The sequence below is a fragment of the Flavobacterium sp. genome, from assembly GCF_023151265.1.
Classification (GTDB): domain Bacteria; phylum Bacteroidota; class Bacteroidia; order Flavobacteriales; family Flavobacteriaceae; genus Flavobacterium.
The window spans coordinates 1-57,323 of sequence record NZ_JAKLJH010000008.1 but is presented as its reverse complement, the minus strand read 5'-3'; the positions used below and the strand labels follow the sequence as shown (position 1 = coordinate 57,323).

Here is a 57,323-nt window from a genome sequence, read left to right as displayed (position 1 = left end):
TGTGACCTGCAGTAATGTTAGCGAATAAACGAATCATTAATGCGAATGGTTTTGTAAACATTCCAATAATCTCAACTGGCCACATAATTGGATATAACGCTTTTGGCACGGGTGGTGCAAAAATGTGTCCCCAATATGCTTTGTTAGCACTTAAAGTTGTAATCAAAAATGTAATAAATGCCATTACAAAAGTAAAGTAAATATTTCCAGTTAAGTTAGAACTAAATGGGAAGAAAGGAATTAAACCAATTAAGTTATTAATCCAAATGAAGAAAAAGATAGTTAATAGATATGGCATGTATTTTCCATACTTCTTTTCCCCAATATTAGGAATTGCAATATCATCTCTAACAAAAATTACTAATGGTTCTAAGAAACCAGCTAAGCCTTTTGGAGCCATACTGTTTTTCTTATAAGAACGAGCCACAGTAATAAACAATACTAAAAGAATGATAACAGACATTAGCATTGAGAAAACATTTTTAGTAATAGAAAAATCTAAAGGACGAGCTGCAAAATTAAAAGCACTTTTATCTTCTTCTTTTAACGTTTCAAATTTGTCAGCATAAAAAATTACTTCATTATATCTTACAAATTTTTCTTTTGCTACATGATGACCTGTATTGTCATGGTGAAATTCTGAAGCAGAAAAAATCTCTAATCCATTATCTGTCCATAAAATAATAGGTAATGGCAACGAAATTGCGTGACCATTCCAATCAGCTATGTGAAACTCGTGAGAATCTCCAATGTGTGAATTAATAAGTTCTGTAGCGCTAAACTCTTTATCAGCTGATTCTGAATGTCCTCCGCTCGCAGAAGCCATTAATGGTAAAATCAAAAATGATAACGAAAACAAAAATTGAATTGTGCGATTTGCTATTCTCATATACTTATACTAATAATAGTAAAATTTATTTCCTCTAAATTTTGTGCAAAGGTACATTATTAATTAAAAAATGAAAACTTATTATTATAATTTTTAAAAAAAGTAAGCCAAAAACCCTTTTTACTAGTTTTCTTTCAAATCGGAACTATTCAGTAAATTAACCGAAAAAATGGTTTCTAATAGCAGAAAAACAAAAAAAGGTATAAAAAACGACAACACATCCGGAATTTTATTAGCAATATCAGAATCAATAACAGGCATTAAAAAGAACACCGAAAGTCCCATTTTGATGATTCCAAACGCTAGAAAAGCATATCCTGTTTGTTGAAAAAAATACTTATTTACTAACACCAATAAAATGTACGAAACAGTAACCGTTAAAAAGTGAAATAAATAAATTGAAAAAGGCGATAATTTAAATTCGATTTGATTAAAATAAGAACTTAAAACGTATTGTTGAACAAAGTATAGCAATACCGTTAAAGGAACTAAATAAACGAACAGACGTGTAATTTTTTTAATCATTCTTTTTATCATTACTCATTTTGTTAACCTGTCGAATTACATTGTAAAGCGCCACAAAAACAGCTAACAATGAAAAAACTATAGTTAATACAGAACCTTCAATTTTAAATTTTTCATCTAACCATTGCCCTAACACGACTCCTAAAAAAATAATCAATCCCATTTGAAATGGGATGTTCATAAAAACTAACCACTTATTAGATTGTTTTTTATTGTTTGAATCCATTATTTGTTATGGGTTCTCATTTCGCAACTGGCTTCAAATCGAGCTCCTGGTTCTACTGCGAGTTTTCCAACGATTACTTCTCCTGTTATATGTGCTTTTGATTTTACATTTAGCATTCCTTCAGCTTGTAGCTTTCCTGAAAAAACACCTTCAATATCGATACTTTTACAAACAATATCACCAATGACCTCTCCTGTTGGTCCAATTACAATTTTTCCTTCGGAAGTGAAATTTCCTTTTAATTTTCCGTCTAGTCTAAAATCGGCGAAAGTAGTTATGTCACCTGTAATAGTAGTTCCTTCTACAATTCTATTTGTTTTGCCTAATAAATGATCTTGATTCTTTACTTTTTCAAACATATTAATAGGGATTTGGGTTCTTATTTATTTAACAAAATCCATTCTTCCAACTTCTTTTTCATTTGTACAATCTTGTAATCCTCAGTTGAAATAATATAAACTTTGTCGGTTAGTTTATAATTTTTATGCAATTGTAATACTGACAACACTGAAATGGCAGCATCTTTATTATCAAAACCATGAATTACAATAAAATTATCAGTCAGTGTATAAATATCTTCAGATGATTTTAATGCAACTGCATTAGTGTCTTTGATATACTTAGCAACCTTATCTGTCAAGTTTTTAACCTCTTTTTCGTAAGGATACGTTTTAGGGAAGATAATTTTGTAACTCGTTGGTTGTGACACACCAAAATCAAGCGCTTCAATTAACGGCACTTCGGTTTGTACCATTTTTTCGGCTTGTTTTCCTTCTTCGGCATTTGGATAAGTTAAGGCTACAAAATTTAGAGCTTTTTTATATTCTTCAACCCCTTTTAATCTTCCTGCAACTTTAGCTTTTAGCATTTCAAATTTAGGAAGCGATTCTTCTCCAGCAAATTTAAAAATAGCTTCATCTACTTCTACAAAAACTTCTCTCAGCTGATTGTTTTCAAACTTCTTGTATAATGTATTGAATACGATTTCTGGGTTATCGCTATCGGTAACTTCAACTTCTGGATTGTTTAATATTTGAGCATAACGACTATCAGGATATTTTGCTAAAATTTGTTGCTTCATATCAGTTGCTTTTGAAGGCGAAATTTGCTGATATATTTTGTACAAATTGTACATCGCCGGAAGCACCAAACGTTCTTCGGGTTTGTTCTTCAATAATTGCTCTAAGCGAGAAGCCGCTAATTCGTATTCTTTGAATTTTTCCTTATAAATTAATCCTAACTGATAATACGCAAAGTTTCTATCTTTTGCCAAACTATCAATTAATTTTTGGTCTGTTGGAATTTGAGCCAAATAAAATTGCGGATCGTATTTTGGATTTAATTCTTCTTTATCTGAAATGTCTTTTTGGTCAATTGAAAGACTATCAGTATTTTCATTATCAGTATTTTTTAATCCACTAGAAGACAATCTCCAATTATCACTTAATGGACGTTTTCCCCATCTGGATTGAAACTCTTTTTTTCCAAACTCTACCGCTACTGGATTATAAAAATAGAAGTTGCTATTATCTGCTCCCATTCCTGGAGGTAATATTGATGGTCCTGCAATATCCATGCTTTGGACATCTTTTTTACCAGATATATTTACATTTTTATCGTTAGTTCCTGGAGTGTTAAGACTGGCTTGAATATTTGCTTCTTTTTCTGCTTTTTCAGCCGCTATTTTAGCCTTTTTCTCGTCTTCAATTTTTAATTTAGCGATATAGTTTTCGTAGTATGTTTTTCTATCTAAATCATTCATTGCAACAACATTTAATATACTGTCATTTTGTTGTGCAATGGTTTCATACTTAATAACATCTTCTAAATTATCTCTTTTTTTCTTAATCTTACGATATTCTCTAGTTTTATCGTTTAATCGTAATAAAGTACTATCGTAATATTTACCAGCTGTTTTGTATTGGGCTTCTTTAAAATAAATTTCTCCAATATTTCTATAGTTTGAAGAAATCAAATAACTGTCTTGAGAAACTGATTTTATTGATTTATTGTAGTAAAATTTTGCCTTTTCATTTAAACCTTGTTTGTCATAAAAAATTCCCATTTGATGATGTAAAATATCTAAATAAGGGCGATTTTCTCTGTCTTCTAAAAGTTTAGTGAACTTTTCAACAAAAGCTAACGTATCGCCTTTTTTATAATCAAATTGAAGAGCTTGTTTTGCATGCGATTGAATAACGTATCGTCTTGGCGATTTTCTATTCATCTCTATTACCTCCTGAAATGCAGCATAAGCACTATCTTGATAATTTAGGCTTTCATATAATTGTCCTAAAATAAAAGTATAACGTGCTTTTTCTTCATTATTTTTTGTGGCTTCTTTTGCTACTTTTAACGAAGCAATTGCGGTATCTTTAACCTGAACATTCATGTAAGCTTGCGCCAACATAGCGTTTGCATCAGCTAAATCTTGTCCTTCAATTTTTTTATCTTTTAAAAGTAATTTAAGATTTTTGATAGCAACATCTTCATTATCCAATCGAATGTTAACTTTTTCACGCCATACTTTAGCATGATAAATGCGATCACTTAATGGATATTTATACAAAATGTAATTTAACGACTCTAGTGAAGGGATAAATCGATTGTCATAGTAACGCGCTTTGGCAAGTAACAAATAAGCTTCATCCATTTGTGGATTTTTCTCAGTACCCGCAATATTCATAGAGTGTTTTTGAATGGCTTTTACTGCTTTTTCTTCGGCACGCTCAAAATTTTGATTTTTTGTTTGACCTGGCAGTAAAGCGTCTTCATTATTTGGCATTCGCTCAACAGGTAAAATCTCCCAAAAATTATCTTGATAAGTGGTTTTCAATTCCTCTAACCCTTTATCTAATGCAATATTTCCGTTATATAAAACGTTGTATTCTGTAGTAACAGCGTGAAAATTTCGGTTAATAAACTTATCTTTTTTAACAGAACAGGCTATTAAAAAAAACAAAAAACCTACGACAAGAGAGTATTTAAATATAGTGCTTTTCAATGTAAAAACGTTTTTGTACTTAAACTACTAAAATCACTTTTTAGTATGTATAGAATGGTAAAAATACGTTTCTTTTTTTGATGTGAAAAAAAATAGGAGATTTTTTATTAATCAAATACATTTTTTAGGTCTTTTATTACCTTAAATGCTACATCAATTTGATCATCACTAACTATAATTGTAAATTCATTTGTAGTTGAAATTACTTCATGAATGATAATTCCTTCCCAAGCCAATCTTTGGAAAATATAGTAATAAACCCCTGGAGTTGAAATGTTTTCCTGTGGTAATTTAACCGTTATAGAAGATAAATTTTCAATTTTGTGAGTTAACTTCTCGTTTTTGAAAATAGCTTCCACCATTGGTTCAATCGAAGTACTCGTAACGATATTAGTTTCATTAACACCACGAGACGAAGTGTAAAAAATATCTTGTTGCTTATTAATTTCAGAAATCAATTTGGCTTGATTATCTAAAAGAGTGTCCGAAATTACATAAGTGAAATCTGTTAACGAAGAACGAACCGTTATTTCTCCAATATTCTTTAAAACTTTTGAAATTTTATAGTTGATTTTGAAATCTAATTCTTCAGAAAGTCTTTTTAACGACATTACAACGGCACCTTGTTTTACATCTTTTCCTAGATGCATTTCCAATTCTGGCATCATAATGCGAGCTAAAGATGTTAAATTGATAATGCCTTGCGAAAGTGAACTCAATAAAAAAGGCTTCGATTTAATGTATTGTTCTACTACAGAGGATATAGTTTTCATGTTTTTAGTTGTTTGTTTGGCGCAAAGATAAAAACAAAAAACAAATTGTTATAAATTTAACATTAAAAATAATAAAATGCTTCTTCAATATGTTCTATAACAAAATCAGATTTTTCTTTGTGAATTGCAACAATATCAAATCGAACTTCTACATCTAAATCATTTTGGATAACGTATTCATTAATGGCTTTTACCAATAATTGAATTTTCTTAGGTTTTACAAAATCTTGAGGCAAACCAAAATCAATACTCGAACGCGTTTTTACTTCAACAACGGCTAGTATTCCATTTTTTTGAGCAATAATATCGATTTCGGCTTTGTCAAAAACCCAATTGGTTTCCAAGATTTCGTAGCCGTTTTTTTCCAAGAAATCAACTGCTAATTCTTCTCCAAATTTTCCTAAATCGTTGTGTTCAGCCATTTTATTTCTTAAATCAGCAATCGTTAATCATCAATCAAAAATCAATTTTACTTCTTTGTCATTCACTTCAAAATCAACTTGCTTTCCAAGAATCAATGTTCGGTTGTCTTTTTGATGTCCCGCTGGAAATTCAAAAGCAATTGGAATGTTATATTCTTTGGCAATCGCAGTAATAATTTGCACTTCGTTTTGCCCGAACGGAATTTCATTATCGTGCATATCGGCCATACTTCCCACAATAATTCCTTTTACATTTTCGAAATAACCGTTACGTTTTAAGTTGTACATCATTCTGTCGATGTGATACAAATACTCATCCAAATCTTCAATAAATAGAATTTTTCCTTTCGTATCAATCGATGATTTTGAACCCAATAAACTATATAAAATCGAAATGTTTCCACCTACTAATTCACCCGAAGCTTTTCCTTTTACATCATATGGTTTTGATGGAATTGTATAGGAAATAACTTCACCAAAAAGCGCTTTTCGCAACGTTTCTTTCACTTCTTCTGGTGCTTTTGGAACTGTAAATGGCATAATCGAATGCAAAGTCGCAACTCGTTCAACATTCAATTGACTGTGCAAAACGGTAACATCAGAAAAACCCATAATCCATTTCGGATGCTTTTTGAATTTGGTAAAATCTAATGAATCGATAATTCGAACCGTCCCATAACCTCCACGCGCACACCAAATGGCTTTGATATTATCGTCGTCCATCATTTCTTGAAAATCGGCTATTCTTTCGGCATCAGTTCCACCAAGTTGGCAACTATCTAAACCTATGGTTCTCCCTAATTTGGCTTTTAAACCCCAAGATGCTAATAATTCAATAGCGGGTTTTGCATCTTCTGGAAAAAATTTACGAGCCGTACAAACAATAGCAACTGTGTCGCCTTTTTTAAGATAAGGTGGAATTTTCATTTTCTTTTGCGAATGAGAAAAGTTTGAAATTAAAATAAGTATCAAAATAAATCTATACATCGTCAGATTTTATTAACTCAAAAGTAAACAAAATCCAATTAAAATTCGGGATTTCGTCACTAATCGATTATTTTTGTTTCAGTTTTTAATAAAATAGTCTTTACTCTCTTAAATTAACACTTCAGTTGTTCAAAATTTAACGCAAAGTTTAGAAGTTTTTCGCCAAGTTAAAAAAAGGAAAAATGACAGAAAATGAAATCTCAAACAAAGTTATTGGAATTGCCATTGAAGTTCACAATGCATTAGGTCCTGGCTTACTTGAAAATACCTATAAAGAATGTCTTTATTATAAACTTGTACAAGCAGGATTTAAAGTTGAAAAAGAAAAATCAATTCCATTGATTTTCGAAGAAGTAAAACTAGATTGCGGATACAGAATAGATTTACTTGTAGAGGATAAACTCGTTTTAGAATTAAAAAGTGTTGAAGAACTTTCCGAACTTCATTTTGCTCAAACTTTAACTTATTTAAGGCTAGGCAACTTCAAATTAGGCTTACTTTTAAACTTTAATTCCGTTCTTTTAAAAGAAGGTATCAGACGAGTTGTGAATAAATTATAATTTTCACGACATTTGCACTTTTAAAACTTAAAAATTCTTTGCAAAGCTTTGCGAAAAACTTAGCGTCTTTGCGTTAAAATAAAAAAATTATGTTAGAAAATCCGAAAAGATATACTATTACTGCGGCTTTACCTTATACAAATGGCCCTATTCACATTGGACATTTAGCAGGTGTTTATGTTCCTTCTGATATTTATGCAAGATATTTACGTTTGCAAGGAAAAGATGTGGCTTTCATTTGCGGAAGCGACGAGCACGGTGTGGCGATTTCCATGAAAGCGAAAAAAGAAGGTATTACACCACAACAAGTAATTGATAAATATGACGGAATTATTCGTCAATCGTTTTTAGATTTCGGAATTTCTTTTGATAATTATTCTAGAACTTCTGCCGAGATTCATCATAAAACGGCTTCGGAATTTTTCAAAAAATTATACGATAATGGTGATTTCATCGAAGAAACAACCGAACAATTATACGATGCAAAAGCTGACCAATTTTTAGCAGACCGTTTCGTAACGGGAACTTGTCCAAAATGTGACAATCCTGAAGCTTACGGCGATCAATGTGAAAAATGTGGTTCGACTTTAAATGCGACGGACTTAATCAACCCGAAATCGACAATCACTGGAACAACTCCCATCAAAAAAGAAACGAAACACTGGTTTTTACCTTTAAATCGTTACGAATCGTTCTTAAGAGAATGGATTTTAGAAGGTCATAAAAACGACTGGAAACCAAATGTTTACGGACAAGTAAAATCGTGGGTTGATGGTGGCTTAGAGCCAAGAGCGGTAACACGTGATTTGGATTGGGGAATCGATGTTCCAGTAGAAGGTGCCGAAGGAAAAAAATTATACGTTTGGTTTGATGCGCCAATTGGCTACATTTCGTCAACCAAAGAATGGGCGGCTCGCGAAGGAAAAGATTGGGAACCGTATTGGAAAGATGCCGATACAAAATTGGTTCATTTCATTGGAAAAGACAATATCGTGTTCCATTGTATTATTTTCCCAGCGATGTTAAAAGCAGAAGGAAGTTACATTTTACCTGATAATGTTCCAGCAAACGAATTTTTAAATTTAGAAGGAAATAAATTATCGACTTCTAAAAACTGGGCAGTTTGGTTGCACGAATATTTACAAGATTTCCCAGAAAAACAAGATTCATTGCGTTATGCATTAACAGCAAATGCGCCTGAAACTAAAGATAACGACTTCACTTGGAAGGATTTTCAAGCGAGAAATAATAACGAATTAGCAGCGATTTTTGGAAATTTCATCAATCGTGTCGTGGTGTTAACCAATAAATATTACAACGGAATTGTTCCAGCTCCAAACGAATTCTCAGAAGTTGACGAACAAACATTAACTGAATTAAAAGCGTATCCAGCCGTAATTTCAAGTTCAATTGAGCGTTACCGATTTAGAGAAGCATTGGGCGAATTAATGAATGTTGCTCGTTTAGGAAACAAATATTTAGCGGATGAAGAACCATGGAAAATGGTAAAAGAAAATCCGGCAAGAGTTCAAGCGCAAATGTATGTGGCATTACAAATTGCTTCTGCTTTAGCGGTTTTATCAGAACCATTTTTACCTTTTACGGCTAAGAAATTATCGAATATTCTAAAAATCGATGCTTTAGCTTGGAACGATGTAACGACTAAAACAGATTTATTACCAGCTGGACATCAAATAGGTCAAGCCGAAATCTTGTTTGCTCAAATTGAAGATGCCGAAATCCAAAAACAATTAGACAAATTAGAAGCAACTAAAACCGCAAACAAAGTGGAAAACGCAAAAGCTGAACCGCAAAAAGAAACGGCTTCGTTCGAAGATTTTGCAAAAATAGATTTACGAATTGGAACGATTATTGAAGCTGAAAAAATGCCAAAAGCCAATAAGTTATTGGTTTTAAAAGTAGATACTGGAATTGATGTAAGAACCATCGTTTCTGGAATCGCAGAGCACTTTACACCAGAAGAAGTAATTGGAAAACGCGTAACGGTTTTAGTAAACTTAGCACCGAGAGCTTTACGAGGCGTAGAAAGTGAAGGCTTGTTGTTATTAACGAACAATGCAGAAGGTAAATTGGTTTTCGTAAACCCAGATGCGGAAGGCGTGATTAATGGCGCGATGATTTCTTAATACAAAAAATATGAACCCAAAAATAATCGCTTTCGACGCAGACGACACTTTATGGCACAACGAACCTTATTTCGATGAGGCGCAAGAACGCTTTTGTGTTTTGTTTCAAGATTATGCTTCGAGTCAGGAAATTTTGGGATTGATTTTGAATCATCAGGTTAAAAATTTGCCTTTGTATGGTTTCGGAATTAAAGCGTTTACCTTGTCAATGATTGAAACTGCTTTGCAATTGACAAATCATCAAATTTTGGGAAAAGGAATTGAGCAAATTTTAGCCATTGGAAAGGATTTATTGCAAAAACCAGTCGAATTGTTACCTAATGTAGAATCCGTTTTAGAACAATTAAAAGGGAAATATAAATTGGTCGTTGCCACCAAAGGCGATTTAAAAGACCAACATCGTAAGTTACACGATTCGGGAATTGGACACTATTTTCATCATATTGAAGTGTTGAGTGATAAAGCCGAATTGGATTACGAAAAAATGCTAATTCGATTAGATTGCAAACCTGAAGATTTTCTTATGATTGGAAATTCCTTAAAATCAGACGTTTTGCCTATTTTAAATATTCGCGGGCATGCAATTCACATTCCGTATCACACTACTTGGGAATACGAGAAAATTGATTTTGAGATTAAACACGAAAATTTCAAATCATTCGCCTCCATCGAAGAAATCTTAACAATTGTATAAGATTTTTCATTTGTTGGAACTCATTTTATTTTCTTAACTTTACGAAAATTCAAAGAAATATGTTGACAAATAATATCGCAAATGCTTTAAATAAGCAAATTAGAATAGAAGCCGAATCTTCACAAATTTATTTATCAATGGCTTGTTGGGCTGAAATTCAAGGCTTAGAAGGTGTAGCTCAATTCATGTACAATCAGTCTGACGAAGAGCGTTCGCACATGCTAAAATTGGTAAAATATGTAAACGAAAGAGGTGGTCATGCCGAAATCACCGATTTAAAAGCTCCGAAAACCAAATTTGGAACATTCAAAGAAATGTTTGAAGAATTGTACGAGCACGAATGTTTTGTTTCAAATTCTATCAACGAATTGGTTCATACAACGCTAACCGAAAAAGATTACGCTACTCACAATTTCTTACAATGGTATGTAGCGGAACAAATTGAAGAAGAAGCACAAGCAAAAACTATTTTAGATAAAATCAATTTAATTGGCGAAGACCGAGGTGGATTATACTTATTTGACCGTGATATTCAACAATTAGCAGTAACTAGTTCGATTTCAATAAATCCGCAGTAATTTTTATTTAGAATATTTAAAAATAATATTATCTTTGCAGAGTCAAATGAATTTCTGATGAGCAAAGAAGAGAAAAAGAAGGACAAAAAGAAAAAGAAGAAGCAAAAACAACAACTTCTTTTAGCCGATATAAAAATTGCAGAAAACTGCAAATCAAAATGTTGTGGCAAATTTGAAAAAGGCGAACACAAACGCTGTAAACGTTGCCCAATGTTTGATTTAATTAAAAAAGCATCCTAAACCTTCTCCTTAACCGAGAAGGTTTTGTGTTTTATAACCATACACTACATTGAAAACAAAAATTGATTTAAACAACTGGAACCGAAAAGGACATTTGGAATTCTTCTCAGCCTTCCAAGAACCGTTTTTTGGAATTACAACAGCCATTGATTGTACGATTGCTTATGAAAAAGCGAAGGCAATGCAAATTTCATTTTTTGTATATTATCTTCATAAGACTCTTGCAGCGGTAAATCAAATTGAAAATTTTAGATACAGAATCGAAGGTGATGATGTGTTTCTATACAATGAAATTGACGCTTCTGCTACTATTATGAGAGAAGATAAGACTTTTGGTTTTTCGTTTATGAAATTTCATGAAGATATTCACGAATTTAATAAAATAGTCCAAAAAGAAATTGAAAGAATCCAAACGACTACTGGAATTTTAACGAGAGAGTATCCTGAAAACATTATTCATTTTTCGGCTGTGCCTTGGATCAATTTTACTGGATTAACGCATTCTAGAAATTTTGGCGTTGCCGACAGTTGTCCGAAAATTTCCTATGGAAAACTGGTTGAAGAAAACGGAAAGAAATCGATGGCGCTTTCAGTTACTGCACATCATGGGTTAATTGATGGTTATCATATAGGCTTATTTATCGAAGCATTACAAACCGAATTAAACAAATAAACCACCAACTTTCGCTGGTGGTCTTTTCTCAAACGGCATTCAAAATTGCTAAAATATCTTCACCGAATCGTTCCGATTTTTGTTTCCCAAAACCTTTGATTTGTTGTAATTCATCTAAGTTGCTTGGCTTATACATGGCTAAATCGATTAATTCTGAATTGTGACAAATCATATACTTTTTCAGTTTCAAAGCTTCCGATTTTTCGTTTCTCCACTGATTCAAATAACCATAAACTTGTTTGTCTTTCGGATTCAAATCTTCGAAAGATTTTCGTTCTAATCGCTCTGGTTTTTGTTCTTCTTCTGATTCATAATGAACAATAACCGACCAATGGGCTTCTTCACTTTCCACAAATTGCGTACTTGATTTTTTAAACGTAACCGAATTCAAAAAAGCATTCAATTGTTGTTGATCGTACTCCAAAAATACGTTATCCAAACGGATTGAAAATACTCTAACTTGCATAACATCCTTATTTACCGATTAATAAAATTTCGTTTGCAACAACTTCTGTAACATAGCGTTTGATTCCGTCTTTATCGTCGTAACTTCTGTGAGTTAACTTACCTTCTATTCCGATTTCTTTTCCTTTGGTTACAAATCTTTCGATAATTTCGGCTGTTTTGCCCCAAGCGGTTACTCGGTGCCATTGCGTTTGTTCTACTTTGTCACCGTTTTCACGATAATACACTTCGTTTGTAGCAATGCTGATGTTTGCTAATTTTTTTCCTCCTTCAAGGTTTTTGATTTCTGGTTCTTGACCAACATGTCCGATTAATTGTACTGAATTCTTCATGGCGTATAAAATTTAAATGTTTGTGTTACTTGAATTTTTTTGGAACACAGATTTAAGAAATTGGAATAATTTAAAAAATCTATGTGTTGAACTTGATTTTTGAATTTGTCCCGAAGCTTCGGGATTGAACTTGATTACTTGCTTAATAAAATCAACTCGTTTGCAACAACTTCCGTGATATAACGTTTGTTTCCATCTTTATCGTCGTAGCTTCTGTGGGTTAGTTTACCTTCAATAGCAACGTGACTTCCTTTGGTTAATAATTTTTCAATGATATCTACTGTTTTTCCCCAAGCGGAAACGCGGTGCCATTCGGTTTGTTCTACTTTTTCACCTTTAGCGTTGGTGTAATTTTCATTCGTAGCGATAGTGAAGTTAGCTACTCTTCCAGATTCTAAGTTTTTGATTTCTGGTTCTTGACCTACATGTCCGATTAATTGTACTCTGTTTTTCATGGCGTGTAAAAATTTAAATGTTTATAATTATTAATATTGATTCTTTTTTGGAACACAGATTTAAGAAATTGAAATAATCTAAAAAATCTAATGTTTGAAATTTGAACTTGCTCTTGTTTTTGAATTTTGCTTTCGTTCATTTCGACATTGCAAAGATGTGGCAAGAAAAAAACGTTATTCGGTATTTAGGCATTTAATTTCGGTTGTAAATATTTGTAAGCGTTTGTAAATGGAAAATATTTTTGTATATTAGCTTTAATTATAAGACTTTACAGATGAAAAAAACAATCTTCCAAAAAAGTATTTATTTTTTACTTTTTATTTGTTCGTTTACTGCTTTTGCACAAAACACTTTGAATTACAACGATGAAAAAGGTTCGCCAAAAGCTACTTTGCAAGATGTAAAATGGATTGTGGGTAATTGGACAGGCGAAGCTTTAGGCGGCATTTGTCAAGAAACGTGGAGCGAGCCGATTGGAAATTCGATGATGTTTAGCTTCAAATTAGTAGTAGATGGAAAAGTTGCTTTCTATGAATTGGGACACATTATTGAAAAAGAAAAAACACTTTTATTACAACTCAAACATTTTGACGGCGAATTGAAAGGTTGGGAAAAAGCGGAAGTGAGTGAGAATTTCAGATTGGTAAAAGTTACGCCAACCCATGTGTATTTTGACAAATTTACTTTTGAGAAAATTTCAGATAACGAAATTAATCTTTACGTAGTTTTTGAAGAAAGTGGTAAAGAAATGAAGTTTAATTTTAAGAAGTAATTCTTTTAGACCTGACAGTTTTCGAAAACCTGTCAGGTCAAACAATACATTAAAACTTATGAGTAAAACCTGTTTAGAATGTGGCGATAAAATCATCGGTCGCGAAGACAAAAAGTTTTGTTCGGATGGCTGCCGCAATGCGTACAACAACAAAATGAACAAAGATCAGAACAATCTGATGCGCAACATAAACAACAAATTGCGTAAAAACTACCGCATTTTGTGTGAACTCAACCCAGAAGATAAAGGAAAAACCACCAAAACCAAATTGCTAAGCAAAGGTTTCGATTTTGAGTTTTTCACAAGCATGTTACAAACCAAAACCGGCAACACCTATTTCTTTTTGTACGACCAAGGGTATCGTGCTTTGGAAGATGATTTTTATATGTTGGTGAAGAAAGATAGTTAAGAAGATAGATGAAAGAAGAAAGAGAAAAGAAAAGTTATTCAACTTTTTTGAAAGAAAATGAGGGGAAGATTGTTTTCCTCCTAATTATATTGTTCTTCATATTTATTATGATTTTTTCAAAATTTAATAAAGAAGAATATAATAATAAAATCAAAAATTATAGTGGTAAAACAATTGGCATAACTAGCAGTATTAAGAATCATGGAAAAACAAGTGATTTGAGATATTACTTTTATTATAAAAATCAAAGATTTGTTTCCGAATCAAATGAGAATAATTTTAGTAAGAAAGATTTAAAAAAGTTTTTCAATGTCGTTTTTGATAAAAAAAATCCAGAAAATAGTCATATTTATTTAAACGAAGAAATCCAACCAGATTCAATTACATTAACTAAAGCTGGTTTTAAATATGTTACTTACTACGAACACGACATTCCAACAAATACCTACATAAAAAAATACAAATGGGAATAAAAATCTCCATACTCGGCTGCGGTTGGTTGGGTTTACCTTTAGCCAAATCATTGCTTGCAAAAGGTTACGAAGTAAAAGGTTCTACGACTTCGGAAAGTAAATTAGACGTGTTGAAAAATGCTGGGATTTTACCTTTCCAAATTCAATTAGATGAACATCAAATCATTGGAAATATGGAAGATTTTCTAAAAGAAACCGATGTTTTGATTATTGATATTCCGCCTGGATTGAGAAGAGAAGTTTCGACTTCTAACGAAATGACATTCGTAAATAAAGTAAAAACGTTGATTCCGTTTATCGAAAAATCAGGGATTCAGAAAGTTGTTTTTGTAAGTTCGACTTCGGTTTATGGTGATAGTTTTCCAATTGTTGAAATTACCGAAGAAACAAAACCCGATCCCGATACCGAAAGTGGCAAACAATTAGTTATTGCAGAAACTCTTTTACAATCGAATTCATATTTCAAAACTACCGTAATTCGTTTTGGTGGTTTGCTTGGCGATGATCGTCATCCAGTAAAATTTTTAGCAGGAAGAACGAATGTCGAAAATCCGGATGCGCCGGTGAATATGATTCAAAGAGAAGATTGTATTGGAATTATAGAAAAGTCGCTCGACTTCGCTCGAGATGACAATTGGGAATGGAACCAAACCTTCAACGCTGTCGCACCTCAACATCCAACACGTAAAGCATATTATCACAAAAAAGCTGAAATATTCCATTTGCCATTGCCTACCTTTGCGGAAGATTCGGAATCGAAAGGTAAAATTATTTCTAGTGAAAAAGTGGAAACCATTTTAGGATATTCGTTCCAAAAAGAAATTTAGTAATGGCGTATTTTAGCGTATTTCACAATTACATCCAGCAAAAGAAAAATGCGATTGGTTTACCGATTTTAGCATTAATTTGGATTAGCTTTTTTTGGGGAACTACTTGGATTGCTTCGAAAGAAGGTGTCAAACACATGCCTCCGATGCAATTGGTTGCGTTGCGTCAACTTTTTGGTGGATTGTTGTATTTGCTTTATTTCTTAATCAAAAAACATCCTTGGCCAAACAAACGACAATGGCGCACGATTTTAGTTTTGAGTGTGTTGAATTTCATGCTGAGTAACGGTTTAAGTACTTGGGGCGTGAAATACATTTCGAGTGGTTTGGGTGCGATTATTGGTTCGATATTTCCGCTTTGGATTGTAATCATCAGTTTGTTTCGCGGACAAAAAACATCTTGGAAAGCTGTTGTAGGTTTGGTTATCGCTTTTGGTGGAATTTGCGTTATTTTCTACGATTACCTCAACGATTTCTTAGAACCTGAATTCCGTTTTGGAATTTTACTTTCAGTAATTGCTACGTTTACTTGGGCGTTGTCTTCGATTTATATCAAAGAAAATAAGACGAATTTTAATCCGTATTTTAGTTTGGGTTTGCAAATGTTGATTTCGAGTATTGTGATTTCAAGCGTAATTGGATTTAATGGGACTTCGGTTCCGTTGAGCGAAATTCCGGCGATTTCTTGGTGGTCGATTGGTTACTTGGTGGTTTTTGGTTCGTTGTTGACGTTTATTGCTTTTATTTATGCGTTGGAAAACTTACCAACGGAAATCAGCAGTTTATATGCTTACATAAATCCGATGGTGGCGTTGTTTTTTGGATATTTATTATTTAATGAACCTTTGACAACTGCTATTATTATTGGTGGAACGATAACGATTATTGGACTTTATTTAGTAAATCGAGCGATTAAGAAGAAATAGTTTTTAGCCACTGATTAAAGGATTTTCACGGATTATAATCCTTCTAATCTTTTAATCCGTGGCGATAATCTTTACTATTCAACAAAAAAAATCCCACCTAAAAGATGGGACTTGATTTTATTTTGAATTTGATTACCAAATTTTCACACGTTTTTCAAAAGGCAAATACATACCGTTGTGTGGTAAAATATTGAACGCTTTGTAGAACGCTTCCACATTTTGCAATGGCACATAAGCACGATACATTCCTGGCGAATGCGGGTCAGTTTTTACTTGATTTTTGATGGCTTCGTCACGCATTTTGCTTCTCCAAATGGTTGCCCAAGAAATAAAGAAACGTTGCTCTGGCGTGAATCCGTCAATTAAACCTGGGTTTCCGTTTGCTTTTAAATAGATTTGTAATCCGTCGTAAGCAGCGTTAACTCCACCTAAATCTCCGATGTTTTCACCTAAAGTGAATTTTCCATCTACAAAAATTCCAGGCAATGGTTCTAAAGCTGAATATTGATCTGCTAAAGCACTTCCTAATGTAGTGAATTGTTTCAAATCTTCATCACTCCACCAGTTTACCAAATTTCCATCTGCATTATATCTTGAACCTGAATCGTCAAATCCGTGTGAAATTTCGTGACCAATTACAGCTCCAATTCCACCATAATTTACAGCTTCATCCGCTTTGTAATCGTAGAAAGGTGGTTGTAAAATCGCAGCTGGGAATACAATCTCATTGTTTGTTGGACTGAAATAAGCATTTACTGTTTGAGGCGACATTCCCCATTCTTCTTTATCTACTGGTTTACCTAATTTTTCGATGTTTTTCTTTTGACTCCATTTGGCGTACATTCTTGAATTATCAAAATACGTTCCGCCTTGTTCTGGAGATTTTACTTCAAGAGCTGAATAATCTTTCCATTTATCAGGATATCCGATTTTCACTCGGAATTTATTCAATTTAATTTTCGCATTTTCCTTAGTCGCTTTTGTCATCCAAGGTAAATTGTTGATACGATTATCAAAAGCTAACATCACATTAGCAATCATTGCTTGCGCTTTTGCTTTTGCTTCTGGTGGGAATTTTTTAGCAACATATAATTTTCCTAACGCTTCACCTAATCTTCCATTAACAGTTGCTAAAGCTCTTTCTTCTGCTGGACGTTGTTTTACAGCTCCCGTTAATGTTTTTCCGTAGAAATCAAAATTAGCATTCTCGATATCGGTTGATAATAAACCTGCCGAACCTCTTAAAGCTGTCCAACGCATATACGCTTTCCAATCTTCAACTTGGTTATCTTTTAAAATCGTTTCAACCGTTTGTAAATATTTTGGTTGCGATACTACTAACGAATCTACTTTACCAATACCAACGCTTTGGAAATAAGCATCCCATTTTACTGTTGGTGCTAATTTTTGTAAATCAGCAAAACTCATTGGATTATAGGTTTTTCTTCTATCTCTACGCTCAACTCTATCTAAAGTTGCGGTTGACATTTTAGTTTCTAAGGCTAAAATTTTCTTCGCATTTGCATTAGCCGTAGTTTCTGATTCTCCTAAATATTGTAACATTCTGGTTACATGAGCTACGTATTTTTCACGCTTTTCTTTGTTGTCTGGCGCATCGGAAACATAATAATCTCTATCTGGTAAACCAAGACTTCCTGTTCCTACATAAATTACATTTTTGTTGCTGTTTTTAGCATCGGCACCAATGTAACTTCCAAAGAAACCTAATCCCATTTCTGGTTCCATTTCGGCTAATAAAGCTACTAATTGATCAGCGTTTTGAACTGCATTAATTTTCGCTAAATAAGGTTTTAATGGGTCGATTCCTGCTTTGTTTCTGCTTACTGTGTCTAAAACCGTTTTGTATAAGCTAATTGCTTTCGCTTGATCAGAATTTGGATCGATAGTTTTGTCCTTGATGGCATCTTTTAAAATTGCCATTACATCGTCATCTGTGTTTTTACGAAGCTCATCAAAACTTCCCCAACGTGTTCTGTCTGCTGGAATTTCGGTTTTATCTAACCAAGTTCCGTTTACATAACGATTGAAATCGTTAGCTGGATTTACGGATTTATCCATATATCCTACATTAATTCCTACTGATTCTTTTTTTGAAGCAACTTCTTGTGATGATTTACAAGATATTAGTACCGCTGACAAAAAAAGAAATCCTAGACTTCCTTTTAAAATTACTCTATTCATAAATTACTCTTTTATTATACGTCTTACTACTGATTTATTATGCGATGTTATTCGAAGAAAATATACTCCTGATGAAACAGAAGACAAATTAAGTTGTATTTCAGAATTTGAAACTTCAAAATCTTTTTTAGACCAAACTACCTTACCTAAAACATCATACACTTTAATTTCTGAAATTTCATTTTTACCTGTGACCAAGTTAAAAATTTCTTTTGAAGGATTTGGGTAAACCACAATGTTATTTTCTTCAAAAGATTCACTACTTAAATTTTGTTCTATGTGATTTAAAGCAGCTAACATATTTGGAATTGGACCAATATTTTTAGTTAAATCTCCTCCTTGAGCAACTCCAGTGCTTTTGAGAATGGTTCTCATTTGTTGAGATGTTAAAGTATTATTTGTTTGACTTTTATAGTAAGATTGTAAAACGCTAACAACGCCTCCTATTTGAGCTGTTGCTGCACTTGTACCAATAAAAGACATATAAGACTGATTGAAATCGTTATTAAACAAAAGAGCTCCATAACCTGGAATTGCCCCTGTAGTTCTTACATTTAAAAACCATCCTTGTACATCAACTCTTGCTCCGTATGTGCTTCCATAAGTTATTCCACCTGAAACATATGAATAAATACTATGACTTAAATTAGCTGTTCCTGCACCAACGATGATGGCACCACTATCGCCATAATTCAAATAATTTTGATAGTCTAAACTATTCAGATTTTGAAAACCATTTCCAGCAGCAGCTACAACAATTCTTCCTGCGTCTGTTAGTGCTTTTGTTAAGTTCCAAACCAAAATATCATACTCAGCTGGAACAAAACGAGGGTCTGAGACTGTACCGTTAAATCCGTAAGCTTGCATTTCAAAAACAATTACATCTCCAATTACCGAATTATTTAAAGCTTGAGTTATTGCATTTGTTCTACTATAACCGCTCTGCTGCCATTCTGGATATAACCAAACTTGTTGTGCTCCATGAGCAATTCCAGTAATTCCATAAGAACCATTATTACCAAATAAAACTCCCATTGTAGCTGTTCCGTGCTCTGTATAACTAATTGAAGCACTCGTGTTTACATCCATTCCTAGCGCTATATTGCAATTAGCATCATTAAACTCTTCATGGTTTTTATTAAACCCATACTCAATGTTATGAATGGTAACATTTTGACCTGAATAACCTAAATTCCATACTGCTTCAGCGTTTAATCCGGGATTTGCTTGTAAATAAGTTTGTTGTGAAACATAACTAGGTGTAACAGGTAAAATATCTCCAGGAGGAGGAATTATTCTGTTTTCTGTAAATGAATACGGAACTTTTCTAGAACTTAAAAAAGCTAATAACTCTTGATTAAAATTTGAAACTATAAAATAGTTTTTTAACCTTTTTACACTCGAATTGGTTCCTGAAATTTTAATTGCATCTCGTTCTAATGAAAGAAAGTTATCTTCAGAGATGTCGTAGAATGGCTTTGTAGTAAATCCTTTGGCATTAATATAATCAACAACTTCTTTCTTTTCCCCTTCTAAATTAATAACTAAACTATTCTGACTCTTGGCGAGATGAATAGTAAAAAATAAAAAAATAGAGAAAAGGTAATTTTTAATCATACATCGCATCGCCTCTAATTACAATTTCACAAATATAATGAACATAATCAACAAATTAGAATTTTAACAAATGTCTATTCGTGTTTTAACAAAACTCATTTGATTTATGATTATTTTTGCAAAAAAATTATGTTCGATATTATTGCCCCTTATAAAAAGTTTTTAATCATTTTTGGAGTACTTTCTATCCTTATATATTTTGGAATTTATAACTTACTTTCTCCAGAAAAAATGCTTCCCATTTATTCTCCAAGAGATATCAATCCAGAATTAGTAGATTCTACAGTGCAACATATTGGCAACGATCATAAAATTGCTGAGTTTGCTTTTACCAATCAAAATGGGAAAATCATTTCCCAAAAAGACTATGAAAATACCATTTATGTAGCCGATTTCTTTTTTACAACTTGTCCAACAATTTGCCCAAAAATGACCGATAACATGGTTTGGTTACAAAATCAATTGAAGAATAACCCAGAAGTAAAATTGTTGTCTTTTTCAGTTACACCTGATATCGATACGCCTGAAGTTTTAAAAAAATATGCTCAAGAAAAAGGTGTTGATGATTCGCGTTGGAATTTAGTTACCGGAGATAAAAAGGATATTTATTATCTAGCCAGAAAATCCTATTTAGCTGTAAAAACAGGAAAGCCAGAAGAAATGTATGATATGGTTCATACTGAAAATTTCATCTTGGTAGATAAAAACAAACGCATTCGTGGTTTTTATGATGGCACTAATTTAGATAAGCCTACCGATGATCCAAAAACAAAAAACATGAAACAACTTTTAGAAGATATTTTGTGGCTTAGCGAAAACCAATAAGTTAATTTTCATAAATAATTTGCTAAAGTTGACAATTATCAGTTTTAGTCCGATTATAATTTTTACTTTTGTATTTTAATTCAATCTAAATAAGGAAATGGAAATTTGTTCTTCTGAACTTAAAATTGGAGAAGTTGCCGAAATAACCTCCATCAATCTAGATGAAATCCCACTAAAACTTTTAGAAATGGGATGTTTGCCTGGAAATTCCATTACTTTAATTCAAATTGCGCCTTTGGGCGATCCTTTGTATTTTAACGTAAATGATTCGCATGTAGCCATTCGATTAGAAACGGCTAAAGAAATCACGGTTACCAAATTGTAATTCTCATGAGTAAAAATCCTATCAAAGTTGCTTTAATTGGAAACCCAAATGTGGGCAAAACATCGGTTTTTAATGAATTAACAGGATTAAATCAACAAGTGGGAAATTACCCAGGAATTACCGTTGAAAAAAAACAAGGCGTTTGTAAATTAAACGAAACCACAAAAGCAAAAATCATCGATTTACCCGGAACTTACAGCTTAAATGCGAGTTCGATTGATGAAAATGTGGTGATTGAATTATTATTAAATAAGAATGACGAAGATTTTCCAGATGTAGCCGTTGTGGTGACCGAAGTGGAAAACTTAAAACGAAATTTACTCCTTTTTACCCAAATTAAAGATTTAGAAATTCCAACCATTTTAGTCATCAACATGGCCGACAGAATGGAATTAAAAGGAATTGAGTTAGATATTCCTATTTTAGAAAAAGAACTAAAAACAAGGATTGCTCTTGTGAGTTCGCGAAAAAAAACTGGAATTGACAACCTAAAAAACCTAATTCTCAATTACGAAAACCTTTCAACTGAACCGTGTTTGAATGCGTCTTCTATTGATCCGGAATATTTCAACAATTTAAGAAGAGCGTTTCCAAATCAGCTGTTGTACAAACTTTGGTTGGTGATTACTCAGGATGTCAATTTCTTAAATCTTGACCGAAACGAAATCAAAAGCTCGTTTACCAAATCGCATTCCGATTTAAAGAAACTACAACAAAAAGAAACTATAAAGCGTTATCAATTTATCAATGACACGCTAAAATTAGGTCAAAAAATAGACGTTTCAAAAGCAACAGATATTCGTGCAAAAATCGACCGAATTCTAACACATAAAATTTTTGGTTACGTGATTTTCTTCGGAATTTTAATGTTGATTTTCCAATTTTTATTTGATTGGAGTAGTATTCCAATGGATTTTATTGATGAAACGTTTGCTAATTTGAGTTCGCTTGCCAAACAACATCTTCCAGCAGGAGAATTTACCAATTTAATAAGCGAAGGATTGATTCCAGGAATTGGTGGAATTGTGATTTTCATTCCGCAAATTGCCTTTTTATTCTTGTTCATTTCCGTCTTAGAAGAAAGTGGTTACATGAGTCGCGTGGTATTTTTGATGGATAAAATCATGCGAAAATTTGGGTTGTCTGGAAAAAGTATTGTGCCTTTGATTTCAGGAACGGCTTGTGCGATTCCGGCGATAATGAGTGCAAGAAATATTGAAAATTGGAAAGAACGATTGATTACGATTTTAGTTACACCATTCACTACTTGTTCGGCAAGATTACCGGTTTATGCGATACTAATTTCCTTAATTATTCCCGAAAAAAGAATCTTCGGATTTTTAAGTTTACAAGGTTTAACCTTAATGGGATTGTATTTATTAGGATTTGGAATGGCTGTTTTTTCAGCTTATCTACTAAACAAATATTTGAAATTAAACTGCAAATCATATTTCGTAGTTGAAATGCCAAGTTATAAAATTCCGATGTTTAAAAATGTTGGAATTAACGTTTTAGAAAAAACTAAAGCCTTTGTTTTTGGTGCTGGAAAAATCATTTTAGCCCTATCTGTTATTTTATGGTTTTTAGGTTCGCACGGATTAAGTGATGATTTCAACAACGCTGAAAAAATCATAACCGAACAAAATAAAAACAAAACCATTACTTCTGAAGAATTTGAAGATCAAGTGAATTCGTTCAAATTAGAAAATTCATACATCGGTTATATGGGAAAAGCCATTGAACCAGCTATTCGACCTTTAGGTTACGATTGGAAAATTGGAATTGCTGTAGTGAGTTCGTTTGCTGCTCGCGAAGTTTTCGTAGGAACATTGGCTACGATTTACAGTGTAGGAAGTCATAGTGAAGAAGAAACTACCATTAAAAACAAAATGGCTGCAGAAGTTCATCCCATAACTGGTGAAAAAATATTCAATTTTGCTACTGGAATTTCATTGTTGTTATTTTATGCTTTCGCGATGCAATGTATTTCTACTTTAGCTATTGTTAAAAAAGAAACCAATTCATGGAAATGGCCAATAATTCAATTGGTTTTCATGAGTGGATTTGCTTATATTACTTCTTTGATTGCCTATCAATTCTTGAAATAAAGGCATACTTTTTGATTGTCTTCAAAAAACAAGATTGATGAAAAAAACATTATTTGTACTGTTTACTATTTTAACTTTAAATAGTTCATTTTCTCAGAAAATCGACAAGTCTAAAAGTGAATTAAAATCTGGAAAATCTTCGAGTTCTTCGAGTTCAAGTAGCAATTCCTCGAGTTCAGGTTCTTCCAGAAGTTCTTCTTCAAATGACTTTGGATTAGCAGGATTACTTGTTGAAGGATTTTTATATGTGAGTTTTTATTCTACCATTGGCGATTACAGAAGTGAAAATCATTTGTATAATTCGCTTTCTAAATATCCTTATTTCGATGGCGAATCAGGGAATTTTCAAAAAGAAAATGACAGTATTGAATATGAAAATGTAATGCGATTTGATGTTGAAAACCATTTTTTATATAGCAATAATAATTCATTCGGAAATCATTTAAAAGCAAAATTTAGACCATTTCAATATTTTTATGTGCAAGCCGATTATCGTGAACTATTGGAAAAAAACATGCTAACAAATCGTTTTTCAAACCTATCATTATTTCAATTTAACGTGGCTTACGATAGAATTCGATTTAAAAAATTCAATTTAGGCTGGACACTTGGCGCAACCTATGTTGGAAATGATGTTCAAAAAGCTGGCTTTTCTTATGGTTTACATACCGATGTTTTTGCAATAAAAAACATAAGTTTTAATAGTGCTATGATTTGGAGTAAAATAAATGGATTACCCGTAAAATCATTCGAACTTAGAGGTAAATATCATAAAAAGAATTATTTTTTCTCATTAGGATATGAACACTTAAAAATTGCTTCACCTAGCTATAATTTTGTAACTTTAGGAACTGGAATATTTTTTTAAAATATGGATATACAACAAATCTTAGTTTACCTTTCTCTTGCCATTGCCGTAGGTTTTTTGGTAAAAAAATTCTTTTGGAAAAAACGCAAAAAGAAATCAAAACCTTGTGGTGATGATTGTGCGTGTCATTAACCCAAAGCCACGTCTAAAGTCATCATCACAATAAATCCACCGATAAAACCTAAAGTTGCGATATCGGTATTTTTATCTTGCTGTGTTTCGGGAATAACTTCTTCTACTACCACGAAAATCATCGCTCCAGCTGCAAAAGCTAAAGCATAAGGTAATATTGGAGTAAAAAAAGTAACCGCAACGGCTCCTAAAACTCCAAAAATAGGTTCTACTAAAGCCGACGATTGTCCGTACATAAAACTTTTTCTTCTGCTCATTCCCATTCTTCGTAACGGCATAGAAACCGCAATTCCTTCAGGAAAATTTTGAATTCCAATTCCAATAGCTAAAGTAACGGCACCTGCAATCGAAGCTTCTGGAATTCCAGCTGCAACTCCACCAAATAAAACACCAACTGCTAATCCTTCTGGAATATTATGCAACGTAATAGCTAAAACTAATAAAGTAGTGCGTTGCCATGGCGATTTAATCCCTTCAGTTTCTTTGAAATTAATGTGCATGTGTGGCAATACTTTATCCAATCCGAAAATAAATAAAGCTCCCATAGCGAATCCAACAGCTGCTGGAATTACTTTTACAAAACCTTCTCCATGACTCATTTCGATAGCTGGTGCTAGCAAGCTCCAAAAACTAGCGGCAACCATTACGCCACCTGTAAAACCTAGCATTCCGTCTAACACTACTCGATTCATAGTCTTAAAAAAGAACACAAACGAAGCACCAAATGCTGTTAAACCCCACGTAAATGTTGTAGCCAAAAATGCCGCCAAAATAGGGTCAATACTCTCAAAAAAATGGATAATTGAATCAAACATACTTATTGAACGTATAAATTATTAGCAATCTTATTGGAAATCGTTAAGCGTTTTCCATCGATTTCAACGGTTAAGGTATCATCAAAATCTTCTTTGTCGATTACTTTTACAACCGAACCTAATGCAATTTTTTGCTTATCTAAATATTTTAAAAAATCGGTAGAAGAATCTTTCACGCCTACGCAATGAAACGAAGCGTTAATTTCAACTTCGGATAACAATTGTTTTTCGATTTTCTTAATTACACCTTTCGCATCTGGAATTGGATCTCCGTGTGGATCAGCTGCTGGAAAACCTAAAAAAGCATCCAATTTATTAATCAATTGTTCGGATTTGATATGTTCTAATTCTTCTGCAATTTCGTGTACTTCATCCCAAGAAAAACCTAATTTATCTACTAGAAAAACTTCCCACAAACGGTGTTTTCTTACAATCATTTTTGCAGAATGCAAGCCTTTTTCGGTTAAGGTAACTCCTTGATATTTCTGATAACTTACCAAATCTTTATCCGAAAGTTTCTTCATCATATCGGTAACCGATGACGCTTTGGTATCAAGCATTCCCGCTATAGCGTTTGTGTTAACGCCTTTTGGAGACACTAACGACAAATGATAAATAACTTTTATATAATTTTCTTCCGAAATGGTCATAAACAATTCATTTTGACAAATATATAAAGTTTTTTTAGTTTTGTAAATGTTTTATTTTTAGTTTTGTCTAAATTTAATTTTACAATGTTTAAAATATTTATTTATACCACTCTGTTTTTTTCGATTTTTACCTTTTCACAAAACACCATAAAAGGAAAAATAACCGCCAATAATGAGGTTTTAGCTTATGCAAATATTTATATAAAAGAACTAAAAAAAGGAGTTGAAACCAATGAAAATGGTGTTTATGAATTTACAAATATTCCTAATGGTTCCTATACAATTATTGCATCATATGTTGGGTTTAAACCCGAAAGAAAAAAAACAACTATTTTAAATGAACCGAATTATATCCTGAATTTTAACTTGATTGAAGATGCAAATGTTTTAGATGATGTGGTGGTTTCTGGAACTCTAAAACCTGTTTCAAGAATGGAAACGCCTGTTCCGGTTGAAGTGTATACGACAGCCTTTTTAAAGAAAAACCCAACATCCAATATTTTTGAAGCCTTACAAAATGTTAATGGCGTTCGACCTCAACTAAATTGCAACATTTGCAACACAGGTGACATTCATATTAATGGATTAGAAGGTCCGTATACGATGGTTACAATTGATGGAATGCCTATTGTGAGTGCGCTTTCTACGGTTTATGGGTTATCTGGAATTCCGAATTCTTTGATTGATAGAGTTGAAGTAGTAAAAGGTCCAGCTTCAAGTTTATATGGAAGTGAAGCGGTTGGCGGGTTAATCAACATCATTACCAAAAAGCCAACAACTGCTCCCTTATTTTCAGCCGATATTTTTTCAACTTCATGGTTAGAAAACAATGTGGATTTAGGTTGGAAAAGTTCCGTTGGAAAAAAAGCAATGACCTTAGTTGGCATCAATTATTACAATTATAACCAACCGATTGACAACAACAACGATAATTTCACCGATGTAACCTTGCAAGAACGCATTTCGATTTTCAATAAGTGGAATTTCGAGCGAAAAAACAATAAAGAATTCACCATCGCAGGAAGACTATTTTACGAAGACCGTTGGGGAGGCGAAATGCAATGGAATAAATCGTATCGCGGTGGTTCGGAAGTGTATGGCGAAAGCATTTATACAAAAAGAGTAGAACTTTTGAGCAAATACCAATTACCAACCACAGAAGACATGTATTTGTCGTTTTCTGTAACCGCCCACGACCAAAATTCAGTGTATGGAAATACAATTTACTTGGCGAATCAAAAAATTGCTTTTGGACAATATACTTGGGATAAAAAGTTAGAAAATCACAATTTGTTATTGGGAGCGGCTTTTCGTTATCAATATTATGACGATAATACAACAGCAACTCTTTCGGCAGAACAAACAAAAATCTATAGCGTTTTTCTTCAAGATGAAATTAAATTAGCCGAGAAGCATCATATTTTACTAGGTGCTCGATACGATTACAACAACAATCATGGTAATATTTTCACTCCGAGAATTGCCTACAAATGGAATCCAACAGAAAATGATGTGTTCCGAATTAATGCGGGAACTGGATTTCGAATCGTAAATCTTTTTACCGAAGAACACGCAGCTTTAACTGGCTCAAGAGAAGTGATAATTACCGAAGACTTAAAGCCTGAAACATCTTACAACGTCAATTTTAATTATTTGAAAAAAATTAGATTTGAAAACGGTACTTTTTTAGGATTTGAAGCTTCGGCTTGGTATACCTATTTTAATAACCAAATTATTCCAGATTACGACACCAATCCAAACCAAATTATTTATTCCAACTTAAATGGTTATGCACAAACTTTAGGAATTAGCGGAAATATAGATTTAGTGACACCTTTTGGATTGAAAGCAATTCTTGGTTTTACGATTATGGAACCAAAAAATGTGCAAAACGGAGTGAGTTCAACACCTGTTTTAACGGAAAAATATAGCGCCAATTGGGCGATAACGTATGATATTCCAAAATGGTTTTTATCCATCGATTACACTGGAAATTTATACGGACCGATGCGATTACCCATTTTAGGTGATTTAGATCCAAGACCTGAGTATTCTCCTATTTGGAGTTTGCAAAACATTCAGTTTACTTATAAAAAATTTCGTAGTTTTGAACTTTATGGTGGTGTGAAAAATATTTTGAATTGGACGCCAAACAAAAGCGCTCCATTTTTAATAGCAAGAGCAAACGATCCTTTTGACGAAGATGTGGAATATGACACCAACGGAAATGTTTTAGCGACACCAACTAATCCATATGCTTTAACATTTGACCCAAGTTATGTGTATGCCCCCAATCAAGGAATTAGAGGTTTTTTAGGAATTCGATATACCATTTTTTAATGCAGCATTATCATTACATTTTCACAGGTTCAGGTTTATCGGCTTTAATGGCGGTTTATGAAATGCTTTTATCTGGAAAGTTTGAGGATAAATCCATTTTACTAATTGACGAGAATTCTAAAAAAGTAAATGATAGAACTTGGTGTTTTTGGGATGAAGATAATTTGTTTGATGAAGTAATTTCAAAAAAATGGAATCAAGCGATTTTTGCGAATGAGAAATTCAATCGTATTTTAGAATTAACGCCTTATCAATACAAGAAAATTAACGGTTTAGATTTTTACGAATTAGTTTTCAAGAAGATTTCCGAACATAAAAACATTCATTTTCTAAATCAAAAAGTAGTTGATTTTACCGAAATAGGCAATCATTGCGTTGTAAAAACAGAACAAGAAACCTTCACTTGTAACAAAGTATTCAATTCAATTTACAATCCGGAAGTTGTAACATCGCAAACTAAATTTCCTTTAATTCATCAACATTTTATCGGTTGGTTTATCAAAAGTAAAGAAGCTGTTTTTACTCCAAATTGCGCTACTTTCATGGATTTTTCGGTGGAACAAAAAGGCAATACAAGATTTATGTATGTTTTACCAACTTCTTCAACTGAGGCGTTGTTAGAATATACTTTGTTCTCAAAAAACTTACTTTCTAAGGAAGAATATGAAGCTGAAATTCAGAAATACATTGAAAATCTTGGCATATCCGAATATGAAATCATCGAAAAAGAACAAGGCAATATTCCGATGACGTGTTATCCGTTTTGGAAACACAACACCAAAAACATTGTCAATATTGGTTCGGCTGGTGGTTGGACAAAAGCTAGCACAGGTTATACTTTTAAAAACGCATCCAAAAAATCAAAAGCTTTAGTTCAATTTCTAAAATCAGAATCCGACTTCACGAAATTTCATAAAAAAGATAAATTTTGGTTCTATGATTTATTATTGTTGGATATTTTAGGTTCTAAAAACGAATTGGGTTCCAAAATATTTTCATCGATGTTTAAAAAAGGTGATTCGACAGTAATTTTTAAATTTTTAGATGAAGAAACTTCGTTTTTAGAAGATTTACGAGTGATTTGGAGATGTCCGAAAATGGTTTTTGTTCAGGCGTTATTTGGTAGAATTTTCAAATAAAAGCAAACTATCAAATCATAACAAATCTTTATGAATTAGCGCTCTGTAACAAGCAAAAAACTTTGTAACTTTGCCATTCGTTAACTTATAACAATATACATTATGTATCCAGAAGAAATGGTAAAACCAATGCGCGCTGAATTAACAGAAGCTGGTTTTCAAGAATTATATAGCGCTGAAGCAGTAGAAAATGCTTTAAAAAACGAAGGAACTACATTAGTAGTAATCAACTCGGTTTGTGGTTGTGCTGCAAGAAATGCTCGTCCGGGAGCAAAAATGAGTTTAGATGGTGCTAAAAAACCATCACAATTAGTGACTGTTTTTGCAGGAGTTGATAAAGAAGCTGTAGATGCAGCGCGTCAACACATGTTTCCTTTTCCTCCATCATCACCATGTATGGCTTTGTTTAAAGATGGTGAATTAGTTCACATGTTAGAGCGTCATCACATCGAAGGTCGTCCGGCAGAATTAATTGCTGAAAATTTAAAAGACGCTTACAACGAATTTTGCTAATATTTTTTTTAGCGCAACCTTTTCATGATTTTTGAATCTTATTAGAAAAAGATTATGAAAACTATCATTCGAATTTTGCTCTTATCAATACTTTTGCAAAGTTTTCAATGTGATGAAAATGAGTCAAATGTTTCAGAAATAACACCTGAACAATTGATTGAGAAAAAACAAGAGATTCTAGATTATATAAACAGTTTTTCGTGTACTAACACATCAAATTGTAACTACATCGCATTTGGCGCTAAACCTTGTGGTGGACCAAGAGAGTTTTTAGTTTTTCCTAGCACAGTGAATCAAACTACATTGGAAAACTTGGTAAATGAATATTATGAAATGGATTATCAATACAATATACAAACAGGAGCTGTTTCAGATTGTATGGTAGTAAGTCCTCCTAATAATACTGATTGTGTAAATGGTTCTTGTGTAATTATAGAATAAAAGATACAAGCATTATACTATGCTGGCATACAATAAAATCCATCAAAACATTGGTGGATTTTTATTTTATAGCTTACTTTTGCCTAAATTGGTTTTTTACATGGAAAAAATTCTTTCATATCCACTTTCAATACTATATACAATAGTTTTTTTTATTTGGTTGTTGATCTTTCATCCAATTCAATGGGTTTGTTTTAATTTATTTGGATACAATGCACATCGCATTAGTGTTGCATATTTGAATCTTTGCTTAGTTAGAACAGCACATTTACTTGGTACAACATATCATATTAAAGGAATGGAAAATGTTCCTGAAAACAAGCCTTTAATCATAGTTGCCAATCATCAAAGTTTACATGATATCACAACCATTATTTGGTTTTTACGAAAAGCACATCCTAAATTCATTAGTAAAATAGAACTAGGAAAAGGAATTCCAAGTGTTTCTTATAATTTAAAACATGGAGGTTCAGCTTTAATTGATAGAAAAGATCCAAAACAGGCTTTACCCGAAATTAAAAAAGTAGCGGAATTGGTTAACAATAATAATTACTCTGTTGTTATCTTTCCCGAAGGAACAAGAAGTAAAACCGGAGCTCCTAAACCATTTGCTGTGAATGGCTTAAAAATGCTATACAAGTTTGCACCCGATGCCTACTTCTTGCCAATTACCATAAATAACTCATGGAAAATGACTAAATTTGGTAAATTTCCTCTCGGATTAGGAACTCGTTTGGAATTCACCATTCATGAACCACTAAAAATTTCAGAACACCCATTTGAAGAAATTTTTGAGAAAACCGAAACTATAATTACAAAACATATTAAAATATAACCCCTATGTCTATTCAAAATGTCCGTTTAGAAGTGATGCAATTTTTGGAAAAAAAAGTGGATCATTTCATGGAAGAATTCTTAATTCCTGTCGAAAAAATTTGGCAACCAACTGATTTATTACCTGATTCTTCTAAAGAAAATTTTTTAGAGGAAGTAAAAGAACTACGCGAAATTGCTAAAGATTTACCTTATGATTTTTGGGTAGTTTTAGTTGGCGATACTATTACTGAAGAGGCTTTACCTACATACGAAACGTGGTTAATGGATGTTGAAGGTGTTTCTCAAAAAGGTGAAAATGGCGATAACGGTTGGGCAAAATGGTTACGTCAATGGACGGGTGAAGAAAACCGTCACGGCGATGTTTTAAACAAATACTTATACCTTTCGGGAAGAGTAAATATGCGTGAAGTTGAAATTACAACACAGCATTTAATCAACGATGGTTTTGATCCTGGAACCGATAGAGACCCATACAAAAACTTTGTTTTTACCAGTTTTCAAGAATTAGCTACGTATGTTTCGCACAATCGTGTAGCACAAATGGCAAAGAAATTTGGCGATAAAAAACTACACAAAATGTGTAATTTAATTGCTGGAGACGAAATGCGTCATCACTTAGCGTATAGCGAGTTTGTGAAACGTATTTTTGAAATTGACCCAAGCGAAATGATGTTGTCGTTTCAATACATGATGAAGAAAAAAATTACCATGCCTGCTCATTTAATTAGAGAATCTGGCGAAAGTATTGGAACTGCATTTGAAAAATACACAGCGATGGATTATGTGGACATTCTTCAAAAATTAAATGAAAAATGGGAGATTGATAAAATTTGTAATCTTACCGATGAAGCTGAAAAAGCACGTGACTATTTAATGAAATTACCTGCTAGAATGACAAAAATTTCTGAACGATTGGTAGTTCCTGCTGAAGGAGAACTTTTTAAATGGGTACAACCTGCCTTAGTAAAATAACGTTCAAAAAATAAATTTCAGATTCCAAATTCAATTATGAATTTGGAATTTTTTTTGTAAATTAGAACCATGCAAATTATCAATAATACTATACTTTTTGTAAAGAATCAACTAACTCATGCTGAGGGCGGTCACGATTGGTTTCACATTGAACGCGTTTATAAAAATGCTTTATTAATTGCCGAAGAAGAGGAATGTGATGTAACCGTAGTAAAACTTGGAGCACTTTTACACGATATTGCCGATTCTAAATTTCATGGTGGTGATGAAACCGTTGGTCCAAAAACAGCGAGAACTTTTTTAGAATCGCAAAATGTTTCAGAAGACATCATTTTACACGTAATTGCTATTATTGAAAATATTTCATTTAAAGGCGGAAATTTCGAAAAGAAATTCAATTCCAAAGAATTAGAAATTGTTCAAGATGCTGATAGATTAGATGCGCTTGGCGCAATAGGAATTGCTCGTACTTTTAATTATGGAGGTTTTAAAAATCGTCCGTTGTACAATCCGAATATTCAACCAAACTTGAACATGAGTAAGGAAGAATATAAAAATAGTGAATCGCCAACATTAAATCATTTTTACGAAAAACTATTACTCTTAAAAGATAAAATGAATACCGAAACTGGTAAAAAAATTGCTCAAAAACGCCATGATTTTATGGTGACTTTTTTAAGTCAGTTTTATGCTGAATGGGATGGGCAAGAATAGAAAACAGTGTTCAGTTACAAGTTGCTAAAATCAGATAACTTAAAACTGAACACTGAATACTTAATTATTTACCTGGAAACTCTGCTTTTCTTTTTTCTAAAAATGCCGTTGTTCCTTCTTTAAAGTCTTCGGTTCCAAAAGAAAGTCCAAAGTTTTTAATTTCTACTTCATAACCGTTTGTTCCATCTTCAAAATTAGCATTTATAGCTTCGATAGCTTTTGCGATAGCTACACTTGAATTTTTAGTGATTTTAGTTGCAATTCCTTTTGTGAAATCTAATAATTCCTCTTGAGCTACAACATGGTTTACTAATCCGTAGTTTTTAGCGGTTTCGGCATCAATCATTCCTGCTGTCATAATCATTTCCATAGCACGGCCTTTTCCTACTAATTGCGCTAAACGTTGTGTTCCTCCATAACCTGGAATAACTCCTAAAGTCACTTCTGGTAATCCCATTTTTGCATTTGTTGAAGCTGTTCTAAAATGACAAGCCATTGCCAATTCTAATCCGCCACCAAGAGCAAAACCATTAACTGCTGCAATTACTGGAGTGCTTAAATTTTGCACAAAATCAAACAATAAGGCTTGACCTTCAGCGGCTAATTTTTCGCCTTCTTCTACAGAAAAATTGGCGAATTCTGAAATATCGGCTCCAGCTACAAAAGCTTTTTCTCCACTACCCGTTACAATAATTGCTTTTACTGATTTATCTTCGTTTAACAATTTAAATCCATCGTGTAATTCTTGAATAGTTGCCTTATTTAAAGCATTTAATTTAGTAGGTCTTTTAATCGTTATAATTGCAATAGCATCTTGTTTTTCAATAAGAATATTTTCCATTTTTGTTTGTTTTGATTATTTATTTATTGGGAAAGAAACCAAAAATTCGGTTCCTACATTTGGTTCTGTTTCAAAGGTAATCGTTCCGTTATAATTTTCTATAATATTTTTAATAATAGCTAAACCAAGTCCCATTCCGCTTGATTTTGTGGTGAATTTTGGTTCAAAAACACGTTCCTGATTTTCTGTTGAAATTCCTTTTCCGTTATCTTTTACTGCGATTTTAACTTCGTTATCTTGTCTAAAAACCGTCACAAAAACCAACTTGTTTTCCTGTTCTTCCGGAATTGCTTGAATTGCATTTTTTACCAAATTTGTAATCACACGGATTAATTGAGTTCTATCTAACTTGGCAATAATTTCGTCTTCTAATGCTGAAAACTGAATAAAATCTTCATTAAAAATTTCCAACGCCATTTTTACAATTCGGACAACATTTAAAGTTTCGTTTTGCTGTGCTGGCATGGTTGCAAAGTTTGAAAAAGCTCCTGCAACAGCTGTCATGGTGTCAATTTGCTGTAAAATGGTTTTGGTATAATCGTCTAATTTTTTTGTAATATTTGGGTCGTTTGGATCAAACTTTCTTTGAAAACTCTGCACTGTTAATCGCATTGGCGTAAGCGGATTTTTAATTTCATGTGCTACTTGTTTTGCCATTTCGCGCCAAGCTTGTTCTCTTTCGCTTTGAGCTAAAATGGTAGCACTTTCTTCTAATTTATCCACCATGTTATTGTAAGAGTCAATTAAAAGATTAATTTCTTTGCTTCCATCTTCGATTACAATTTTTTCGTTACGTTGATTTAATTGAGTTTCCTGAATTTTATCACTAATAATTTTTAATGATTTTGTAATATAGCTCGATAAAAAATAAGAAAGAACAATGGCAATGAAAAACATAAAAGTATAAACCTGTCCAAAACGAATTAAGAAATTTTGAACTTCATTGTCGTAAAATTCTGCATCTTCTTCATAAGGTAAATTTAAAATAGCGAGAGGCTTAAATTTATTATCTTTTAAATAAGAATAGGATGATCTAAAGGTCCTATCCTCAATTTTTGAAAACTCTATATATCTTTTATCTAAAGAAGATTGAATGATTTTTAAAGTCGAAGGATTTATTTTTGGTTTGTCTTTGTCTAATTTAAAAATAGCTTTTGATGAAATTAACAAGTTTCCTTTTAAATCGAAAAAATTAATTTCCATACTATGAATATCTGCTAACTCGAAAATTTTATCTTTAAAAATTAGTGGAATATTCTTTGTGTTTAGTGGATAAGTAGTTGTTTGCAAAACATAATTTATGTGTTCAGCAATTGCAGTTTCTTTTCTTTCTAAACGGTCTTGATGGTATTCACGAGCCTCTTTTCTAAATTGATAAATGGAAACTGTAGCAATAAGTATAGACGCAATAAGTGTTAAGAATATCATGGATAGAAATATTCTTATTCGTAGTGAAAGATTTTTGATGTTAAAAATTCTATCCATTACCTATTTTGGTTCTTCTCTCTTATTTTTTTATACAATTTGAATCCCATCATTATTAAAATCGAAAAAACAAAAATTCCAATAACACCATAAATCCAGTTGATTGCATTCTTTAAAATTACTAAAAAAACAACTGCAAATAATATTATCGTGGCGCCTTCATTCCAAATTCTAAAAAAATTACCCGAATGTTTTACTTCGTTCTTTTGTAATTGTTTAAATATTTGATGACACTTTAAATGATACAAATACAATAAAAACACGAATGCCAATTTTACATGCATCCATGGTTGGGTTAACCAAACTTTTCCAACTTCGGTAAAAAACAACATCCAAAAAGCGAAAACACTTGCTAAAACAGCACTTGGCCAAGTAATAATATACCACAAACGGTATTGCATTAATTGATATTGCTTAATCAATATGTCTTGTTCTGGTTGTGGTTTTTGTTTGGCTTCGGCATGATATACAAATAAACGAACAATGTAAAACAATCCAGCAAACCAAGTGATTACAAAGATTAAATGTAGTGATTTTATGTAGTTGTAAAGTTCCATTTTTTATTGATTTTGAAAAGCCCATTGGTCAATCCAACGGCTCATGGTTTTTACCCAATCTTCACTGTCGTTCAAACAAGGGATAGATAAGAAATGTTCCCCTCCATTTTCTTTGAAACTGTTAGCAGCTTCCATTCCAATTTCTTCTAAAGTTTCTAAACAATCCGAAACGAACGCAGGAGTTACAACAGCTAAATTTTTAATGCCTTTTTGAGCTAATCCATCAATGGTAGCATCGGTATAAGGTTGTAACCAAGGATCGCGACCTAAACGAGATTGAAAAGAGGTACTGTATTTTCCTTCTTCCAAACCTAAAAATTCGGCTACTTGCTTAGTTGTTTCATAACATTGATGGCGGTAGCAAAACTCGTGTGCTTTTGATGGCGTATTGCAACAACTTCCATCTATTTTACAATGCGATTTTGTTACATCCGATTTTTTAATGTGTCGCTCTGGAACTCCATGATAAGAAAACAATAAATAATCTGATTTAAAATTATCTAAAGCCGATTTAATAGAATTAGACAAATCACGAACATAATCAGGTTGGTTGTAAAAAGCAGGAAGAACCGTAAATTCCATATTTGGAAATTGTTTTTTTCGAATTTCTTCGGCTAACACCAAAATAGTTTCAGTAGTTGCCATAGCAAACTGAGGATATAATGGAATTAATAAAACCTCATCTACACCTTGATTGTGTAATTCTTTTAAACCGAATTCAATACTTGGATTTCCGTAACGCATGGCTAAAGAAACAGGAATACTAACTTGCTCTTTAACTTTATTTTGTAAACGTTTTGATAAAACAATTAATGGCGAACCTTCTTCCCACCAAATTTTTTTATACGCTTTAGCCGATTTTTTTGGACGAGTATTCAAAATAATTCCTTTTACCAAAAGCGCTCTAAGTAAATAAGGAACATCTATAACGCGTTCATCCATTAAAAATTCATCTAAATATTTTCTAACATCTTTTGGTTCAGGACTATCTGGCGAACCTAAGTTAATTAATAGTACTCCTTTTTTCATTTTCTTTTTTTTTCAAAAATACTATTTAATTATCAAAAAAATAATGCCGTAGGATTAATCTTAAAGCAAATTCAACTACTTATCGGAAAAAATATACATTTTATCGAATTTTTGTTAAAATTACAATATTATTAACAATAAAATTTTTTTTAAATTAAATAATATTTAATTTAGTGGAATAATTATTGCATTATTAATAATTAAAATCGTTGAATTATGGAGAAACATTACATTAAATTACTAATTTGGTTTGTTTCAACTTCAGCATTTTCTCAAGTGCAAGGAGTAGGCATCAACGAAGACAACCCACAACAAGCTCTTCATTTAGGTTCTACAAACGGAACTATACGTGTTGATGGATTAAACGCAACAAATTCTACATATAATGGTGGCGGAACAGCTACATACCCTCTTTATGTAGATGGAAATGGAAATTTAACATTAGAATTCAAACCTTTATATAATAGTGATGGCTCTGATGCTTTAGATCATGCTATTTTACCAGGGTCTGTTGTAACACTTCCCGCAGGTGATAATGACGGTTTAATTGTGGGTGAACTTTTTAATTTTACCATTGCTGTTAATAGAGCATCCATTCTTGAAGTAAAATACAATGTTAGTCTGGATGTTTTTTTAAATCCTGCCGAAACAGCTATTTCAGACAGAAGAGCTAGACGAGTAAACACCTATTTTCAGGTGAATGGAGCAGGCAGAAAATATGGACAATCTGGAAAATGTTACACAGGTGGAAGCACCGATGGAGAAACAGGAAAACTGTTTAACACTAGTACTTCTTACATTTCATTACCCGCTGCAGGATCTTATGTAATTCGTTTTTATGGTGAGGTTTCATCTGGAATTACAAACTCCACTGCAAATACAGGTTTGGCTACTTGCGTAAAATTTGCAAGAGGTAACGACTCATTACTATTCAGGCTTCACTAAATACTTTATAACAGTATTATAATTCTTTAATCCCCAAAATTATGAAAAATCAATACTTATGTTTATTGTTTTGTACTTCTATAAGCTTTAGTCAAGTTGGTATAGGAACTACAAACCCACAAGAAGAACTTCACGTTTCCGGAAATACATCAACTATTAGAATAGAAGGATTAAGCAGCACAAACAATGTGTTAAATGATGGAATAAAAAATGCTCGTGTTTATGTAAATTCTAATGGAAATTTAACATTAACCCCTCCAAATTATACAGCTGGAGGAAGTGGTAATGGCAATTTACCCATTAACTTTTTAATTGATGTTCCTAATTTTATTCCTGATAATGTTGATGGGTTACCAGCACCTTATAACAGCTTAGGAAGAATAATTAATAGCGACTTAACACAAGAAGGCGTTGAAGGATTTATTTACAGTGTAACATTTACGGTTCCTGCTGCTTGTACTGTAGAAGTTAAGCATGGAGTTACTTTAGTTATTTCTGGCTCAAATATGCTGACACCAAGTTTAGCTTACATCAATGATAGCAAGACTAGAACCATTGAAACATTCTTTTGTTTTGACATCAACAACGACGGTTTAAGTCCTGCAGAAAAAGCTATTGAATATGGAAATAAAGGACAATTTTATTGCTCAGTTGCAGGAGGCTCTTTAGGTTATCCTTATATGAATAGCCAAGGATATGCTACATTACCACCCGGAACACATTCAATCCATTTCTTCGGAAAAGTTCAAGACCCACCAAGCACATTTACAAGTGTTGGATTTGGTGGTGCAACAGATTATTTAAAACTACGTGTATATAATTAAACCCCTACAATCATGAGAAAATATTTTACCCCAATTATTTTTACATTTTGCATTTCAGTTAATGGACAAGTAGGTGTAAATACAACAAATCCACAAGAAGAATTACACGTAGGAGGTTCAAATTCTACTATTAGAATTGATGGATTAAACACCCCTAACAATATTAATAATTTAGGACCAGCTTCTTCAACACCCGTTTATGTTGATGCAGATGGAGATTTAGTTTTAGGAACTTTAACCGACAATGTTGAAATTCTGTTTGACTCAGAAAATTATTTAGTTGACGTTCAAGACCCAACTTCATTAATAAACCAAGTAGGTAGCGGTGCTGGTTTTAGTCAAGGCGGAATACCAATTGGAGGTGCTGCAATATCATTCACATTAACTAAACCTGCTATTGTTGAAGTTAATTACTCTGTAAGCTGGAATGTTGGAAAAAATGTTACTGCAACCTCTCGTATTGATGATTTTAGAGCTAGAATTGTTCAAACAGCAATGTATTTTAGACAAAATAATTATTTAGGACCAGCTGTAATTAACGATTATTATGGTAATCCTATAAATGGCGGACCTTGGTGTATTACAAGTAACTGCATGGAACTTGGAGGTTTATTAGCTATTAATGGTCAATTTTACAATAATATTGCGGGAAATCAAGGTGAATGGAGGAACTACAGAAATACAGCATCTGATTATGTGGTTTTAGGACCAGGCACTTACACTCCTATGTTTGCTGCACAACTTGCCGTTGGAGATACTGCTGGAACAGGTGCTGTAAAATTATATTTAGGAGTAGGAATGGATGAGGTTCAAATAATTGCGTACTATTTTAACTAAATTTTTAAAAATAATTTGCTTTTTATCGATAAATAATGTGTTTTGTCGATTATTTAATGCAAAATATTGAATATCATAAAAATATTTAGATTTTTGAGGAAAAGGTAGAGCATGAAATTAAAAATTATTTTTCTGATATTTCTTTTTATTGGAATAACCTCAAACGCACAAGTTAGCGGTGTAGGAATCAACAAAGACAATCCTCAGCAAACACTTCATTTAGGCTCACAAACAGGTACAATTCGAGTTGACGGATTAAATTCTACAAATAATTCATTTAACGGCGGAGGTGTTGATAAAACATATCCTTTATATGTAGACCACAATGGCGATTTAACGTTAAAAGTTTCTGCTTATCAAAACAGTGATGGTTCAGATGCCTACACAACTGCCGCTGTTAATGGAACAGTGTCTATTACTACAGCTCAATTACCAAATGATGGTTATGAAACTGTTGAAATAACTTCTTACACTTTTACAGTTGCCAGAAACACTACACTAGAAATAAAATACTCTTTGAGTGTGGAAGTTTTTCAAGACAATCTACTAACTATTGTTAAAGACCCATACGCCAGAAACATAACTAATTTTTTTACACTAAACACACCTACATTAACCTCAACAACTAGAAGATACGCTCCAAGTTCGAAATGCTATTTTAACAGAAATGATATTGCAACAAACCCTGCAGCTGCTCCAGATGCTGCTACGGGATACATTTATAATAGCGGAACAACTTACATGTATTTAACTCCAGGCACACACACCGTAAGATTTTACGGAACAGTATGTTCGGGGTCAGCTAACAGAAATACATTTGTTAGATTTGCTGGTGGACCAGACTCTATTTTTATTCGTTTATACTAATCCCCTACTGTAATTATGAAGAAAACAATATTTTATATAGCATTCATTTTGTCTTGTAATTTTTCTTTTTCTCAAGTAGGAATTGGAACAGATAATCCACAAAAAGATTTACATGTTGCAGGTACAAATTCTACTATTCGTATAGAAAGTTTAAATTCTACAAATGAACCCGTTTTAAATGTAGCTCCAAAATTAGCCCCTGTTTATGTAACTGGCGATGGAGACTTAACCTTAAACCCTCCTGGCTTTACAACTGGAGGTGGTGTTGGCACAAACGAACCTTTAAATTTTTTAATTAGTATCCCAAATTTTGTTCCAAATGGCCCTTTTGGAGATGGAACTGTTGTTGCGAACCCCGTTGGTGTAACTACTGCCGTAAATCAAATAGTTTCAGTGCCTTTTTCAAGTCCTCAAGAAGCATTAATAGAAGTTCGCTATGCTATGACAATTGACCTTTCTGACCAGTTTTTACCCGCTGCCGCTGCCTCTACTTTCAGCGATGTTTCTGCAAGAACTGTACGTTGTTATTTCTATATCGATTTAAATAGTGATGGTTTAGATGCTACAGAACTCTCTAAAAGATATGGTTTACACGGAGAAGCCTACACTTCTTATGTACAAGGCTCTGTTGGATACGCTTTTATTCACGGTGTTGGATATGGAAACATCCCTGCTGGTAATCATTCATTAGTTTTTTATGGAGAAACTGCAGACGGCAACAACAGAGACACCTACGTAGGTTTTGGAGGTTCATCAGATTATTTAAAAATTCGTATTTACAACTAAAGAATTAGTTATGAAAAAAATATTTTTATTCTTATTTACACTTTCTTCACTATTTGGATTGGCTCAAGTAGGTGTAAACAATACAAACCCACAAGAAGAATTACACATCTCGGGCACTAATTCAACTATCCGTATCGAAGGCTTAAATTCAACTAATAATCCATTAAATTTAGGCGATAAAGAAAACACTCGTGTTTACGCCAACTCAAATGGAGACTTGGTTTTAAACAATGCTCCAACAAATATTGAAGTACTATTTAATCCCGCAAATTACCTAAATGATCCTTTAGATACAGGAGGAGCAGATTCAAACCAAGTAAATCAAACTGGAGTTGGTTCTGGATATTCACAAGCAGGGTGGCCACGCCAAACAGGTGCAGGTTTATCAACTTTTACATTAACAAGACCTGCAATTGTAGAAATTAATTATGCCATTTCATACGAAATATATAAATCTGGAAATCCTATAGATGATTACCATGCACGTACTGCTCAATTTTATGTTTATTTAAGACAAACTGGCCCTGCAGGAGCTATAGTTACAACAGATTATGATGGAAATCCAATTGATTTTGCAGGAAACCCAGGAGCCATGGGATATAGCGGTAACTTTTATACTAACGGAAGTACCTTAGGAGCTGGTGGCGGCGAAGGATTTGATAAAAAGTTCTACGCAACTGGACATGATTACATAAAATTAGGCCCAGGTACTTATTGCCCAATGTTTGCAGGGATATTGTTTGTTGCCGACACAGGAGGAACTGGAGCTGTTAAAATGCAAATGGGTGGCGGAGATGATGAAGTTGTGATTATCGCACACTATTATAATTAAAAAAAGAGCATTAGAGCTCTTTTTTTTATATGTTAGAATTAATCGACATCAAATATTTTTTTGGTGTTGTTCCAAATTTCTTTTTAAAAGCAGCTATAAAATGACTTCCTGTACTATATCCAATTTTTAATCCAACTTCATTTACATTATAGGAACCACTATCTAGTAACTGACGTGCATAATCCATTTTATAATCAAACAAAAATCCATAAACGGTATCACCATAAATTTGTTTAAAACCTATTTTTAATTTTTTTAAACTTAATCCTACTTGATCTGATAAAACTTCTAATGTTGGAGGTTCAGCCATATTAGCAATGATGATTTCCTTTGCCTTTTTTATTTTTAAAACGTTTTCTTCATCAATTAAAAACGGACATTGTTCTGCATTTGGGTCTTCGGAACGATTGAAATATAAACTTAATAATTCGTAACCTTTACCTTTGTAATATAAATTTTTAATGAATGAATTTAAATTATAATGAAAAATTTGACTTAAAACAATTGACATAGATGGACTAATGTCGTTCTCTTTATAGTATTTTTTATCTTTATTTTCATCACTTAAAAAAGGGATGTTTTCTGCCTCTGAAGAAAATAGCCCATGAAATTTTTTTATAGATACAATTACAGAAATTATCCAAGTGTTAGGTGCTAATTCTAAATGTATTGGCAATTCTTTTTGTGGATTGTAAAACAAAAGCGATTTTTCTTCTTTTAAATCCAAAGCGTAATTTCCTTGATTAAAAATAAATTTTCCCTTTCCTTTAATACCAAAATGAAACTGAATAAGGCCTTGACTTACTGGTCGTTCTATTTTAATTGTTTCGTTACTATCATTTTGAAAACGCAATAAAATAAACTCATTTTCAATTTTTATTTCTTCTAATGAAGCCATAGCGCTGTTTTTTTTGTTATTTGGGGTATTCAAATTTATGAATAAATACCGATAAAACCTTTAGTTTTCATCATATCTTGTAAAGAAATAAGATATTGTTTTTATTATTATTTTAAACAATTTTTGAAGATTATTTCCAATTTTGAAACATTATCTAATTAAAGTAAAATGTGATTTAAAAGTTCGCTTAATTCCACATTCATCATAATCTAATACAAACCAATAATCTGTTGAAGGAAGTTTATACCCATTATAAGTTCCATCCCAACCTACTTCATCCTGACGAATTTGTTTTAACAATTTTCCATAACGATCAAAAATAGACAAAGTAGTATCTGAGTTTTCTAAAAAAACATTCCAAAAGTCATTATATCCGTCATTGTTTGGCGAGAAAAATTTGGGATAATCAAAAACAAAAACCGAAGAAGACAGATTTGTACAACCATATATATCTGTAACATTTACTGTATGGCAACCCGGATTTACATTTTCAAATGTATTAGAATCTTGGAAATTTCCATTATTTAATTGATACAAAAGCAAACTATTAACATTGTCAACATTTGCAATTATAGTTGTATTGTAAGTAGATATAGTTAAATTAGAAAAGCTTTCTACAACCAAAACTTGCCAAGTTGCTGATGGACTACATGAGTTGTTTGGAGTAAAAGTATAAATTCCGCTTTGAGTATTACTAACACTTGTTGGAGACCAAGTTCCGATAATTCCATTTGTATTAGGAAAAACTATTAATCCATTTTTACAAACAACCTCATCTGAAAAAGAAAAAGAAACTACCGGATTCACAGTAATTGTAACAGAAACAGCATAAGCACATTGAACTTGATTAAGATTTGGAGTAAAAGTATAGGTCGTTGTACCCAGAATACTTGTATCTATGTTATTTGGAAACCAAGTGCCTAAAATACCCTCTGTAGAAACTGTAGACAACACATCTGGTGTTTGATTTTGACAATATTCGGTTGTTGAAATATTAAATGTGGGCGTTATATATGTTGGCACGGTTGGCCTATATAGTAATTCATAAGTTTTATTATAGCAATTAGAAAGTACACTACAAGTAATAATATAATTTTGGTTATAATCTGGAAAGCTAAAAATAGGATTGGCTTCAGTTGAACTACTTATAAAAGTCCCTGGGGCGCTTGCATAAGACAAACCCCATGAATAACTGTTAATATTATTATTGTTTTCTAAAGAAACTTGCAAGGCATTACAATATTCATTTTCAATTAAAATATTATTATAAGGAATTAAACTATTTAATTGATTCGGTAATCCCGCCATACAAAAACGCCCTCCTAAATATTGCTGTAATGGCACATAATTACAAGCTGTACCTAAAACATTTGGATTATTAATAACTCCCATATAATTTGGAAATCCATTTAATATTAATCTTGCAATATAAATTTTCCCATCAGGTGCTAGCTGCATAGATTGTAAGCCAGCAACTGATGACATTATTGTTACCTTAGAAGCTACAAAGTCGTTATTTGAATTTACTGATACATCATATTGATATATTCTACTTCCAGAACATTTGTAAAATACTTTACTATCAGGAGAAAATTCGGCTCCATAGTGATTTTCACTGGTTAAGTCTGAAAATTTATCAGTAATTAAACCCGTTGCATTATCAAAATTAAAAACATATAAACCTGGATTAGCACTATAAGGTGGCAAAACATAAGAAAGTAATTTATGATTTGATGAAACTTTCATTTGTCCAGGACTTGCCTCCGTAAAAACAGATGTGGTACTAACTACTGGTGTAAGATTAAAACCACTGCTAGAAATGTGATAAACATAAAAATCATAGCTGTCTACTACTTTACAAATTACCCAAAAATCACAACCATTACTATGAGGCACAACACAAACTTTCTCAGTAGTTGACGTTCCAAAAAGATGAATATTCTTGTTTGTTGTTACGCCTCCAAGCCCTCCGTCCATTGTCATGTCAATTTCCGAAAAACAAACGCCTTTATTTGGAATGCTTGGATTTTGTTCAATATATTGATCCAAAGTAACTAAAAAATACTTATCAAATCTGTTTTCAGTACTATTATATGTGCCTGGATAAGGTATTATAGCAGATGATTGAGTAGATGAATTATGCCCAGACAAATGATCTCCATTAAACATAATTTGAAAATTTTTATTCCAAACTTTTTCACCATTAGAATAAAACAATAAATCTCCATCACTATTGCTTATTGTTGAGCAACCTTCAGAAGAAAACATGCCTACTGTAGGCAAATCTAAAAGAGGGGTTGGAGGATTGTTGTTAAAATTTAATCCAGCATTTGTTCCAAAATACCAAATATTAGCTTCTCCTTGCGCTATTACTGAAACACAATAAAAAATAAATAGATAGGGAAAGTAACTTGTTATTTTCACGAAAAATATTTTTTTATAAAATGAACCCACAGCGACATTTTTACGTATGTATTTATGTGAATATCAAAAATCATTATTTAGAATTAATCTATATAGTTAATTTGTAAACACTAGATAACATAACAAATTTAAAAAAAATATAAGAAAAAGACTTATTTATCTTTAAAATATCGTTGAGCGACATAAAAAGTCCTTCAAGCGTTGTTTTTATAAAATTGGAAAATATAATTTTGTTAAACTTTTAGGAAAGAGTACACCATATGGAAAACAATACATTCGCAAAGCATCCTACTTTCTATGCAGTAGGTTTAAGTTACAAGAAAGCAGATGCTGAAATGAGAGGAAAATTTAGTTTGGATGAACAAGCCAAAACTAACTTATTACATCAAGCCAAAGGTGAAGGTATTGATAGTTTGATTGTAACTTCTACTTGTAATAGAACTGAAATTTATGGTTTTGCTCAACACCCTTTTCAATTGATTAAATTACTTTGCGAAAACAGCCAAGGAACAGTTGAAGATTTTCAAAAAGTAGCTTTTGTGTACAAAAATAGTGAAGCAATCTCACACATGTTTCGTGTAGGAACAGGTTTAGATAGTCAAATTTTAGGCGATTTTGAAATCATTAGTCAATTAAAAAATGCTTTTGTAAAAAGTAAAGAATTTGATTTAGCCAATGCTTTTTTAGAAAGATTAGTAAATGCGGTTATCCAAGCGAGTAAAAAAATTAAAAACGAAACTGAGATTTCCTCTGGAGCTACTTCAGTATCTTTTGCATCGGTTCAATATATTTTTAAAAATGTTGAAGATATTGCTTCAAAAAATATTTTGCTTTTTGGAACAGGAAAAATCGGCAGAAATACTTGTGAAAACTTAGTAAAACATACAAAACACGAACAAATCACATTAATTAATAGAACTAAAGAAAAAGCTGAGAAATTAGCTAAAAAACTTGACGTTATCGTAAAAGATTATGCTGATTTACAAATAGAACTTCAAAAAGCGGATGTCGTTGTGGTAGCAACTGGAGCTCAAAATCCAACGGTTGACAAAGCCATTTTAAATCTAAAAAAACCTTTATTAATTTTAGATTTATCGATTCCTAAAAATGTGAATGAAAATGTAAAAGACATTGAAGGTGTTACTTTAGTTCACATGGATGAACTTTCGCAAATTACAGATGAAACTTTGGAAAACAGAAAAAAACACATTCCTGCCGCCGAAGCCATTATTGAAGAAATTAAAGACGAATTTATGGCTTGGACTAAACAGCGTAAATTTGCCCCTACCATACATGCTTTAAAAGCAAAACTGAATACAATTAAAGAAGGAGAATTAAACTTTCAACGTAAAAAATTGGCTAATTTTGACGAAGAACAAGCCGAATTAATTACGGCAAGAATCATTCAAAAAATCACGAATCACTTTGCGAATCATTTAAAAGATGATGAAACCATGGTAGACGAAAGCATTGAATGGATTGAGAAAATTTTTCAATTAGAAACGGTTTCAAAATAATGAGCAAAACAATCCGAATAGGAACTCGTGATAGCGAATTAGCCCTTTGGCAAGCACACACAGTACAAAAAAAACTAAACGATTTAGGTTACAAAACTGAAATTACAGCAGTTAAATCGCAAGGCGATATCATTCTTGATAAACCACTTTATGAATTAGGAATTACTGGTATTTTCACTAAAACCCTAGACATCGCTATGATAAATGGTCAGGTAGATATTGCTGTACATTCCATGAAAGATGTACCAACAGCTTTACCTATTGGAATTGTGCAAGCAGCCGTTTTAGAACGTGCTAATACGGTTGATATTTTAGTTCATAAAGGCAATTTAGATTTTTTAACTTCGGAAGGAACAATTGCTACTGGAAGTTTGCGTAGACAAGCGCAATGGTTAAATAAATATCCGAATCATAATGTGGTTGATTTACGTGGAAATGTAAATACCCGCATGCAAAAACTTCATGATAACGATTGGAACGGAGCTGTTTTTGCAGCCGCTGGATTAGAACGCATCAATTTAAAACCAGAAAATTATATCGATTTAGATTGGATGGTACCAGCACCAGCGCAAGGTGCAATGGTTGTCGTTGCTATGCAAAAAGATGATTTCTGTAAAGAAGCCTTAGCTAAATTAAACCATGCTGAAACCGAAATTTGCACACACATTGAACGCGAATTTTTAAAAACATTAGAAGGTGGTTGTACAGCGCCAATTGGTGCTTTGGCAACATTTACTTCAGACAAAATTGATTTTGAAGGCGTTTTATTCTCTTTAGACGGAAAAGAAAAACACACAATCAAAAAAAGTTGTACTTTTGATTCTTATAAAAACTTCGGAAAAAAATGTGCCGAGGAGATTTTAAACAACGGTGGAAGTGCTTTAATGGAAAGCATTCGTCGTGATTTAAAAAAGTAATTTAATTCCAAAATGGAGAAAGAATCGTTACTCAATTATTTATATCGCTTTTTTGATATCATCGTATTACTTTTCATAGTTTTTGACTTTGGATATGACTTTGAAGAAAACTATAATTCACCCCATGTAATTGGATTGATTTTTCTTTCTATTGGGTTATTGGCTTTTAATTCCTTTAAGTTTTTCACCTACAAGTACAAGAGCAACAAAAAAGTAGCACTTGCAAATATGATTTTACTAACTGGGATAATGATAACCTGTTTTGTAATTTCAATATTAAACTTAGATATCCCATCTGATTATATTCTTCAAAAAGTAAAACCTATTTTAGAAGGCGGACTCATATTTTATTTCTTATTGCGATTGTTGGTTTTAGTGCGTCATATTTATGATATTTATTTTAATCCAGCTATTGTATTTGTGGGAAGTTTCATGATTTTAGCCCTAACTGGTGGATTTTTATTAATGCTACCAAGTGCTACAACAAACGGAATTACCTTTACCAATGCGCTTTTCACTTCTACAAGTGCGGTTTGTGTTACAGGATTAACAGTTGTTGATACTTCAACGGCTTTTACAACTGTTGGACAATCTATAATTTTAGTTTTAATTCAATTAGGAGGAATTGGTATCTTAACTTTTACTTCTTTCTTCGCCTTCTTTTTTAGAGGAAGTTCATCCTTTAAAGAAGGGTTAAATACCAAAGATTTTATTGCTCATGAAGGTTTAAAAGATGTTTTTAGAGCAGCTCTAAATGTGGTGATTTTCACTATTGGAGTGGAGGCTGTTGGCGCTATTTTTGTGTATTCATCAATTATTGACAACAATACTATTGACAATAAATTTTTCTTTTCAATATTCCATTCTATTTCAGCTTTTTGTAATGCTGGATTTTCTATTTTATCGGCTGGATTGTATGATGAAGCCATTCGTTTTGACTATTTTCTTCAATGGATTATTATGGCTTTGATTATTTTAGGAGGATTAGGACACAATATTGTTTTTAATTTCTATCAAAAAATAAAAACGCATGTAATAGAACTTTTTGACAAAACTATCATTCATAGAAAAGTTCGAATCATTACATTAAATACGCAAATTGTAATTTATACTACTTTAATTTTGTTAATTGGTGGTTTTATTTTCTTGTTTATCTCAGAATACAACAACACTTTATTAGAACATCAAAGTACTTTTGGAAAAATAACTGCCGCCGCATTTAACTCTGTTACACCAAGAACAGCAGGTTTTAATGCTGTTGATTTTACTCAAATGAATGTTCCTTCACTTTTACTAATCATCTTTTTAATGTGGATTGGTGGTTCTCCAGCTTCTACTGCAGGTGGTATCAAAACGAGTACATTTGCTTTAGCAACTTTGAACATTTTTGCCGTAGCTAGAGGAAAAAGCAGAATTGAATTATTTGGAAGAAGAATTTCATCAGAATCTACATCTCGTGCCTTTGCTATTTTGTGTATATCTTTAATAACAATAGGAATATCAATAGTAGCAATGCTAATTTTTGAACCAAAAGGAACACCTCTATTAACAGTTGCTTTTGAATGTTTTTCAGCTTATAGTACTGTAGGATTGAGTTTAAATTATACACCTACTGTTACAGAACCAAGTAAATATATTTTAATTGCTTGTATGTTTATTGGTCGTATTGGAATGCTCAACTTAATGGTTGGATTATTACGAAGATTGAATCATCAATTCTACGAATATCCAAAAGAAAATATATTAATTAACTAATCTACCAAAAATGAAAATTATAGTATTTGGTTTAGGAAACTTCGGAATGTCACTTGCTATCAGCTTAACTGAAACAGGAAACGAAGTAATTGGTGTAGATAAGAACATCGAAAAGGTAAATTTAGTAAAAGACAAGATTTCGCATGCAATTGCCTTAGATTCTACTAATGAATTATCTTACGAAGCTTTGCCTTTAAAAGATGCAGACAAAGTAGTTGTTGCTATTGGTGAAAACGAAGGTGCCGCCATCATTACAACAGCTATTATTAAAAAATTGAGTGATGTAAAAATTATTAGTCGTGCACTATCACCTATTCACGATACGGTTTTAGAAGCAATGGGAATTTACAGCATCATTCATCCTGAACAAGAGTCTGCAGATAGATTAACTAAACAAATCAATTTTAAATCTACTCTAGAAAACTATCAATTAGATGATAATTTTACCATTTCTGAAGTAAAAGCTAAACCAGAATTTTATGGAAAAACTTTGGCCGAATTAGATTCTATCGATAAATATCGTTTAACCTTAGTAACTATCATTAGAAAAAGAGAAAAGCGAAATCTTATTGGAAAAAAATCTATTGTAAAAGAAACTATTGGACGTCCATCACCTGACACTATTGTACAAGAAGACGATATTTTAGTAGTTTATGGATACAATAAAGACATAGAAACCTATTGTTTAGGACAAGAAGAACACCAAATTAGAAGCTAAAATGACCCAAATTCTCTCTACAAAAAAACTTTCAAAAGCATTAAAAAACAAACTTTCTGATGCTAAAATTGAACTTGTAGAAAAGAATTTTATTCAAACTAAATCTGTTAATTTTGAAACACCTCAACTAAACGATTACTTAGTTTTTACAAGTAAACAAGCGGTGAAAAGTGTTTTAAAATCAAAAATAAAAAACGTTCATACCTTTTCGTGTTTGTGTGTGGGAAGTAAAACCAAGAAATTCCTTGAAAAGAAAGGTTTCGTAGTTATTGAAAGTGCCGATTATGCTGAAGAATTAATTCAAATAATCGAATCAAAATATAAAAGTAATTCGTTTACTTTCTTTTGCGGAAATATCAGAAGAAATACAATTCCTGCTTTTTTTCAGCAAAATAAAATCGCATACAACGAAACTATCGTATATGAGACCAAACTGAAACCACAGCAAATAAAAAAATCATTTGATGGCGTTTTGTTTTATAGTCCATCAGGTGTAAATAGTTTTTTAGAAAAGAATTCATTAGAAAACAAAACCTGTTTTTGCATTGGAACAACCACTGCAAAAGCATTAGAAAATAGAACAAAAAACATAGTAATTGCATCACAACCCACCGTTGATAATGTAATTAAAGAAGTTATAAAATATTACAAATAAACAAGACCTGACAGGTTTCGGAAAACTGTCAGGTCTGAAAAACAAAAAACCATGTTAAAGAACGACTTATTTTTACGAGCATTAAAAGGAGAAACTGTTGAACGTCCACCCGTTTGGATGATGCGTCAAGCCGGAAGATATTTACCAGAATTTAGAGCATTACGCGATAAATATGATTTTTTTACCCGTTGCGAAACTCCAGAATTAGCTGCTGAAATTACGGTTCAACCTATTAGAATTGTAAAACCAGATGCTGCGATTTTATTCTCAGATATTTTAGTAGTTCCAAGAGCGATGGGAATTCACGTAGAATTGAAAGACAATTTAGGTCCGATAATTCCAAATCCTATTCGTACAGCTGAACAAGTAAACCAAGTTTTTGTTCCGAATATTCACGAAACCTTAGGTTACGTAATGGATGCCGTAAAATTAACCAAAGAAATGCTGAACGACGAAGTGCCATTAATTGGTTTCGCAGGTTCGCCATGGACTATTTTTTGTTATGCTGTAGAAGGAAAAGGTTCTAAAAGTTTTGATACAGCAAAAGGATTTTGTTTTTCAAATCCAGTAGCAGCACACTTATTATTGCAAAAAATCACCGATACCACCATTTTATACTTAAAAGAAAAAGTAAAAGCAGGTTGTAATGCGATTCAAATTTTTGATTCTTGGGGAGGCATGCTTTCTCCAGTAGATTATCAAGAATTCTCTTGGCAATATATTAACCAAATTGTGGAAGCTTTAGCTGAAGAAACAGAGGTAATCGTTTTTGGAAAAGGTTGTTGGTTTGCCTTGAACGACATGGCAAAATCAAAAGCTTCTGCTTTAGGAGTAGATTGGACATGTTCGGCTAGAAACGCAAGATATTTATCAGGCGGAAACATAACGTTACAAGGAAATTTCGACCCAAGTCGTTTACTTTCTCCAATTCCAACCATTAAGAAAATGGTTCACGAAATGATCGACGAATTCGGAAAAGACAAATACATTGTAAACTTAGGCCACGGTATATTACCAAATATTCCTGTGGATCATGCTAAGGCGTTTGTTGAGGCGGTGAAGGAGTATAAGAAATAGTTTGATTTATAAACTAATGATAAAAACCGATTCATTTCATATAATCACTTTACAAGCAGATGACGCAAAAAGTTTATCTGAAATGATGGTTTTGAATTTTGATAACTTTAAACGTTATTTTCCAATTACACTATCAAAAAATCAATCCTTTGATGATAGTTTAAAGTATATTGAGGAAAAAAGAAAAGAAAACGATTTAAAATCTGAATTTACATTTGGAATTAAAGATGTTTCAAATTCAAAAATTGCTGGTTTAATTATTATCAAAAAAATAAATTGGGATACGAAACAAGGAGAATTTGCCTATTGTATTAGCTCTGAATACGAAAACAAAGGTTGGATGTCAAAATCAATTACACTAACCTCAAAATATGGCTTTGAAGTTTTAGGATTCAATAAATTTCAAATTATTGCTCATAAAACAAATATTGGAAGTTGTAAAGTTGCAGAAAAATGTGGTTTCCAGTGGAAAAGAACACTTTTAAATGAATACACACCTCCAAATGAAACTCCATTGGATATGGAATTATATGAATTAGAACATGAAAAATAAATTCTACACCTACATACAAAACCTACAAGACCAAATCTGTAAAGGATTAGAAGACATTGATGGTAGCACTAAATTTCGTGAAGACATTTGGGAACGACCAGAAGGTGGCGGCGGTCGCACACGTGTTATTGAAAACGGAAACGTTTTTGAAAAAGGCGGTGTAAACATTTCAGCCGTTCATGGTAAATTGCCTGATACCATGCAAAAAATGTTCGGTGTAGGCGAAGCCGATTTCTTTGCTTGTGGATTGAGTTTAGTCATTCATCCGAAAAATCCAATGGTACCAACTGTTCATGCCAATTGGCGTTATTTTGAAATGTACAATGAAAATGGCGAAATCATCAACCAATGGTTTGGTGGCGGACAAGATTTAACTCCGTATTATCTGTTTGAAGATGATGCAAAACATTTTCATCAAACTTGTAAAAATGCTTGTGACAAACATAACCTTGAATTTTATCCAAATTACAAAAAGAAATGCGACGAGTATTTTTGGAATGCACATCGTTTTGAAGCAAGAGGAATTGGAGGTTTGTTTTTCGATTATTTGAAAGCAACCGAAACCATGAAAATGGAAGATTGGTACAATTTCGTAACTGAAGTTGGGAATTCGTTCTTGCAAGCGTATGTTCCAATTGTAGAAAAAAGAAAAGATTTACCTTATTCGGATGCTCAAAGAACTTGGCAAGAAATTCGTCGTGGTCGTTATGTAGAATTTAATTTAGTTCACGATAAAGGAACTCTTTTCGGACTAAAAACGAACGGTAGAATCGAAAGTATTTTGATGAGTTTGCCACCTCATGTACAATGGGTTTATGACCATCATCCAGAAGCGGGAAGTGAAGAAGAAAAATTATTAAAAATATTAGCAAAACCAATTGAATGGATATAAAATTAAGCTACATATTTTTTTGCTTAGGAACTATTTTAGGAGTGGCTCAAAACGATTCTTTGTCTACTCCTTTTTTTAAATCTTATGACGAAAAAGTAACTAGTAGTTTATATTTTATAGACACTTCTAATAGTTTTGAATTTCTGTTTGATTCTGACGGCGAAAACAAACATTTGAGCTTAATTCCCAACCGAAAAGCACAAATTGGCGCCAATCTTAGCTATAAATTTATTGATGTTAGTTACGGTTTTTCGCCAAAGTTTTTTGAAGAAAACAAAGATAATTCGGGTTCCAAATTATTTACCATTAGCACTCGTTTTTATCATAAAAAATGGATGCAATCTATCACATTCATTAATCAAAAAGGATTTTATGTAGAAGATGATGTAACCGTTTTTCTACCACGATTAAGAACTACAAAAATTGGCGGCACAACTTCTTATGTTTTTAATGACAAATTTTCATTTAAAACCATTGCCAATCAAAAAGAATGGCAAACCAAAAGCGCAGGAAGTTTTATTCCTAATTTTAGTTTTTATTACACCAATTTTGACCTCAATAACGGAAGTGGTGGCGAACATAGTGATGTTTATTTAGCAACGCTTTCGGCTTCCTATTTTTATAATTTAGTGATTAGGGGAAAGTTTTTGGTTTCGACTGGACTTTCTCCTGGTTTTGGATTTAATGATGTAGATGGCGATTTTTCGTCTTTATATGAAGTAACAGGAAGTTTTAAAATTGGGTATAATGTGGATTCGTTTTTTAGTTTTATCAATTTGAATTTTACTGATTTTGTTCAAGATACTAATGCTAAAATTAGATTAAATGATAATTTTTCAACCTTCAAGTTCACGCTTGGTTATAGATTTAATCCGCCAAAAAAACTGAAAGAACTTTACGATAAAACCAATAAAAAAATTTAGTTATAGAAATGAATGAATATACCAAATTATCAGATTCTGAAAATATGTTAAAATCATAATTTCTGGTCCAAAAAAATAGTAATTTTACCAATCAATATTTGAATAACAAATTATGTTTCCAATACACAGAGGTCGTCGTTTAAGAGTAAACAAATCTATAAGAAGTTTAGTTCGCGAAACCAGCTTGAGTCCGGCTGATTTTATGTTTCCAATGTTTATTATGGAAGGCGAAAACACAAAAGTGGAAATCCCTTCTATGCCAGGAATTTTCCGTCGCACTTTAGATTTAACGGTAGAAGAAGTGAAAGAATTATTCGCTTTAGGAATTCGCGCTGTTAACATTTATGTAAAAGTTAGTGATGATTTAAAAGACAATACCGGAAAAGAAGCTTGGAACGACAATGGTTTGATGCAAAGAGCCATTCGTGCTATCAAAGCAGCTTGTCCAGAAATGATTGTAATGCCCGATGTAGCTTTAGATCCCTATTCGATTTATGGTCATGATGGAATTATCGAAAAAGGCGATGTGGCAAATGACGCCACCAATGATGCTTTAGTGAAAATGGCGGTTTCTCATGCCAAAGCAGGTGCCGATTTTGTGGCTCCTAGTGATATGATGGATGGTCGTGTTTTACGTTTACGTCAAGGTTTAGATGCTGCTGGATTTCATAATGTGGGCATTATGAGTTATTCGGCTAAATATGCTTCGGCTTTTTATGGTCCGTTTCGTGACGCTTTGGATTCAGCTCCAAAAGATGCTGATGTAGAAGTTCCAAAAGACAAAAAAACCTACCAAATGGATTACGCCAACAGAATTGAAGCAGTAAAAGAAGCACTTTGGGATGTAGAAGAAGGCGCTGATATGGTAATGGTAAAACCAGGAATTGCTTATTTAGATATCGTTCGTGAAGTTAAAAATGCAGTGGATGTTCCCGTAACGGTTTTTCATGTTTCAGGAGAATATGCGATGATTAAAGCGGCTTCGGAAAGAGGTTGGTTAGATCATGACAAAATTATGATGGAGCAATTAATGTGTATCAAAAGAGCGGGTGCTAGTTTGATTTCGACTTATTTTGCTAAAGAAGCTGCTATTTTATTGAATAAAAAGTAATGTGACATTTGTCACAAACTAAGTGAAAGCGATATTGTAATTTTATCGATATTTCTAAATTATATCAAAATGAAACTTATATTTAAATCGTTTGCTGTTTTTACATTAGCCATTTCCTTAACAAATTGTGGCGAAAAAAAAGAAACTGATGCCTACGGAAATCCTGTTCAAGAAAAAACAGAAGTAGTAACAGAAACTACTGTTGATCCATTACTAGCAAAAGGACAAGAACTTTTTGAAGGAAAAGGAACTTGTACCGCTTGTCACAAAGCTGACACAAAAGTAATTGGACCAGCAATAAAAGATATCGCCAAAATTTATAAGGAAAAAGGTGCAAGTATTGCTGCTTTCATTAACGAAGAAGGTGAAGCTATTGTTGATCCATCGCAATACGAAACCATGAAAACCAACTTTGCTATTACAAAAGCCATGACGGCTGAAGAACGCAAAGCCTTAGAAGTATATATGATGAGCTTCGAATAAAATATTATTCAACAACCAATTTAAAGCCCACGCGCGGAATGTTTTCAATTCTCACGTGGGTTTCTTCTTTTATGATTTTACGTAATCTTGAAATAAATACGTCTAAACTTCTGCCTAGAAAATAATCATCGCTTCCCCATAATTCCATAAGGATTTTTTCGCGTTTTAAAACCGTGTTTGGATTGTCTAAAAATAGTTTTAAAAGTGAGGCTTCTCGCTCGGTAAGAGTTATATTTTGGCTTTCATTTTTCAATAAATAATTCTCAGGTTCAAATTGAAAACTTCCAAAAGTGTATTGTTTTTGGTTTGAGTTATCGGTTGATTTCTGACTTCGGTTTAAGAAAATTTCGATTTTTAAAATCAATTCTTCAATCGAATATGGTTTTACTAAATAATCATCGGCACCCAATTTCAAACCTTTAATTCGGTCGTCTTTCATGGTTTTTGCCGAAAGAAAAATAATCGGAATTTCTTGATTTCGTTTTCTGATTTCAGTTGCCATTTCAAATCCATCCATATCGGGTAACATAATATCCAAAACACACAAATCGAAAGACTCTTTGCAAAACAATTGAAAAGCTTCTTTTCCATTGGCACAATGAGTAACATCAAAATGTTGCTCTAAATTATCGGAAGTTAAAAACGCTAAGGTTTCGTCGTCTTCAACATACAAAATGCGCTTTTTACTCATAATCGTTTTTGTTTATTTGGATGGTTATGGTGATTCCTTTTTCTTCATTGTTTTTGGCTTCGACTTTCCATTTGTGCCATTCGCAAACGCGTTTTACATACGAAAGTCCAATTCCAAAACCTTCAATATCTTTACTATCTTCTCTTGCTACACGATAGAATTTATCAAACACAAATGGTAAATCGCTTTCTGGAATTCCACAACCGTTATCGATAAATTTTAAAGCTAATCCTTTTGAACTTTCTTTTGATTGAATGGTTATTTGTGGTGTTTGAGTAGCATATTTCACCGCATTATCCATGATATTGTAAATTACATTATAAAAATGAAATTCATCAGCCTGAACTACATAATTTCGTTCTAACTGAATATCAATATTGATTTCTTTTTGATGTTTTAAAAATATATTTTCTCGAACTAATTCTAATAATACTTTCAGATCCACTTTCAATTTTTCCAATTCGATTTGCTTACTTTCGGTCTTCGCTACATAAAGAATTTTCTCGATATGTTGGTTCAATTTATTACTCTGATTAATAATAATCTGTATGTACTTTGAAAGCTTAGGGTTGTCGATAATTTCTTTTTGAGTATTAGCATAATTAGAAGCAATCAAAATGGAAGCCAATGGTGTTTTAAACTCATGCGTCATATTATTGATAAAATCTTTCTGCAAATCGGTATATCTTTTTTGCTTTAGCATCAATAAAACCGAATAAACATAAATAATTAAAACCAAGAATAATACGCCTGTAAAAATCCAATACTGCGACAGACTTCTAAAATAGGTTTGCTTAATATTTGGAAAACGAACCGCAAAGTAATAAGTT

At 32.5% G+C, this 57,323-nt stretch carries 63 protein-coding genes; 40 read left to right on the top strand and 23 right to left on the bottom strand.

From position 1 onward, the window contains the following. The 8 genes from L6Q46_RS01735 to L6Q46_RS01700 all read right to left on the bottom strand — a co-directional run. Window positions 1-826, bottom strand: an 826-nt coding sequence (locus L6Q46_RS01735; protein ID WP_291282839.1) for a F0F1 ATP synthase subunit A, incomplete at its 3' end; no start/stop codon positions are given. Between the two features lie 186 nt (window positions 827-1,012). Further along, entirely contained in the window at window positions 1,013-1,414 is a 402-nt protein-coding gene (locus L6Q46_RS01730; RefSeq protein ID WP_291282838.1) for a DUF6168 family protein, read from the bottom strand. Further along, complete coding sequence (locus L6Q46_RS01725) at window positions 1,407-1,640, bottom strand: AtpZ/AtpI family protein (RefSeq protein WP_291282837.1); 234 nt, start codon at window positions 1,638-1,640, stop codon at window positions 1,407-1,409. The genes L6Q46_RS01730 and L6Q46_RS01725 overlap by 8 nt, the downstream gene beginning before the upstream one ends. After that, window positions 1,640-1,999: a polymer-forming cytoskeletal protein gene (locus L6Q46_RS01720; protein ID WP_291282836.1), complete on the bottom strand. Its 360-nt coding sequence runs from the start codon at window positions 1,997-1,999 to the stop codon at window positions 1,640-1,642. The genes L6Q46_RS01725 and L6Q46_RS01720 overlap by 1 nt, the downstream gene beginning before the upstream one ends. 20 nt (window positions 2,000-2,019) lie before the next feature. Beyond that, complete coding sequence (locus L6Q46_RS01715; RefSeq protein WP_291282835.1) at window positions 2,020-4,644, bottom strand: gliding motility protein; 2,625 nt, start codon at window positions 4,642-4,644, stop codon at window positions 2,020-2,022. Window positions 4,645-4,751: 107 nt separating this feature from the next. Further along, window positions 4,752-5,417 carry an aspartate kinase gene (locus L6Q46_RS01710; RefSeq protein WP_111566389.1) on the bottom strand — a complete coding sequence of 222 codons (666 nt, stop codon included), beginning with the start codon at window positions 5,415-5,417 and terminating at the stop codon, window positions 4,752-4,754. Between the two features lie 62 nt (window positions 5,418-5,479). Then, window positions 5,480-5,839, bottom strand: a complete 360-nt coding sequence (locus tag L6Q46_RS01705; protein WP_291282834.1) for a YraN family protein — start codon at window positions 5,837-5,839, stop codon at window positions 5,480-5,482. A 30-nt stretch (window positions 5,840-5,869) separates the two neighbouring features. Beyond that, complete coding sequence (locus L6Q46_RS01700; protein WP_291282833.1) at window positions 5,870-6,766, bottom strand: LD-carboxypeptidase; 897 nt, start codon at window positions 6,764-6,766, stop codon at window positions 5,870-5,872. A 242-nt stretch (window positions 6,767-7,008) separates the two neighbouring features. Between L6Q46_RS01700 and L6Q46_RS01695 the strand changes: the two genes are divergently transcribed. The 6 genes from L6Q46_RS01695 to L6Q46_RS01670 all read left to right on the top strand — a co-directional run bounded on the left by L6Q46_RS01695 (window position 7,009) and on the right by L6Q46_RS01670 (window position 11,718). Next, window positions 7,009-7,386, top strand: a complete 378-nt coding sequence (locus L6Q46_RS01695; RefSeq protein WP_153201117.1) for a GxxExxY protein — start codon at window positions 7,009-7,011, stop codon at window positions 7,384-7,386. Window positions 7,387-7,475: 89 nt separating this feature from the next. Further along, the gene (gene metG, locus L6Q46_RS01690) at window positions 7,476-9,533 is read left to right on the top strand and encodes a methionine--tRNA ligase (RefSeq protein WP_291282832.1); all 2,058 of its coding nucleotides are present in this window, start codon (window positions 7,476-7,478) and stop codon (window positions 9,531-9,533) included. Window positions 9,534-9,543: 10 nt separating this feature from the next. Further along, entirely contained in the window at window positions 9,544-10,227 is a 684-nt protein-coding gene (locus tag L6Q46_RS01685) for an HAD family hydrolase (protein WP_291282831.1), read from the top strand. A 59-nt stretch (window positions 10,228-10,286) separates the two neighbouring features. Next, window positions 10,287-10,805, top strand: coding sequence for a ferritin (locus L6Q46_RS01680; RefSeq protein WP_111566394.1), 519 nt, complete (start codon window positions 10,287-10,289; stop codon window positions 10,803-10,805). A 57-nt stretch (window positions 10,806-10,862) separates the two neighbouring features. Continuing rightward, complete coding sequence (locus tag L6Q46_RS01675) at window positions 10,863-11,045, top strand: hypothetical protein (RefSeq protein ID WP_111566395.1); 183 nt, start codon at window positions 10,863-10,865, stop codon at window positions 11,043-11,045. Window positions 11,046-11,094: 49 nt separating this feature from the next. Then, window positions 11,095-11,718, top strand: coding sequence for a chloramphenicol acetyltransferase (locus L6Q46_RS01670; protein ID WP_291282830.1), 624 nt, complete (start codon window positions 11,095-11,097; stop codon window positions 11,716-11,718). Between the two features lie 28 nt (window positions 11,719-11,746). Here L6Q46_RS01670 and L6Q46_RS01665 read toward each other — a convergent pair whose 3' ends face one another. From L6Q46_RS01665 to ssb (L6Q46_RS01655), 3 genes are all read right to left on the bottom strand, one after another. Next, entirely contained in the window at window positions 11,747-12,184 is a 438-nt protein-coding gene (locus L6Q46_RS01665; RefSeq protein ID WP_291282829.1) for an HRDC domain-containing protein, read from the bottom strand. A gap of 7 nt (window positions 12,185-12,191) precedes the next feature. Next, a complete protein-coding gene (gene ssb, locus L6Q46_RS01660) occupies window positions 12,192-12,515 on the bottom strand; it encodes a single-stranded DNA-binding protein (protein WP_291282828.1) in 324 nt (107 codons plus the stop codon). 134 nt (window positions 12,516-12,649) lie between these two features. After that, window positions 12,650-12,970 carry a single-stranded DNA-binding protein gene (gene ssb, locus L6Q46_RS01655; protein ID WP_288985191.1) on the bottom strand — a complete coding sequence of 107 codons (321 nt, stop codon included), beginning with the start codon at window positions 12,968-12,970 and terminating at the stop codon, window positions 12,650-12,652. A gap of 275 nt (window positions 12,971-13,245) precedes the next feature. Here ssb (L6Q46_RS01655) and L6Q46_RS01650 point away from each other — a divergent pair, with 275 nt between their 5' ends. Genes L6Q46_RS01650 through L6Q46_RS01630 form a run of 5 tightly spaced genes read left to right on the top strand, consistent with a single transcriptional unit; the run spans window position 13,246 to window position 16,378 of the window. Then, window positions 13,246-13,743 (top strand): DUF6265 family protein, encoded by a 498-nt coding sequence (locus L6Q46_RS01650; RefSeq protein WP_291282827.1) that lies wholly within the window; start codon window positions 13,246-13,248, stop codon window positions 13,741-13,743. A 58-nt stretch (window positions 13,744-13,801) separates the two neighbouring features. Beyond that, window positions 13,802-14,152, top strand: a complete 351-nt coding sequence (locus L6Q46_RS01645) for a hypothetical protein (protein WP_113987668.1) — start codon at window positions 13,802-13,804, stop codon at window positions 14,150-14,152. An 8-nt stretch (window positions 14,153-14,160) separates the two neighbouring features. Beyond that, the gene (locus L6Q46_RS01640; protein ID WP_291282826.1) at window positions 14,161-14,625 is read left to right on the top strand and encodes a hypothetical protein; all 465 of its coding nucleotides are present in this window, start codon (window positions 14,161-14,163) and stop codon (window positions 14,623-14,625) included. Beyond that, window positions 14,616-15,452 (top strand): SDR family oxidoreductase, encoded by an 837-nt coding sequence (locus tag L6Q46_RS01635; protein ID WP_291282825.1) that lies wholly within the window; start codon window positions 14,616-14,618, stop codon window positions 15,450-15,452. Before L6Q46_RS01640 ends, L6Q46_RS01635 begins: the two co-directional genes overlap by 10 nt. Window positions 15,453-15,454: 2 nt before the next feature. Next, window positions 15,455-16,378, top strand: a complete 924-nt coding sequence (locus tag L6Q46_RS01630) for an EamA family transporter (RefSeq protein ID WP_291282824.1) — start codon at window positions 15,455-15,457, stop codon at window positions 16,376-16,378. 132 nt (window positions 16,379-16,510) lie between these two features. On the opposite strand, the gene L6Q46_RS01625 is transcribed toward L6Q46_RS01630, so the two are convergent. Together L6Q46_RS01625 and L6Q46_RS01620 are read right to left on the bottom strand one after the other, a co-directional pair. Further along, window positions 16,511-18,580 carry a M13 family metallopeptidase gene (locus tag L6Q46_RS01625; protein ID WP_291282823.1) on the bottom strand — a complete coding sequence of 690 codons (2,070 nt, stop codon included), beginning with the start codon at window positions 18,578-18,580 and terminating at the stop codon, window positions 16,511-16,513. A gap of 3 nt (window positions 18,581-18,583) precedes the next feature. Then, window positions 18,584-20,197, bottom strand: coding sequence for a S8/S53 family peptidase (locus tag L6Q46_RS01620; RefSeq protein ID WP_291282822.1), 1,614 nt, complete (start codon window positions 20,195-20,197; stop codon window positions 18,584-18,586). A gap of 129 nt (window positions 20,198-20,326) precedes the next feature. Between L6Q46_RS01620 and L6Q46_RS01615 the strand changes: the two genes are divergently transcribed. The 5 genes from L6Q46_RS01615 (at window position 20,327) to L6Q46_RS01595 (ending at window position 24,455) form a co-directional block, all read left to right on the top strand. Further along, window positions 20,327-21,022 carry an SCO family protein gene (locus L6Q46_RS01615; RefSeq protein WP_291282821.1) on the top strand — a complete coding sequence of 232 codons (696 nt, stop codon included), beginning with the start codon at window positions 20,327-20,329 and terminating at the stop codon, window positions 21,020-21,022. Window positions 21,023-21,119: 97 nt separating this feature from the next. Next, a complete protein-coding gene (locus L6Q46_RS01610; protein WP_111566407.1) occupies window positions 21,120-21,347 on the top strand; it encodes a FeoA family protein in 228 nt (75 codons plus the stop codon). A 5-nt stretch (window positions 21,348-21,352) separates the two neighbouring features. Then, complete coding sequence (gene feoB, locus L6Q46_RS01605; RefSeq protein ID WP_291282820.1) at window positions 21,353-23,455, top strand: ferrous iron transport protein B; 2,103 nt, start codon at window positions 21,353-21,355, stop codon at window positions 23,453-23,455. 37 nt (window positions 23,456-23,492) lie between these two features. Beyond that, on the top strand, window positions 23,493-24,323 hold the full coding sequence (locus tag L6Q46_RS01600) for a hypothetical protein (RefSeq protein WP_291282819.1): 831 nt from the start codon (window positions 23,493-23,495) through the stop codon (window positions 24,321-24,323). A 3-nt stretch (window positions 24,324-24,326) separates the two neighbouring features. Then, a complete protein-coding gene (locus L6Q46_RS01595) occupies window positions 24,327-24,455 on the top strand; it encodes a FeoB-associated Cys-rich membrane protein (RefSeq protein WP_008255601.1) in 129 nt (42 codons plus the stop codon). Here the strand turns inward: L6Q46_RS01595 and L6Q46_RS01590 are convergent. Then, window positions 24,452-25,270 carry a ZIP family metal transporter gene (locus tag L6Q46_RS01590; RefSeq protein WP_291282818.1) on the bottom strand — a complete coding sequence of 273 codons (819 nt, stop codon included), beginning with the start codon at window positions 25,268-25,270 and terminating at the stop codon, window positions 24,452-24,454. The genes L6Q46_RS01595 and L6Q46_RS01590 overlap by 4 nt on opposite strands. Before the next feature lie 2 nt (window positions 25,271-25,272). Next, entirely contained in the window at window positions 25,273-25,920 is a 648-nt protein-coding gene (locus tag L6Q46_RS01585) for a metal-dependent transcriptional regulator (protein WP_291282817.1), read from the bottom strand. Window positions 25,921-26,004: 84 nt separating this feature from the next. Between L6Q46_RS01585 and L6Q46_RS01580 the strand changes: the two genes are divergently transcribed. The 7 genes from L6Q46_RS01580 (at window position 26,005) to L6Q46_RS01550 (ending at window position 32,876) form a co-directional block, all read left to right on the top strand. Next, on the top strand, window positions 26,005-28,260 hold the full coding sequence (locus L6Q46_RS01580) for a TonB-dependent receptor (protein WP_291282816.1): 2,256 nt from the start codon (window positions 26,005-26,007) through the stop codon (window positions 28,258-28,260). Further along, window positions 28,260-29,399: a lycopene cyclase family protein gene (locus tag L6Q46_RS01575; protein WP_291282815.1), complete on the top strand. Its 1,140-nt coding sequence runs from the start codon at window positions 28,260-28,262 to the stop codon at window positions 29,397-29,399. Before L6Q46_RS01580 ends, L6Q46_RS01575 begins: the two co-directional genes overlap by 1 nt. Before the next feature lie 102 nt (window positions 29,400-29,501). Then, complete coding sequence (locus tag L6Q46_RS01570; RefSeq protein ID WP_133608889.1) at window positions 29,502-29,912, top strand: BrxA/BrxB family bacilliredoxin; 411 nt, start codon at window positions 29,502-29,504, stop codon at window positions 29,910-29,912. 54 nt (window positions 29,913-29,966) lie between these two features. Then, window positions 29,967-30,353, top strand: a complete 387-nt coding sequence (locus L6Q46_RS01565) for a hypothetical protein (protein WP_291282814.1) — start codon at window positions 29,967-29,969, stop codon at window positions 30,351-30,353. 100 nt (window positions 30,354-30,453) lie between these two features. Further along, window positions 30,454-31,188 (top strand): lysophospholipid acyltransferase family protein, encoded by a 735-nt coding sequence (locus tag L6Q46_RS01560; RefSeq protein ID WP_291282813.1) that lies wholly within the window; start codon window positions 30,454-30,456, stop codon window positions 31,186-31,188. Between the two features lie 5 nt (window positions 31,189-31,193). After that, window positions 31,194-32,162, top strand: coding sequence for an acyl-ACP desaturase (locus tag L6Q46_RS01555; RefSeq protein WP_291282812.1), 969 nt, complete (start codon window positions 31,194-31,196; stop codon window positions 32,160-32,162). 69 nt (window positions 32,163-32,231) lie between these two features. Further along, window positions 32,232-32,876, top strand: a complete 645-nt coding sequence (locus L6Q46_RS01550; protein ID WP_291282811.1) for an HD domain-containing protein — start codon at window positions 32,232-32,234, stop codon at window positions 32,874-32,876. Between the two features lie 64 nt (window positions 32,877-32,940). Here the strand turns inward: L6Q46_RS01550 and L6Q46_RS01545 are convergent, their stop codons facing one another. From L6Q46_RS01545 to hemH, 4 genes are read right to left on the bottom strand one after another with little or no spacing between them, the layout of a single operon-like run. Next, entirely contained in the window at window positions 32,941-33,717 is a 777-nt protein-coding gene (locus L6Q46_RS01545) for an enoyl-CoA hydratase-related protein (RefSeq protein WP_291282810.1), read from the bottom strand. 15 nt (window positions 33,718-33,732) lie between these two features. After that, window positions 33,733-35,202 (bottom strand): ATP-binding protein, encoded by a 1,470-nt coding sequence (locus L6Q46_RS01540; protein WP_291282809.1) that lies wholly within the window; start codon window positions 35,200-35,202, stop codon window positions 33,733-33,735. Further along, complete coding sequence (locus L6Q46_RS01535; protein ID WP_291282808.1) at window positions 35,202-35,759, bottom strand: CopD family protein; 558 nt, start codon at window positions 35,757-35,759, stop codon at window positions 35,202-35,204. Before L6Q46_RS01535 ends, L6Q46_RS01540 begins: the two co-directional genes overlap by 1 nt. A gap of 3 nt (window positions 35,760-35,762) precedes the next feature. Next, on the bottom strand, window positions 35,763-36,788 hold the full coding sequence (gene hemH, locus L6Q46_RS01530; RefSeq protein ID WP_291282807.1) for a ferrochelatase: 1,026 nt from the start codon (window positions 36,786-36,788) through the stop codon (window positions 35,763-35,765). Between the two features lie 216 nt (window positions 36,789-37,004). Here hemH and L6Q46_RS01525 point away from each other — a divergent pair, with 216 nt between their 5' ends. The 6 genes from L6Q46_RS01525 to L6Q46_RS01500 all read left to right on the top strand — a co-directional run bounded on the left by L6Q46_RS01525 (window position 37,005) and on the right by L6Q46_RS01500 (window position 41,879). Beyond that, entirely contained in the window at window positions 37,005-37,733 is a 729-nt protein-coding gene (locus L6Q46_RS01525; protein ID WP_291282806.1) for a hypothetical protein, read from the top strand. 41 nt (window positions 37,734-37,774) lie between these two features. Then, the gene (locus L6Q46_RS01520; RefSeq protein WP_291282805.1) at window positions 37,775-38,557 is read left to right on the top strand and encodes a hypothetical protein; all 783 of its coding nucleotides are present in this window, start codon (window positions 37,775-37,777) and stop codon (window positions 38,555-38,557) included. A 12-nt stretch (window positions 38,558-38,569) separates the two neighbouring features. Beyond that, window positions 38,570-39,394 (top strand): hypothetical protein, encoded by an 825-nt coding sequence (locus L6Q46_RS01515; RefSeq protein ID WP_291282804.1) that lies wholly within the window; start codon window positions 38,570-38,572, stop codon window positions 39,392-39,394. Window positions 39,395-39,505: 111 nt separating this feature from the next. Further along, window positions 39,506-40,261 (top strand): hypothetical protein, encoded by a 756-nt coding sequence (locus L6Q46_RS01510; protein ID WP_291282803.1) that lies wholly within the window; start codon window positions 39,506-39,508, stop codon window positions 40,259-40,261. 15 nt (window positions 40,262-40,276) lie between these two features. Further along, window positions 40,277-41,047, top strand: a complete 771-nt coding sequence (locus tag L6Q46_RS01505; protein ID WP_291282802.1) for a hypothetical protein — start codon at window positions 40,277-40,279, stop codon at window positions 41,045-41,047. Between the two features lie 10 nt (window positions 41,048-41,057). Then, a complete protein-coding gene (locus L6Q46_RS01500; protein WP_291282801.1) occupies window positions 41,058-41,879 on the top strand; it encodes a hypothetical protein in 822 nt (273 codons plus the stop codon). A gap of 25 nt (window positions 41,880-41,904) precedes the next feature. On the opposite strand, the gene L6Q46_RS01495 is transcribed toward L6Q46_RS01500, so the two are convergent. Together L6Q46_RS01495 and L6Q46_RS01490 are read right to left on the bottom strand one after the other, a co-directional pair. After that, on the bottom strand, window positions 41,905-42,777 hold the full coding sequence (locus tag L6Q46_RS01495; protein WP_291282800.1) for a helix-turn-helix transcriptional regulator: 873 nt from the start codon (window positions 42,775-42,777) through the stop codon (window positions 41,905-41,907). Between the two features lie 150 nt (window positions 42,778-42,927). Next, window positions 42,928-45,201, bottom strand: a complete 2,274-nt coding sequence (locus tag L6Q46_RS01490; protein WP_291282799.1) for a T9SS type B sorting domain-containing protein — start codon at window positions 45,199-45,201, stop codon at window positions 42,928-42,930. Window positions 45,202-45,461: 260 nt separating this feature from the next. Between L6Q46_RS01490 and hemA the strand changes: the two genes are divergently transcribed. The 11 genes from hemA (at window position 45,462) to L6Q46_RS01435 (ending at window position 55,802) form a co-directional block, all read left to right on the top strand. Next, window positions 45,462-46,718, top strand: coding sequence for a glutamyl-tRNA reductase (hemA, locus tag L6Q46_RS01485; RefSeq protein WP_111566435.1), 1,257 nt, complete (start codon window positions 45,462-45,464; stop codon window positions 46,716-46,718). Next, a complete protein-coding gene (gene hemC, locus L6Q46_RS01480) occupies window positions 46,715-47,635 on the top strand; it encodes a hydroxymethylbilane synthase (protein ID WP_291282840.1) in 921 nt (306 codons plus the stop codon). The genes hemA and hemC overlap by 4 nt, the downstream gene beginning before the upstream one ends. A gap of 12 nt (window positions 47,636-47,647) precedes the next feature. Then, entirely contained in the window at window positions 47,648-49,390 is a 1,743-nt protein-coding gene (locus L6Q46_RS01475) for a potassium transporter TrkG (RefSeq protein WP_291282798.1), read from the top strand. A gap of 10 nt (window positions 49,391-49,400) precedes the next feature. Then, window positions 49,401-50,108: a TrkA family potassium uptake protein gene (locus L6Q46_RS01470; protein ID WP_291282797.1), complete on the top strand. Its 708-nt coding sequence runs from the start codon at window positions 49,401-49,403 to the stop codon at window positions 50,106-50,108. A gap of 1 nt (window position 50,109) precedes the next feature. Beyond that, a complete protein-coding gene (locus L6Q46_RS01465) occupies window positions 50,110-50,763 on the top strand; it encodes a uroporphyrinogen-III synthase (protein ID WP_291282796.1) in 654 nt (217 codons plus the stop codon). A gap of 51 nt (window positions 50,764-50,814) precedes the next feature. Continuing rightward, window positions 50,815-51,840 (top strand): uroporphyrinogen decarboxylase, encoded by a 1,026-nt coding sequence (gene hemE, locus L6Q46_RS01460; RefSeq protein WP_291282795.1) that lies wholly within the window; start codon window positions 50,815-50,817, stop codon window positions 51,838-51,840. 16 nt (window positions 51,841-51,856) lie between these two features. Continuing rightward, window positions 51,857-52,393 carry a GNAT family N-acetyltransferase gene (locus L6Q46_RS01455; protein WP_291282794.1) on the top strand — a complete coding sequence of 179 codons (537 nt, stop codon included), beginning with the start codon at window positions 51,857-51,859 and terminating at the stop codon, window positions 52,391-52,393. Next, window positions 52,383-53,285, top strand: a complete 903-nt coding sequence (gene hemF, locus L6Q46_RS01450; RefSeq protein ID WP_291282793.1) for an oxygen-dependent coproporphyrinogen oxidase — start codon at window positions 52,383-52,385, stop codon at window positions 53,283-53,285. The genes L6Q46_RS01455 and hemF overlap by 11 nt, the downstream gene beginning before the upstream one ends. Continuing rightward, window positions 53,276-54,208 carry a DUF4421 family protein gene (locus tag L6Q46_RS01445; RefSeq protein WP_291282792.1) on the top strand — a complete coding sequence of 311 codons (933 nt, stop codon included), beginning with the start codon at window positions 53,276-53,278 and terminating at the stop codon, window positions 54,206-54,208. Before hemF ends, L6Q46_RS01445 begins: the two co-directional genes overlap by 10 nt. Before the next feature lie 112 nt (window positions 54,209-54,320). Further along, complete coding sequence (hemB, locus tag L6Q46_RS01440; RefSeq protein WP_291282791.1) at window positions 54,321-55,319, top strand: porphobilinogen synthase; 999 nt, start codon at window positions 54,321-54,323, stop codon at window positions 55,317-55,319. Window positions 55,320-55,388: 69 nt separating this feature from the next. Next, window positions 55,389-55,802, top strand: coding sequence for a c-type cytochrome (locus tag L6Q46_RS01435; protein ID WP_291282790.1), 414 nt, complete (start codon window positions 55,389-55,391; stop codon window positions 55,800-55,802). Between the two features lie 4 nt (window positions 55,803-55,806). Here L6Q46_RS01435 and L6Q46_RS01430 read toward each other — a convergent pair whose 3' ends face one another. Continuing rightward, window positions 55,807-56,493 (bottom strand): response regulator transcription factor, encoded by a 687-nt coding sequence (locus tag L6Q46_RS01430; RefSeq protein ID WP_291282789.1) that lies wholly within the window; start codon window positions 56,491-56,493, stop codon window positions 55,807-55,809. Beyond that, window positions 56,486-57,323 (bottom strand): HAMP domain-containing sensor histidine kinase (locus tag L6Q46_RS01425; protein WP_291282788.1); only part of this gene is annotated, 838 nt, incomplete at its 5' end. The genes L6Q46_RS01425 and L6Q46_RS01430, both read right to left, overlap by 8 nt.

Coding starts and splice junctions, on each gene's coding strand:
- metG (WP_291282832.1), top strand. CDS start 7,476: ATGTTAGAAAATCCGAAAAGATATACTATTACTGCGGCTTTACCTTAT.
- L6Q46_RS01445 (WP_291282792.1), top strand. CDS start 53,276: ATGGATATAAAATTAAGCTACATATTTTTTTGCTTAGGAACTATTTTA.
- hemB (WP_291282791.1), top strand. CDS start 54,321: ATGTTTCCAATACACAGAGGTCGTCGTTTAAGAGTAAACAAATCTATA.
- L6Q46_RS01610 (WP_111566407.1), top strand. CDS start 21,120: ATGGAAATTTGTTCTTCTGAACTTAAAATTGGAGAAGTTGCCGAAATA.
- L6Q46_RS01590 (WP_291282818.1), bottom strand. CDS start 25,270: ATGTTTGATTCAATTATCCATTTTTTTGAGAGTATTGACCCTATTTTG.
- L6Q46_RS01505 (WP_291282802.1), top strand. CDS start 40,277: ATGAAGAAAACAATATTTTATATAGCATTCATTTTGTCTTGTAATTTT.
- L6Q46_RS01550 (WP_291282811.1), top strand. CDS start 32,232: ATGCAAATTATCAATAATACTATACTTTTTGTAAAGAATCAACTAACT.
- L6Q46_RS01470 (WP_291282797.1), top strand. CDS start 49,401: ATGAAAATTATAGTATTTGGTTTAGGAAACTTCGGAATGTCACTTGCT.
- L6Q46_RS01695 (WP_153201117.1), top strand. CDS start 7,009: ATGACAGAAAATGAAATCTCAAACAAAGTTATTGGAATTGCCATTGAA.
- L6Q46_RS01500 (WP_291282801.1), top strand. CDS start 41,058: ATGAAAAAAATATTTTTATTCTTATTTACACTTTCTTCACTATTTGGA.
- L6Q46_RS01700 (WP_291282833.1), bottom strand. CDS start 6,766: ATGAAAATTCCACCTTATCTTAAAAAAGGCGACACAGTTGCTATTGTT.
- L6Q46_RS01650 (WP_291282827.1), top strand. CDS start 13,246: ATGAAAAAAACAATCTTCCAAAAAAGTATTTATTTTTTACTTTTTATT.
- L6Q46_RS01560 (WP_291282813.1), top strand. CDS start 30,454: ATGGAAAAAATTCTTTCATATCCACTTTCAATACTATATACAATAGTT.
- hemH (WP_291282807.1), bottom strand. CDS start 36,788: ATGAAAAAAGGAGTACTATTAATTAACTTAGGTTCGCCAGATAGTCCT.
- L6Q46_RS01720 (WP_291282836.1), bottom strand. CDS start 1,999: ATGTTTGAAAAAGTAAAGAATCAAGATCATTTATTAGGCAAAACAAAT.
- L6Q46_RS01640 (WP_291282826.1), top strand. CDS start 14,161: ATGAAAGAAGAAAGAGAAAAGAAAAGTTATTCAACTTTTTTGAAAGAA.
- hemE (WP_291282795.1), top strand. CDS start 50,815: ATGTTAAAGAACGACTTATTTTTACGAGCATTAAAAGGAGAAACTGTT.
- L6Q46_RS01540 (WP_291282809.1), bottom strand. CDS start 35,202: ATGGATAGAATTTTTAACATCAAAAATCTTTCACTACGAATAAGAATA.
- L6Q46_RS01510 (WP_291282803.1), top strand. CDS start 39,506: ATGAAATTAAAAATTATTTTTCTGATATTTCTTTTTATTGGAATAACC.
- L6Q46_RS01620 (WP_291282822.1), bottom strand. CDS start 20,197: ATGATTAAAAATTACCTTTTCTCTATTTTTTTATTTTTTACTATTCAT.
- L6Q46_RS01725 (WP_291282837.1), bottom strand. CDS start 1,640: ATGGATTCAAACAATAAAAAACAATCTAATAAGTGGTTAGTTTTTATG.
- L6Q46_RS01455 (WP_291282794.1), top strand. CDS start 51,857: ATGATAAAAACCGATTCATTTCATATAATCACTTTACAAGCAGATGAC.
- L6Q46_RS01430 (WP_291282789.1), bottom strand. CDS start 56,493: ATGAGTAAAAAGCGCATTTTGTATGTTGAAGACGACGAAACCTTAGCG.
- feoB (WP_291282820.1), top strand. CDS start 21,353: ATGAGTAAAAATCCTATCAAAGTTGCTTTAATTGGAAACCCAAATGTG.
- L6Q46_RS01685 (WP_291282831.1), top strand. CDS start 9,544: ATGAACCCAAAAATAATCGCTTTCGACGCAGACGACACTTTATGGCAC.
- L6Q46_RS01555 (WP_291282812.1), top strand. CDS start 31,194: ATGTCTATTCAAAATGTCCGTTTAGAAGTGATGCAATTTTTGGAAAAA.
- ssb (WP_291282828.1), bottom strand. CDS start 12,515: ATGAAGAATTCAGTACAATTAATCGGACATGTTGGTCAAGAACCAGAA.
- L6Q46_RS01565 (WP_291282814.1), top strand. CDS start 29,967: ATGAAAACTATCATTCGAATTTTGCTCTTATCAATACTTTTGCAAAGT.
- L6Q46_RS01575 (WP_291282815.1), top strand. CDS start 28,260: ATGCAGCATTATCATTACATTTTCACAGGTTCAGGTTTATCGGCTTTA.
- L6Q46_RS01600 (WP_291282819.1), top strand. CDS start 23,493: ATGAAAAAAACATTATTTGTACTGTTTACTATTTTAACTTTAAATAGT.
- L6Q46_RS01570 (WP_133608889.1), top strand. CDS start 29,502: ATGTATCCAGAAGAAATGGTAAAACCAATGCGCGCTGAATTAACAGAA.
- L6Q46_RS01630 (WP_291282824.1), top strand. CDS start 15,455: ATGGCGTATTTTAGCGTATTTCACAATTACATCCAGCAAAAGAAAAAT.
- L6Q46_RS01625 (WP_291282823.1), bottom strand. CDS start 18,580: ATGAATAGAGTAATTTTAAAAGGAAGTCTAGGATTTCTTTTTTTGTCA.
- L6Q46_RS01665 (WP_291282829.1), bottom strand. CDS start 12,184: ATGCAAGTTAGAGTATTTTCAATCCGTTTGGATAACGTATTTTTGGAG.
- L6Q46_RS01595 (WP_008255601.1), top strand. CDS start 24,327: ATGGATATACAACAAATCTTAGTTTACCTTTCTCTTGCCATTGCCGTA.
- L6Q46_RS01615 (WP_291282821.1), top strand. CDS start 20,327: ATGTTCGATATTATTGCCCCTTATAAAAAGTTTTTAATCATTTTTGGA.
- hemF (WP_291282793.1), top strand. CDS start 52,383: ATGAAAAATAAATTCTACACCTACATACAAAACCTACAAGACCAAATC.
- ssb (WP_288985191.1), bottom strand. CDS start 12,970: ATGAAAAACAGAGTACAATTAATCGGACATGTAGGTCAAGAACCAGAA.
- L6Q46_RS01465 (WP_291282796.1), top strand. CDS start 50,110: ATGACCCAAATTCTCTCTACAAAAAAACTTTCAAAAGCATTAAAAAAC.
- L6Q46_RS01710 (WP_111566389.1), bottom strand. CDS start 5,417: ATGAAAACTATATCCTCTGTAGTAGAACAATACATTAAATCGAAGCCT.
- L6Q46_RS01495 (WP_291282800.1), bottom strand. CDS start 42,777: ATGGCTTCATTAGAAGAAATAAAAATTGAAAATGAGTTTATTTTATTG.
- L6Q46_RS01545 (WP_291282810.1), bottom strand. CDS start 33,717: ATGGAAAATATTCTTATTGAAAAACAAGATGCTATTGCAATTATAACG.
- L6Q46_RS01535 (WP_291282808.1), bottom strand. CDS start 35,759: ATGGAACTTTACAACTACATAAAATCACTACATTTAATCTTTGTAATC.
- hemA (WP_111566435.1), top strand. CDS start 45,462: ATGGAAAACAATACATTCGCAAAGCATCCTACTTTCTATGCAGTAGGT.
- L6Q46_RS01675 (WP_111566395.1), top strand. CDS start 10,863: ATGAGCAAAGAAGAGAAAAAGAAGGACAAAAAGAAAAAGAAGAAGCAA.
- L6Q46_RS01585 (WP_291282817.1), bottom strand. CDS start 25,920: ATGACCATTTCGGAAGAAAATTATATAAAAGTTATTTATCATTTGTCG.
- L6Q46_RS01435 (WP_291282790.1), top strand. CDS start 55,389: ATGAAACTTATATTTAAATCGTTTGCTGTTTTTACATTAGCCATTTCC.
- L6Q46_RS01705 (WP_291282834.1), bottom strand. CDS start 5,839: ATGGCTGAACACAACGATTTAGGAAAATTTGGAGAAGAATTAGCAGTT.
- L6Q46_RS01730 (WP_291282838.1), bottom strand. CDS start 1,414: ATGATTAAAAAAATTACACGTCTGTTCGTTTATTTAGTTCCTTTAACG.
- L6Q46_RS01475 (WP_291282798.1), top strand. CDS start 47,648: ATGGAGAAAGAATCGTTACTCAATTATTTATATCGCTTTTTTGATATC.
- L6Q46_RS01525 (WP_291282806.1), top strand. CDS start 37,005: ATGGAGAAACATTACATTAAATTACTAATTTGGTTTGTTTCAACTTCA.
- L6Q46_RS01520 (WP_291282805.1), top strand. CDS start 37,775: ATGAAAAATCAATACTTATGTTTATTGTTTTGTACTTCTATAAGCTTT.
- L6Q46_RS01515 (WP_291282804.1), top strand. CDS start 38,570: ATGAGAAAATATTTTACCCCAATTATTTTTACATTTTGCATTTCAGTT.
- L6Q46_RS01680 (WP_111566394.1), top strand. CDS start 10,287: ATGTTGACAAATAATATCGCAAATGCTTTAAATAAGCAAATTAGAATA.
- L6Q46_RS01635 (WP_291282825.1), top strand. CDS start 14,616: ATGGGAATAAAAATCTCCATACTCGGCTGCGGTTGGTTGGGTTTACCT.
- L6Q46_RS01580 (WP_291282816.1), top strand. CDS start 26,005: ATGTTTAAAATATTTATTTATACCACTCTGTTTTTTTCGATTTTTACC.
- L6Q46_RS01645 (WP_113987668.1), top strand. CDS start 13,802: ATGAGTAAAACCTGTTTAGAATGTGGCGATAAAATCATCGGTCGCGAA.